56 protein-coding genes (2 of these 56 running past the window's edge) are annotated in these 55,945 nt (G+C 63.8%); 23 read left to right on the forward strand and 33 right to left on the reverse strand.

All coding sequences use genetic code 11. The features are described 5' to 3' along the window. Positions 1 to 1,055: the 3' portion of a cation:proton antiporter gene (locus BMY38_RS07575; protein ID WP_092761499.1), read on the forward strand. It extends 196 nt beyond the left edge of the window; the window shows 1,055 of its 1,251 coding nt (coding positions 197–1,251); its start codon lies off the left edge, out of view; its stop codon occupies positions 1,053 to 1,055. A 117-nt stretch (positions 1,056 to 1,172) separates the two neighbouring features. Here BMY38_RS07575 and BMY38_RS07580 read toward each other — a convergent pair whose 3' ends face one another. From BMY38_RS07580 to BMY38_RS07600, 5 genes are all read right to left on the reverse strand, one after another. Continuing rightward, positions 1,173 to 1,790 (reverse strand): HNH endonuclease, encoded by a 618-nt coding sequence (locus tag BMY38_RS07580; protein WP_092761501.1) that lies wholly within the window; start codon positions 1,788 to 1,790, stop codon positions 1,173 to 1,175. 147 nt (positions 1,791 to 1,937) lie between these two features. After that, positions 1,938 to 2,594: an alpha/beta hydrolase gene (locus tag BMY38_RS07585; protein WP_092761502.1), complete on the reverse strand. Its 657-nt coding sequence runs from the start codon at positions 2,592 to 2,594 to the stop codon at positions 1,938 to 1,940. Further along, entirely contained in the window at positions 2,591 to 3,250 is a 660-nt protein-coding gene (locus BMY38_RS07590; protein WP_092761504.1) for a DNA-3-methyladenine glycosylase family protein, read from the reverse strand. Before BMY38_RS07590 ends, BMY38_RS07585 begins: the two co-directional genes overlap by 4 nt. After that, on the reverse strand, positions 3,189 to 3,929 hold the full coding sequence (locus tag BMY38_RS07595; protein ID WP_245737543.1) for a precorrin-6A/cobalt-precorrin-6A reductase: 741 nt from the start codon (positions 3,927 to 3,929) through the stop codon (positions 3,189 to 3,191). The genes BMY38_RS07590 and BMY38_RS07595 overlap by 62 nt, the downstream gene beginning before the upstream one ends. Next, the gene (locus BMY38_RS07600; protein WP_092761508.1) at positions 3,898 to 4,911 is read right to left on the reverse strand and encodes a cobalt-precorrin-5B (C(1))-methyltransferase; all 1,014 of its coding nucleotides are present in this window, start codon (positions 4,909 to 4,911) and stop codon (positions 3,898 to 3,900) included. The genes BMY38_RS07595 and BMY38_RS07600 overlap by 32 nt, the downstream gene beginning before the upstream one ends. Positions 4,912 to 4,995: 84 nt before the next feature. On the opposite strand from BMY38_RS07600, the gene cobA reads away from it, so the two are divergent. The 3 genes from cobA to BMY38_RS07615 all read left to right on the forward strand — a co-directional run bounded on the left by cobA (position 4,996) and on the right by BMY38_RS07615 (position 8,430). Continuing rightward, positions 4,996 to 5,844 (forward strand): uroporphyrinogen-III C-methyltransferase, encoded by an 849-nt coding sequence (cobA, locus tag BMY38_RS07605; protein ID WP_092761510.1) that lies wholly within the window; start codon positions 4,996 to 4,998, stop codon positions 5,842 to 5,844. Positions 5,845 to 5,887: 43 nt separating this feature from the next. Beyond that, positions 5,888 to 7,135, forward strand: coding sequence for a cobyrinic acid a,c-diamide synthase CobB (locus BMY38_RS07610; RefSeq protein WP_092761512.1), 1,248 nt, complete (start codon positions 5,888 to 5,890; stop codon positions 7,133 to 7,135). 71 nt (positions 7,136 to 7,206) lie between these two features. Beyond that, positions 7,207 to 8,430 carry an MFS transporter gene (locus BMY38_RS07615; RefSeq protein WP_092761514.1) on the forward strand — a complete coding sequence of 408 codons (1,224 nt, stop codon included), beginning with the start codon at positions 7,207 to 7,209 and terminating at the stop codon, positions 8,428 to 8,430. A 111-nt stretch (positions 8,431 to 8,541) separates the two neighbouring features. Here BMY38_RS07615 and BMY38_RS07620 read toward each other — a convergent pair whose 3' ends face one another. From BMY38_RS07620 to BMY38_RS07635, 4 genes are all read right to left on the reverse strand, one after another. Beyond that, positions 8,542 to 9,813 carry an ABC transporter permease subunit gene (locus BMY38_RS07620; protein WP_092761516.1) on the reverse strand — a complete coding sequence of 424 codons (1,272 nt, stop codon included), beginning with the start codon at positions 9,811 to 9,813 and terminating at the stop codon, positions 8,542 to 8,544. 1 nt (position 9,814) lies between these two features. Further along, entirely contained in the window at positions 9,815 to 10,618 is an 804-nt protein-coding gene (locus tag BMY38_RS07625) for a taurine ABC transporter ATP-binding protein (RefSeq protein WP_092761518.1), read from the reverse strand. Positions 10,619 to 10,701: 83 nt separating this feature from the next. Then, on the reverse strand, positions 10,702 to 11,703 hold the full coding sequence (locus BMY38_RS07630) for a taurine ABC transporter substrate-binding protein (RefSeq protein ID WP_092761520.1): 1,002 nt from the start codon (positions 11,701 to 11,703) through the stop codon (positions 10,702 to 10,704). Between the two features lie 59 nt (positions 11,704 to 11,762). Beyond that, positions 11,763 to 13,097, reverse strand: coding sequence for an NAD(P)/FAD-dependent oxidoreductase (locus tag BMY38_RS07635; RefSeq protein WP_092761522.1), 1,335 nt, complete (start codon positions 13,095 to 13,097; stop codon positions 11,763 to 11,765). Between the two features lie 222 nt (positions 13,098 to 13,319). Between BMY38_RS07635 and BMY38_RS07640 the strand changes: the two genes are divergently transcribed. Then, complete coding sequence (locus BMY38_RS07640) at positions 13,320 to 14,708, forward strand: aminotransferase family protein (RefSeq protein WP_092761524.1); 1,389 nt, start codon at positions 13,320 to 13,322, stop codon at positions 14,706 to 14,708. 326 nt (positions 14,709 to 15,034) lie between these two features. Then, positions 15,035 to 15,532 carry a hypothetical protein gene (locus BMY38_RS07645; protein ID WP_217638793.1) on the forward strand — a complete coding sequence of 166 codons (498 nt, stop codon included), beginning with the start codon at positions 15,035 to 15,037 and terminating at the stop codon, positions 15,530 to 15,532. A 187-nt stretch (positions 15,533 to 15,719) separates the two neighbouring features. Here the strand turns inward: BMY38_RS07645 and BMY38_RS07650 are convergent, their stop codons facing one another. Continuing rightward, a complete protein-coding gene (locus tag BMY38_RS07650) occupies positions 15,720 to 16,751 on the reverse strand; it encodes an NADPH-dependent curcumin/dihydrocurcumin reductase (protein WP_092761526.1) in 1,032 nt (343 codons plus the stop codon). 132 nt (positions 16,752 to 16,883) lie between these two features. On the opposite strand from BMY38_RS07650, the gene pdxR reads away from it, so the two are divergent. From pdxR to BMY38_RS07680, 6 genes are all read left to right on the forward strand, one after another. After that, positions 16,884 to 18,359, forward strand: coding sequence for a MocR-like pyridoxine biosynthesis transcription factor PdxR (gene pdxR / locus BMY38_RS07655; protein ID WP_092761528.1), 1,476 nt, complete (start codon positions 16,884 to 16,886; stop codon positions 18,357 to 18,359). A 158-nt stretch (positions 18,360 to 18,517) separates the two neighbouring features. Continuing rightward, on the forward strand, positions 18,518 to 20,296 hold the full coding sequence (gene xsc, locus BMY38_RS07660; protein ID WP_092761530.1) for a sulfoacetaldehyde acetyltransferase: 1,779 nt from the start codon (positions 18,518 to 18,520) through the stop codon (positions 20,294 to 20,296). Between the two features lie 31 nt (positions 20,297 to 20,327). Then, on the forward strand, positions 20,328 to 21,308 hold the full coding sequence (pta, locus tag BMY38_RS07665; RefSeq protein WP_092761532.1) for a phosphate acetyltransferase: 981 nt from the start codon (positions 20,328 to 20,330) through the stop codon (positions 21,306 to 21,308). After that, complete coding sequence (locus BMY38_RS07670) at positions 21,305 to 24,142, forward strand: molybdopterin oxidoreductase family protein (RefSeq protein WP_092761534.1); 2,838 nt, start codon at positions 21,305 to 21,307, stop codon at positions 24,140 to 24,142. Before pta ends, BMY38_RS07670 begins: the two co-directional genes overlap by 4 nt. Positions 24,143 to 24,308: 166 nt before the next feature. Beyond that, positions 24,309 to 25,082, forward strand: coding sequence for a 4Fe-4S dicluster domain-containing protein (locus BMY38_RS07675; protein WP_092761536.1), 774 nt, complete (start codon positions 24,309 to 24,311; stop codon positions 25,080 to 25,082). Then, positions 25,082 to 25,960, forward strand: coding sequence for a dimethyl sulfoxide reductase anchor subunit family protein (locus BMY38_RS07680; RefSeq protein WP_092761538.1), 879 nt, complete (start codon positions 25,082 to 25,084; stop codon positions 25,958 to 25,960). The genes BMY38_RS07675 and BMY38_RS07680 overlap by 1 nt, the downstream gene beginning before the upstream one ends. Positions 25,961 to 25,970: 10 nt before the next feature. Here BMY38_RS07680 and BMY38_RS07685 read toward each other — a convergent pair whose 3' ends face one another. The 3 genes from BMY38_RS07685 to BMY38_RS07695 are packed head-to-tail and all read right to left on the reverse strand — an operon-like array spanning position 25,971 to position 29,362. Beyond that, positions 25,971 to 27,443 carry a carboxypeptidase M32 gene (locus BMY38_RS07685; protein WP_092761540.1) on the reverse strand — a complete coding sequence of 491 codons (1,473 nt, stop codon included), beginning with the start codon at positions 27,441 to 27,443 and terminating at the stop codon, positions 25,971 to 25,973. Positions 27,444 to 27,447: 4 nt separating this feature from the next. Then, a complete protein-coding gene (ctaA, locus tag BMY38_RS07690; RefSeq protein WP_092761542.1) occupies positions 27,448 to 28,578 on the reverse strand; it encodes a heme A synthase in 1,131 nt (376 codons plus the stop codon). A gap of 34 nt (positions 28,579 to 28,612) precedes the next feature. Continuing rightward, positions 28,613 to 29,362, reverse strand: a complete 750-nt coding sequence (locus tag BMY38_RS07695; RefSeq protein ID WP_092761543.1) for an RNA methyltransferase — start codon at positions 29,360 to 29,362, stop codon at positions 28,613 to 28,615. Between the two features lie 122 nt (positions 29,363 to 29,484). Here BMY38_RS07695 and BMY38_RS07700 point away from each other — a divergent pair, with 122 nt between their 5' ends. Next, the gene (locus BMY38_RS07700) at positions 29,485 to 30,096 is read left to right on the forward strand and encodes a thiamine phosphate synthase (protein ID WP_092761545.1); all 612 of its coding nucleotides are present in this window, start codon (positions 29,485 to 29,487) and stop codon (positions 30,094 to 30,096) included. Here BMY38_RS07700 and olsA read toward each other — a convergent pair. The 3 genes from olsA to BMY38_RS07715 all read right to left on the reverse strand — a co-directional run bounded on the left by olsA (position 30,074) and on the right by BMY38_RS07715 (position 31,987). Continuing rightward, positions 30,074 to 30,931, reverse strand: a complete 858-nt coding sequence (gene olsA, locus BMY38_RS07705) for a lyso-ornithine lipid O-acyltransferase (protein WP_092761547.1) — start codon at positions 30,929 to 30,931, stop codon at positions 30,074 to 30,076. The genes BMY38_RS07700 and olsA overlap by 23 nt on opposite strands. Next, on the reverse strand, positions 30,928 to 31,650 hold the full coding sequence (locus tag BMY38_RS07710; RefSeq protein WP_175495803.1) for a GNAT family N-acetyltransferase: 723 nt from the start codon (positions 31,648 to 31,650) through the stop codon (positions 30,928 to 30,930). The genes olsA and BMY38_RS07710 overlap by 4 nt, the downstream gene beginning before the upstream one ends. A 136-nt stretch (positions 31,651 to 31,786) precedes the next feature. Then, positions 31,787 to 31,987, reverse strand: coding sequence for a DUF3553 domain-containing protein (locus BMY38_RS07715; RefSeq protein WP_092761551.1), 201 nt, complete (start codon positions 31,985 to 31,987; stop codon positions 31,787 to 31,789). Positions 31,988 to 32,002: 15 nt separating this feature from the next. Here BMY38_RS07715 and BMY38_RS07720 point away from each other — a divergent pair, with 15 nt between their 5' ends. Beyond that, the gene (locus BMY38_RS07720; RefSeq protein WP_092761553.1) at positions 32,003 to 32,632 is read left to right on the forward strand and encodes a histidine phosphotransferase family protein; all 630 of its coding nucleotides are present in this window, start codon (positions 32,003 to 32,005) and stop codon (positions 32,630 to 32,632) included. Here BMY38_RS07720 and BMY38_RS07725 read toward each other — a convergent pair. Then, complete coding sequence (locus BMY38_RS07725; protein ID WP_092761555.1) at positions 32,629 to 33,147, reverse strand: gamma carbonic anhydrase family protein; 519 nt, start codon at positions 33,145 to 33,147, stop codon at positions 32,629 to 32,631. The two genes, BMY38_RS07720 and BMY38_RS07725, sit on opposite strands and share 4 nt — an antisense overlap. Beyond that, complete coding sequence (gene gmk, locus BMY38_RS07730) at positions 33,144 to 33,797, reverse strand: guanylate kinase (RefSeq protein WP_092761999.1); 654 nt, start codon at positions 33,795 to 33,797, stop codon at positions 33,144 to 33,146. Before gmk ends, BMY38_RS07725 begins: the two co-directional genes overlap by 4 nt. Positions 33,798 to 34,113: 316 nt before the next feature. Here gmk and BMY38_RS07735 point away from each other — a divergent pair, with 316 nt between their 5' ends. Next, on the forward strand, positions 34,114 to 34,746 hold the full coding sequence (locus tag BMY38_RS07735) for a PAS domain-containing protein (protein WP_175495804.1): 633 nt from the start codon (positions 34,114 to 34,116) through the stop codon (positions 34,744 to 34,746). On the opposite strand, the gene BMY38_RS07740 is transcribed toward BMY38_RS07735, so the two are convergent. Further along, positions 34,739 to 35,248: a hypothetical protein gene (locus BMY38_RS07740; protein ID WP_092761559.1), complete on the reverse strand. Its 510-nt coding sequence runs from the start codon at positions 35,246 to 35,248 to the stop codon at positions 34,739 to 34,741. The two genes, BMY38_RS07735 and BMY38_RS07740, sit on opposite strands and share 8 nt — an antisense overlap. A gap of 236 nt (positions 35,249 to 35,484) precedes the next feature. Next, the gene (locus tag BMY38_RS07745; RefSeq protein ID WP_092762001.1) at positions 35,485 to 36,855 is read right to left on the reverse strand and encodes a class II 3-deoxy-7-phosphoheptulonate synthase; all 1,371 of its coding nucleotides are present in this window, start codon (positions 36,853 to 36,855) and stop codon (positions 35,485 to 35,487) included. A gap of 196 nt (positions 36,856 to 37,051) precedes the next feature. Here BMY38_RS07745 and BMY38_RS07750 point away from each other — a divergent pair, with 196 nt between their 5' ends. Next, positions 37,052 to 38,062, forward strand: a complete 1,011-nt coding sequence (locus BMY38_RS07750; protein WP_092761561.1) for a GlxA family transcriptional regulator — start codon at positions 37,052 to 37,054, stop codon at positions 38,060 to 38,062. 11 nt (positions 38,063 to 38,073) lie between these two features. On the opposite strand, the gene BMY38_RS07755 is transcribed toward BMY38_RS07750, so the two are convergent. The 11 genes from BMY38_RS07755 to iscR form a co-directional block, all read right to left on the reverse strand. Then, complete coding sequence (locus tag BMY38_RS07755) at positions 38,074 to 38,334, reverse strand: hypothetical protein (protein WP_092761563.1); 261 nt, start codon at positions 38,332 to 38,334, stop codon at positions 38,074 to 38,076. Between the two features lie 61 nt (positions 38,335 to 38,395). Then, positions 38,396 to 41,155, reverse strand: coding sequence for a [protein-PII] uridylyltransferase family protein (locus tag BMY38_RS07760; protein ID WP_245737544.1), 2,760 nt, complete (start codon positions 41,153 to 41,155; stop codon positions 38,396 to 38,398). 212 nt (positions 41,156 to 41,367) lie between these two features. Beyond that, a complete protein-coding gene (locus BMY38_RS07765; protein ID WP_092761567.1) occupies positions 41,368 to 42,588 on the reverse strand; it encodes a cysteine desulfurase in 1,221 nt (406 codons plus the stop codon). After that, positions 42,585 to 43,190 (reverse strand): hypothetical protein, encoded by a 606-nt coding sequence (locus BMY38_RS07770; protein ID WP_092761569.1) that lies wholly within the window; start codon positions 43,188 to 43,190, stop codon positions 42,585 to 42,587. Before BMY38_RS07770 ends, BMY38_RS07765 begins: the two co-directional genes overlap by 4 nt. Continuing rightward, positions 43,187 to 43,717 carry a YIP1 family protein gene (locus BMY38_RS07775; RefSeq protein ID WP_342707747.1) on the reverse strand — a complete coding sequence of 177 codons (531 nt, stop codon included), beginning with the start codon at positions 43,715 to 43,717 and terminating at the stop codon, positions 43,187 to 43,189. The genes BMY38_RS07770 and BMY38_RS07775 overlap by 4 nt, the downstream gene beginning before the upstream one ends. After that, positions 43,671 to 44,924, reverse strand: coding sequence for a SufB/SufD family protein (locus tag BMY38_RS07780; protein ID WP_092761572.1), 1,254 nt, complete (start codon positions 44,922 to 44,924; stop codon positions 43,671 to 43,673). The genes BMY38_RS07775 and BMY38_RS07780 overlap by 47 nt, the downstream gene beginning before the upstream one ends. Further along, positions 44,924 to 45,679 carry a Fe-S cluster assembly ATPase SufC gene (gene sufC, locus BMY38_RS07785; protein ID WP_092762003.1) on the reverse strand — a complete coding sequence of 252 codons (756 nt, stop codon included), beginning with the start codon at positions 45,677 to 45,679 and terminating at the stop codon, positions 44,924 to 44,926. Before sufC ends, BMY38_RS07780 begins: the two co-directional genes overlap by 1 nt. Positions 45,680 to 45,729: 50 nt before the next feature. Next, a complete protein-coding gene (locus BMY38_RS07790; RefSeq protein ID WP_092761574.1) occupies positions 45,730 to 46,341 on the reverse strand; it encodes a hypothetical protein in 612 nt (203 codons plus the stop codon). A 24-nt stretch (positions 46,342 to 46,365) separates the two neighbouring features. Then, the gene (gene sufB / locus BMY38_RS07795) at positions 46,366 to 47,877 is read right to left on the reverse strand and encodes a Fe-S cluster assembly protein SufB (RefSeq protein WP_092761576.1); all 1,512 of its coding nucleotides are present in this window, start codon (positions 47,875 to 47,877) and stop codon (positions 46,366 to 46,368) included. Next, positions 47,874 to 48,911, reverse strand: a complete 1,038-nt coding sequence (locus BMY38_RS07800) for a cysteine desulfurase family protein (RefSeq protein WP_092761578.1) — start codon at positions 48,909 to 48,911, stop codon at positions 47,874 to 47,876. Before BMY38_RS07800 ends, sufB begins: the two co-directional genes overlap by 4 nt. A gap of 52 nt (positions 48,912 to 48,963) precedes the next feature. Beyond that, positions 48,964 to 49,434: a Fe-S cluster assembly transcriptional regulator IscR gene (iscR, locus tag BMY38_RS07805; protein WP_092761580.1), complete on the reverse strand. Its 471-nt coding sequence runs from the start codon at positions 49,432 to 49,434 to the stop codon at positions 48,964 to 48,966. Between the two features lie 176 nt (positions 49,435 to 49,610). On the opposite strand from iscR, the gene BMY38_RS07810 reads away from it, so the two are divergent. From BMY38_RS07810 to BMY38_RS07830, 5 genes are all read left to right on the forward strand, one after another. Further along, complete coding sequence (locus tag BMY38_RS07810; protein WP_092761582.1) at positions 49,611 to 50,264, forward strand: alpha/beta hydrolase; 654 nt, start codon at positions 49,611 to 49,613, stop codon at positions 50,262 to 50,264. Positions 50,265 to 50,283: 19 nt separating this feature from the next. Beyond that, complete coding sequence (locus BMY38_RS07815) at positions 50,284 to 50,529, forward strand: hypothetical protein (protein ID WP_092761584.1); 246 nt, start codon at positions 50,284 to 50,286, stop codon at positions 50,527 to 50,529. Next, a complete protein-coding gene (locus BMY38_RS07820; RefSeq protein ID WP_092761585.1) occupies positions 50,522 to 51,112 on the forward strand; it encodes an HD domain-containing protein in 591 nt (196 codons plus the stop codon). The genes BMY38_RS07815 and BMY38_RS07820 overlap by 8 nt, the downstream gene beginning before the upstream one ends. A 53-nt stretch (positions 51,113 to 51,165) precedes the next feature. Continuing rightward, positions 51,166 to 51,585 carry a DUF7282 domain-containing protein gene (locus BMY38_RS07825; protein WP_092761587.1) on the forward strand — a complete coding sequence of 140 codons (420 nt, stop codon included), beginning with the start codon at positions 51,166 to 51,168 and terminating at the stop codon, positions 51,583 to 51,585. A 293-nt stretch (positions 51,586 to 51,878) separates the two neighbouring features. After that, complete coding sequence (locus BMY38_RS07830; protein ID WP_092761589.1) at positions 51,879 to 53,090, forward strand: NADP-dependent isocitrate dehydrogenase; 1,212 nt, start codon at positions 51,879 to 51,881, stop codon at positions 53,088 to 53,090. Positions 53,091 to 53,227: 137 nt separating this feature from the next. Here the strand turns inward: BMY38_RS07830 and BMY38_RS18290 are convergent, their stop codons facing one another. Then, positions 53,228 to 53,422: a hypothetical protein gene (locus tag BMY38_RS18290; protein ID WP_092761591.1), complete on the reverse strand. Its 195-nt coding sequence runs from the start codon at positions 53,420 to 53,422 to the stop codon at positions 53,228 to 53,230. A 385-nt stretch (positions 53,423 to 53,807) separates the two neighbouring features. On the opposite strand from BMY38_RS18290, the gene BMY38_RS07840 reads away from it, so the two are divergent. Next, a complete protein-coding gene (locus tag BMY38_RS07840) occupies positions 53,808 to 54,452 on the forward strand; it encodes a YitT family protein (RefSeq protein ID WP_092761593.1) in 645 nt (214 codons plus the stop codon). Then, positions 54,452 to 54,781 carry a DMT family transporter gene (locus BMY38_RS07845; protein WP_092761595.1) on the forward strand — a complete coding sequence of 110 codons (330 nt, stop codon included), beginning with the start codon at positions 54,452 to 54,454 and terminating at the stop codon, positions 54,779 to 54,781. Before BMY38_RS07840 ends, BMY38_RS07845 begins: the two co-directional genes overlap by 1 nt. Before the next feature lie 44 nt (positions 54,782 to 54,825). On the opposite strand, the gene alaS is transcribed toward BMY38_RS07845, so the two are convergent. Then, on the reverse strand, positions 54,826 to 55,945 hold the 3' portion of the coding sequence (gene alaS / locus BMY38_RS07850) for an alanine--tRNA ligase (RefSeq protein WP_092761597.1). 1,529 nt of this gene lie beyond the right edge of the window; 1,120 of the gene's 2,649 nt are visible here — the last part of the coding sequence; its start codon lies off the right edge, out of view; it ends in the stop codon at positions 54,826 to 54,828.

Raw genomic sequence — 55,945 nt, forward strand, 5'->3', positions numbered from 1 at the left:
ACATCGAGTTCTCGGATGCCCTGCTGGAAGGCATGCTGGGCCTGCTGCTGTTCGCGGGCGCGCTGCATGTCAAGGTGTCCGACCTGAAACGCGAATGGTTGCTGGTGTTGCTTATGGCGACGGTTGGCGTCGGCCTGTCCACTGCAATCGCTGGCGTCGGTTTCAGCTGGATCACGGGCGCGCCCCTGCTGATCGCGCTGGTCTTCGGCGCGCTGATTTCGCCCACCGATCCGGTTGCGGTGCTGGGCGTGTTACGCGCGGCCAGCCTGCCCAGAACACTGGAAACCAAGATCGCGGGCGAGTCGCTGTTCAACGACGGCGTCGGCTATGTCGTGTTTCTCGTTCTGGTGGGCATCGCCTTCCCGTCGGGCGAGGTCCATGGCGCCGGCCTGTCGGCAGCCGCCGGTCTTTTCGTTCAGGAGGCCTTTGGCGGTGCCGCACTTGGCGGCCTGCTGGGCTGGATCGCGTTCCGCATCATGCGCCGCATCGACGACCCTCCGCTGGAGGTTCTGATCACCCTTGCCCTGGCTTTTGGCGGCTATCAACTGGCGGTCTGGCTTGAAATCTCGGCCCCGATCATGGCCGTGGTCGCGGGCCTGCTGATCGGGGATGTCGGCAGCAAATACGGCATGTCCGACGACACCCGCGCCCATGTCGATACGTTCTGGACGCTGGTGGACGAGATCCTGAACGCCGTTTTGTTCCTGTTGATCGGGGTCGAGGTCTTCGCCGTCGCCTTTGACGCCAGCTTTCTGATTGCCGGCATCGCCTCCATCGGCCTGCATCTGGTCGCCCGTTTTGCCGCCGTCGCCGTGCCGATTGCCCTGCTCAAACCCTTTGGTCCGAACTTCGAGGACGGCATCACCCGCGTCATGACCTGGGGTGGCCTCAAAGGCGGCATATCGGTCGCGCTGGTGCTGGCCCTGCCGGAGAACGAATGGAAGCCGCTGATGCTGACCTGCACCTATATCGTGGTCCTGTTCTCGATCATCGTGCAGGGATTGACGGTGGCGCGGCTGGCGAAAAGACTCGGGGGCGAGCCGGAGTTGATGTAATGCCTCCCGCGACGACGCCGCCACTGGCCGATGGTTTTCGCGCCCCAGCACAGGATGTGCTGATCGAACGATTGCTCCAATGCTCGCCGGGCTTTCGTCTTGCGCATGGAACGGCGCTCAGGCCTCCAGCTCGGCGTCCCAATACAGATAATCCATCCATGACGCATGCAGGTGGTTCGGCGGGAACTTCCGCCCCAGATTCATCAACTGTCCGGCCTCGGGCCGGCGTGGCGGTTTGCGAAGATGGAACCCGACCTGTTTCAGTGATTTCGAACCCTTGCGCAGGTTGCATCGTCCGCAGGCCGCGACGACGTTTTCCCACGATGTGATCCCGCCCCGCGCGCGCGGCACGACATGGTCAAACGTCAGATCGCCCTTCGATCCGCAGTATTGGCAGGCGAATTCATCGCGCAGAAACAGGTTGAATCGGGTGAAGGCAACGCGGCGCTGCGGTGCGACGTAATCCTTCAGGACCACCACCGACGGAATACGGATCGTGGTAGAGGGCGACCGCACCACCTCCTCGTATTCACTGACGATGGTGACACGGTCCAGAAACGCCGCTTTCACCGCATCCTGCCAGGGCCAGAGCGACAGCGGGTAATAGGACAGCGGGCGATAATCCGCATTCAGAACCAGCGCCGGAAAATGCTTCAGGCCCGCCGGATCGCGAGAGAATTCAGTTCTGAAATCAGGCCCCGTCGCGGTCGAGGCGGCTTGCAACAAGGCGGACATCTCTCGCCCTCCACATCTGGGGGCGGCGCGTCCGTTGATCCGGGCGCGCGGCCCCTGTTGATTGCGACTATATCTGGGGACGATCCCCTGACAAGCCTCAAGATGCGGTCTGGCTAGACGGGCAATATGAATGTTTTCAGACGGTGGTCACTCAATCCCGAAGACATCGCGCAAAAAGGCCAGTGCGACCTGCAATCCGTCCGGCGCGATCCCGTGGCCGGTGCCCTTCATGACATGCGCATAGACCCGCTCGAATCCGGCGGCTTCCATCGCCTCTGCGGCTTCGGGAAGGGACTGGATCGGAACAACTTCATCCGAGTCACCATGCACCAGAAGGACGGGCGGGCGGCTGACGACCTCCTCCGACAGATCCTCGGGCTTGAGCATCCGGCCCGAGAAGCCGACGATCCCCGCAAAGGCATCGGCCCGGCGTGGCCCGACATGCAACGCCATCATCGTGCCCTGACTGAACCCGAACAGGACTGTCTGCGCCGCCGTCACGCCCTCGGCCTCCATGGTCGTGGCCAGCCAGTCGTTGAGGTCGTCGACGGCGCGGTCCATGCCCGCCATCGCCTCCTCCTCCGACGATCCGTCGATCCACGGGATCGGAAACCACTGATACCCCATCGGCGCACCGGCGCAGGCCTCCGGCGCGTCGGGGGCAATGAAGGCGGTGTCGGGCATATGCGGTGTCAGCGGATCGGCCAGACCCATCAGGTCCGCGGCATTCGCACCATACCCGTGCAGAAAGATCACAAGCCGCTTCGGCGCATCCGGCCCCCGGCGTTCGTGGCGCAGCGTCATCGGATGCCCTCCCGTTTCTTGGCCTCGGCGTAGTATGCCCAGAGCAGGCGGGCCGCAACCGCCCGCCACGGCGACCATTGTTCCGCGATGACACGCATTTCGCGTTCCTTGGGCCGTTCGGGCAGGTCCAACAGCATCCGCGCGGCTTCCTGAAGGGCCAGATCGTTCGGCGCAAAGACATCGGCATGACCAAGCGAGAACATCGCATAGATCTCGGCCGTCCAGCGTCCGATGCCGGGCACTTCGGTCAGCGTGGCGACGACCTGATCGGTTGGCGCGGTGCGGAGGGCGTCGAAGTCGATCCGCGCCTCGGCCAGTGCGCCGATATAGCGTATCTTCTGGCGCGAGAGACCGCAGGCGCGCATTTCCTCCTCCGTTGCCCGACGCGCGATCTCCGGGTCATGCAAGTCCGCCGCCTCGCAGCGCGCGACGATGGCATTGGCGGACGCGACGCTGACCTGCTGGCTGACGATCGCGCCCAGAAGCGCGCGGAAACCGTCGGCCCGGCGGCGCAGCGGCAGCGGTCCGGTCAAATCGAGAGCTGCGGCAAGGCGCGGGTCGTGGGTCGCCAGCCATGCCGCGCCTTCCGCAATGTCAGCGTCGGTCTCGATCCGCCGAATGGTGTCGGACGAAGGCGATGGCGCGGTCGATGTCATGACTTTCCTCTCCGCCGGGGTCTTTCGGCCGGGCGATCATGTGGACGGCTAGCCCAAGATCGCGCGCCGCGTCCAGCTTGGCCCGCGCGCCGCCGGCATTCTTGCTGACCAGATGCGTGACACCCAGCAGGGCGAAAAGGGCGCGTTCACCATCCTCGGTGAAGGGGGGACGAGCAACGATCCACGTCACGCCGTCGCGCGTCGGGGCATGGTCGATACGGCGGCACCAGAGATGCAACCCACGCTGCAAAAACGGCACGAGCGATCCCGGACCCGTCGACAGGAACACGCGCGCGCCGGTCGGAATGGCATCGGCGGCGGCGGCGGTGGTGGCATGGACATGCCATGTCGGATCGTTCGGCCATGGCGGTTGTTGCAACCGCAGATAAGGCACGCCCATCTCGCGGCAGATGCGCACCGTCCGTTCGGTGACCCGCGCCGCAAACGGATGCGTCACGTCCAGAACCGCCGACACGCCTTCAAGAGCGGCCCGAAACCCGGCCTCGCCGCCGAACCCGCCGATCCGTGTCGGCACCTCCAGATCGCACGGCACCTCCGTCACGCCCGCCAGGGACGCAAGCACGTCGCAATCCGCGACAGCGGCGCAGACCCGCCGCGCCAGCCCCGTGCCGGCAAGGATCATCACCTCACCCATCGTGTGCCAGAATACGGCCTGCACGGTCGATCACCACGATATCGACCTGTGCACCGATCATCGACATGACCTGTGCGCGCGCTCTGCCCGCCACGACCCCGGCCAGCGACGGCACCCGCTCCACCGCCTCCAGCGCGGTGTTGCAATCGGACAAATTCACCCCGGCCCAGTCCGACAAAAGCCCGAAATCCACCTGCGACCGACCGGAATGCAGGTCCATCGCACCCTGCGCCAGCTTGGACAGTTTGCCGATTCCGCCGCCCACGGTGACCCGCGCGACGGGATGGCGGCGCAGATATTTCAGCATGCCTCCCGCGAAATCGCCCATATCCAGCATCGCATGATCCGGCAGGCCATGCAGCGCCTGCACGACGCGTTCGCTGGTCGCCCCGGTACAACCCGCCACATGGTCCTGTCCCGAAGCGATGGCCACGTCGATGCCCCGGTGAATCGAAGCGATCCAGGCCGCGCAACTGAACGGCCGCACGATGCCCGTCGTGCCCAGGATCGACAGACCGCCTTCGATGCCCAACCGGGGGTTCCAAGTCTTGCCCGCCAGTTCTACGCCACCGACGACGGACACCGTGATCTCCACATCCGGCGCACGGGCGTATTCCGCGGCCAGTTCGGCCACTACCTCGACCATCATGGCGCGCGGCACCGGGTTGATCGCAGGCTCACCAACCGCAATCGGCAAGCCCGGTTTCGTGACCGTTCCCACGCCTTCGCCCGCTCGGAACACGATACCGCCCTTCGAGGCCGCGACCCGGACCCGGATTTCCGCGCCATGCGTCACGTCGGGGTCGTCGCCCGCGTCCTTGATGACGCCTGCCTCATGACCGGCGACGTTCACGATCTCGAACGTCGGCGTCTCGCCCCTGGGCAGCGTGATCGTCACCCGGTCGGGCACCGTCCCGCCCCACATCCCCGTCAGCGCCGCCTTGCAGGCCGCCGTCGCACAGGCACCCGTGGTCCAGCCACGGCGAAGTTTGGGCGTCTCGTTCATTCCACCTCCATGCCATGCCGCCCCCGAAGCGCCAATGGTCGCGCGCCACCTTTCGCATGGGCTGGGGCGGGCATATAGAACGTCATGGACATGCAACTCCCCTCTCACGACTGGCCTGAACTGGCCCCCGGCTGGGTCTGGCTGTGCGGGGCCGGGCCCGGCGATCCGGGGTTGCTGACGCTGCATGCGGCGAATGCGCTGCGACAGGCGGACGTGATCGTCTATGATGCGCTGGTCCACGAAGGTATCCTCGACTGGGCCGCCGCCGGGGCCGAGAAGGTCTATGCCGGAAAACGTGGCGGCAAACCGTCCGCCAATCAGCGCGACATTTCCCTGCACCTGGTAGAGCTGGCCCGCGCGGGCAAACGTGTCCTGCGGCTCAAGGGGGGTGACCCTTTCGTCTTCGGGCGGGGCGGCGAGGAAGCGCAGACGCTGGTGCAGCACGGCATCCCGATCCGCATCGTGCCGGGCATCACGGCGGGCATCGCCGGGCTGGCCTATGCGGGCATTCCGGTCACCCACCGCGACGTGAACCAGTCGGTCACCTTCGTCACCGGCCACGATCGGGCGGGTGCGGCCCCCACGGCGCTGGACTGGGCCGGATTGGCGCGGGGCAGCCAGGTCATCGTCATCTACATGGGCATCAAGCATATCGGTGAAATTGCCGCCAGACTGATCGCCGCGGGCCGCTCCCAGTCCGAGCCGGTCGCCGTCACCACGACGGCTACACTGGCCGCTCAGCGGACCATCGAAACCACGCTTGCGGACGTCGAAGCCGATATTGCCGCCGCCGGACTGGAGCCGCCCGCCATCATCTGCATCGGCATGGCGGTCGCGCTGCGACAGGCTCTCGACTGGCAGGCTCAGGCACGGGGCGAGGCGCCGCGTAACCTCGACCCCCTCGACCTCAGACGACCTGTCGAGACCGGATGATGCTTTTATCTTTGCTCTATAAATATTCATATCCCGCAGGACGATGCCGGGCCTGATCCTTGCCGCCCCCGCATCGGGCAGCGGCAAGACCACCGTCACGCTGGGCCTGCTGCGCGCGTTACGCGACCGCGGCATTGCGGTCCGGGGTGCGAAATCCGGCCCCGATTACATCGACCCGCGATTTCACGAGGCCGCCTCCGGTGCGTCCTGCCCCAACCTGGACGCCTGGGCAATGGACCCGGCAATGATCGCGGGGCTGGCCGCAACGCCCGACCTTCTGCTGATCGAAGGCGCGATGGGCCTGTTCGACGGCGCCCCTCCCGACGGGCGCGGTGCGGTCGCCGATCTGGCGCGACAGTTGCACCTGCCGGTGGTGCTGATCGTCGATGCGGCCCGCATGGCGCAATCGATCGCGCCACTGGTCGCCGGGTTCGCGGATCACGACCCGGAAGTGAACGTCGCGGCCGTCATCCTCAACCGCATCGGCAGCCCGCGTCATGAAGCCATGCTGCGCGCCGCCTGTCCCCTGCCGGTTCTGGGGGCAGTTCCCCGCGATGCCGCGCTGGCGACACCCTCCCGGCATCTGGGGCTGGTGCAGGCCGGTGAGCATCCTGCATTGGAGACATTTCTGACGCAGGCCGCCCGCATCATGGCGGACCGCATCGATCTCGACGCGCTGATCGGTCTTGCCGCACCTCTGAAGGGTGCGGACTGCAGCCCGCTGCCGCCCCCCGCGCAGCGTATCGCCGTCGCCCGCGACGCGGCTTTCGCCTTCGTCTATCCGCACCTGCTGAGCGGCTGGCAGGCCGCCGGGGCGGAGATAGCGACGTTTTCACCCCTCGCTGACGACCCTGCACCGGACGCCGATCTGGTCTATCTGCCCGGTGGGTATCCTGAACTTCATGCCGGACGGCTGGCCGCGAATACGACGTTCCTTGCTTCGCTACGGGACCGGGAGGTCTATGGTGAATGCGGCGGCTATATGGTGATGGGAGAGACGCTGACCGACGCCGCGGGCCAGCACCACGCCATGGCGGGCCTTCTGCGGTTGCAGACCAGCTTTGCCGATCGCCGCCTTCATCTGGGGTATCGCCGATTGCAGGCGAACCATGGCCCCTTTGCCGGAAACTGGCGTGGTCACGAATTCCATTATGCCACGACCCTGCGCGCCGAAGGCGACGCGCTGTTCACGGCACAAGACGCCGAAGGCACAGCCCTGCCAGCTGCGGGTCTGCGCGCCGGTCGGGCCAGCGGCTCTTTCGCTCATCTCATCGCGCCCGCACAGGTCTGACCCCCCCTGACGCACCGTCTGGATACAATCCCGCGCTGGCCCCCCGTCCGACCGGCGCGTAGGTATGATCCATGACGACAGCTTCCCTGGACATCCTGCAAGACGACTCACGCGCCAAGCGCAATGTCCTCGTCCTCGTCGCGGCACAGGCGCTGCTGGGCGCGCAACTGCCGATGAACTTCATCGCGGGCGGACTGGCCGGTCTCGCTCTGGCCCCCACCCCCCTGCTCGCTACCCTGCCGATCAGCCTGATCGTCTTCGGCTCGATGACCACGGCGCCGTGGATCAGCCCGCTGATGCAGGCGCGTGGGCGCCGGTTCGGCTTTGTGCTGGGCGCGCTGGCCGGGGCCGCCGGGGCCGGGCTTGCGGTGCTGGGCCTGACGACGGGCAGCTTCGCGATCTTTCTTGCCGGGGCTTATCTGACCGGCATCTACATGAGCACTCTGGGCTTCTACCGCTTCGCTGCGACCGACACCGCCTCCGACGCATTCCGGCCCAAGGCGATCAGCTATGTCATGGCAGGCGGATTGTTGTCGGCGCTGGTCGGGCCGCAGATTGTCAAGCTGACGGGGGACGCGACCATCATCCCCTTCGTGGCCAGCTATGCCACCGTCGCCGTGATCAATCTGATCGGGTTGTGGCTGTTTTTCCTGCTGGATATTCCGACGCCTGCCAAACCGGCACTTGACGCGGCGCGCGGGCGGACACGGGGCGAATTGCTGCGCTCGCCCGCCATCGTCGTGTCGATCATCTGCGCGATGGTGGCCTATGCGCTGATGAACCTGGTGATGACCTCGACCCCGCTGGCGGTGGTCGGCTCCGGGTTCAGCACGGGCAATGCTGCCGACATCGTCTCGGCCCACGTGATCGCTATGTATGCGCCCAGCTTCTTCACCGGCCATCTGATCGCACGGTTCGGGGTGACCCGTATCGTGTCGGCGGGGCTGATCCTGCTGGCCGCCGCCGGGACGGTGGGCTTGTCCGGCGTGACCCTGCCGCATTTCTACGGCACGCTGATCCTTCTGGGGTTGGGCTGGAACTTCGGTTTCATCGGCGCGACAACCATGCTGACCGCCAGTCATTCGCCCGAGGAACGCGGCACGGTTCAGGGGATGAACGACGCGCTGGTCTTCGGCCTCGTTACGCTGGCGTCGCTGTCATCGGGCGGATTGATGAGTTCCTCCGCCGATGCCGTCAGCGGCTGGTCGGCAGTGCACTACGCGATGGTGCCGTTCCTGATGCTGGCGGGCGGTGCGCTGATCTGGCTGCGGATGACGCGCGACCGGACGGCCTAGCCTCCCGGCGGGGCGACAGGTCGGGATCGCAGGCCCGAGGTCGGGCGTTGTTCCGGCCAAGGTGTCTCCGGCCAGGAAAAGGGCGACCCGAAAGCCGCCCCGATCCGATCCTCAGCTGCGCCCTTTCCAGGGCACCAGCCAGTCCTCGGCCTTGCGCATCAGGATATCGATGCTGAACCCGATGACACCGATCAGGATGATGCCCATGACCACGATATAGGTCTGCTGGAACTTGGACGCCGTGGTGATCATCATGCCCGCACCGACATTCGCGGCCACCAGCTCGGCGGCGACCACCGTGCCCCAGCAGACGCCCATCGCAACCCGCGCCGCGGTAAAGATTTCCGGCAGGGAATTCGGGATGATGACGTGCCGCAGGATCTGCCATTTCGATGCCCCCAGCGAATAGGCCGCGTGCACCTTGCTGATGTTCACGCCCGACACCCCTGCCCGCGCGCCGATCGCCATGATCCAGAGCGCGGCCAGGAACAGCAGGACGACCTTGCCGGTCTCGTTGATGCCGAACCAGATGATGACCAGCGGGATCAGCGCCAGCGGCGGCACCGGGCGCATGAACTCGACGATCGGGTCGAACCAGCCCCGGAACCAGTTCGACAGGCCCATCGCATAGCCCAGCGGAATGCCCACGATCGCGCCCAGCACGAACCCGGCCAGCACCCGGAACAGAGACCAGCCCAGATGCTCCAGCAAGGTAAAGTTGCGATAGCCGTCCCGTGAGACTTCGATCAGCGCCTCGACCACCCGTTCGGGCGACGGCAGATAGAGCGGCTGCATCTGGAAGCCCCGGTCGGGTACGAAGTTCATGCCGCCCCTTGCGTTCATCGAAATGCGGCCGTTGTCCGTCTGGACCGCTTGGTTGGCATCGATGGGTTCGCCATTGATCGCGATGATCATATAGCCTTCCTCATCTCCGCCGATGTCATTGGCTGTCATAGGGATGATCTTGGAGCGGTACAGCCCGATCCGCGCGACATCGTTCTTGGCGAATCCGTCGCCCGGCTCGACCACCGGATCGTCGACGGCGGCGCCCACTTCGTGGACCCGCACGGTGACGGTCGCATCGTCGGTCGCACCGGTCGCGTTCTGCGCCGTATAGGTGAACGTCGTGTCCCCTTGAAACGGTCCCGGCACATGGATCGGCGACAGCTTGGAGCCGGTGAACGCCCCCCAGATCAGGAACAGCACCACCACCGAGATGACCGAAGCCCAGCGGTTGGGCCGTACGGCGGTTTCGTCGCCGAAGGTCACCGTCTTGAGCGAGGTGAAATCCTTGCGCCTCGTGCGGGCGGTGATGGCATTTACCAACAGCATCGAGATGACGAAGAGAGCGGCATAGACCGCGATGATCAAAAATCCGGTCATATCAGGCGTCCTCCGTCCGGCCCATGATTTCCTCTTCCATTTCCCAGATCATGGAGAGGATCTCTTCGCGCCTTTGCCCGAATTCGGGATGTTTCTTCACTTCGCGAAGGTCCTGCGCAACGCCCATTTCCGCGAACGGCAGGCGATATTCCTTGTGGATGCGACCCGGTCTCGGGGCCATGACCAGCAGGCGCTCGCCCAGAAGCAGCGCCTCCTCGACCGAGTGGGTGATCAGGATGATCGTCTTGCCGGTCTCTTTCCACAGCTTCAGGACAAGGCCCTGCATCTTCTCGCGGGTCAGCGCGTCCAGTGCGCCCAGCGGCTCGTCCATCAGGATGACATCGGGATCGTTCGCAAGACAGCGGGCCAGAGCCACGCGCTGCTGCATTCCGCCCGACAATTCATAGATCGCCTTGTCCTTGAAGTCCTTCAGGCCGGTGATTTCCAGCAGCCGGTCGGCACTTTCCCGACGCTCGGCCACGGGCGTGCCGCGCATGCGCGGACCGAACTCCACGTTCTCGCGCACGTTCATCCACTCGAACAGGGCACCTTGCTGAAACACCATTCCACGCTCGGCGTCGGGGCCTTTGACCTCGTGGCCGTTCAGGATGACCTTGCCATCGGTCGGGGCCAGAAACCCCGCCACGATATTCAGAAGCGTGGTCTTGCCGCAGCCCGATGGCCCCAGCACGCTCATCAATTCGCCGCTTTGCAGGTTGAGCGATACATCCTCAAGCGCCTGAACATAGGACCCGTTGGGCAGGTCGAAGCGCATGGAAAGGTTCTCTATCGACAATCCGTTCATTCGTCGTCCCCCGTTCCGGGCCGCTCTGTGGGGCCCTTTGTCGTGTCCGGGGGCGGCAACGCAAGGCCGCCCCCGAAGGCGTTTTACATGCTGCTTGCGTCGGTCAGCGGACCGGTGTTGACCGTATCCTCATAGCTGTCCAGCGCGGCGGGGATGGAGCCAGCCTCGACGAAGACGTCGGCAACACCCTTCATGAAGGTCGCCGCGTTCCCGCCAAGCCAGGCTTCGGAAAGCTGCTGCTCGATGGTCGGGAAGGTGAAGCCGGTAAGATCGCTGCGCGCGGTCTCCAGTTCCTGACCGGATTCCTTGGCGATCACCTCCAGCATCTCCTCGGACTGGTTCGCTGCCCACTCGGCATTGGCATCCGCCGTCACCTTGACGAACTTGGCCGCCATTTCTGGGTTCTCTGCAATGAACTCGGCCGGGGCGGAGGTCACGTCGAACACCAGAATGCCCAGCTCTTCCTTTTCGGCACCGGTCAGCAGGACGTTGCCCGATTCCTTCATCCGCGAAAGGCCACCGCCGTAACCGCAGGCGAAGTCCACATCGCCCTGCGCCAAGGCAGCGGACCCGGTCGGGGGATCCATGTCAACAATATCGAGCGTCGAAATATCGACGCCGAAGTAATCCATCTGCCGAAGGAAACCATAGTGCGCGGCGGTGCCCAACGGGACGGCAACTTTCTTTCCTGCCAGGTCGCCGGCATTGTCCTTGGTGATCTGCAGGTCCGAGCGTACGACGCAGTTATCGTTCTCCGAGTAGGACACTGCGACGTCGATGATCTGCAGGTTCTGACCGGCCGAGACTGCGACGACGAAGGGAGGAACACCTTGGCTGACAGACATCTGCACATCGCCGGAAGCCATGGCGGCGCTCATCGCGGTGCCGGTCTCGAAGCTGACCCATTTGACCGGAACGCCCAGTGCCTCGTCATAGGAACCGTCGGCCTTGGCCGCCAGCATCGGCATCGGCCATTCCAGGAAATAACCGACCGTGATCTCGTCGAGATGGGCGTCGGCCATGGCGGCCTGACCGGACATCAGCGCGGCGGCTGCGGTCATGGTTGCGAGAGTGAACTTTTTCATTGGTAGTACTCCGAGTTGTTGACGGCGCGGTTCGTCCGCCCCTTCGTTGACCCACCCTGTCAGGCGGGATCCGTATTGGGTATCGACCGGGACCCGGCGGCGGCACCGGTCCTGCGACCCATTTCCAGTTGGTCGCGGATTCGCAGATAACACAAGGCCAAGGGCGACCCTGCGGACTGGATTTCGCGAAAAGCATAAGGTTTCATCGGCGTGATCGGGAAAACGAGGCTGTCAGCAGGCGCCCCCAGCGCCCGCCGCGCCATCTCGCGCCCCATCAGATGCGACATCGCAACGCCGCGTCCGTTGTAACCCAGACCGGCGATCACGCCCGGCTGGGGTTCGTGCATATGAGGAACGCGGTCCTGCGTCAGCGCGATCTGCCCGCCCCAGCGATATTTCCATGTCACGCCGCGCAGCGCCGGGAACAGACGCGGCACGTCCTGTAACATCCACGAATACCCGCGCCGTCCCATGCCCGGAAGCGTATAGCCGATGCCACCGAAGACGAACTGGCCACCGGGCTCGCGCCGCGAATACATGATCAGACGGCGGGTGTCGGAAATCGTATGCCCCTCGGGCAGCAGCTCGGCCAGCACGTCGTCAGGCAGAGGCTCCGTCGCGATCTGGATCGAGGTGAACGGCAGGATCGTGCGTCGCAACCCCGGCTGCGTCCCGTCGGTATACCCGTTGGTGGCCAGCACCACCTGACTGGCCCGCACACGGTGCGCGCCCACCGAAAGCGTCCAGATGCCGTCGGCGCGGGTCATACCGGTCACGCGGCTCTGCGTCGCGATGCGCGCTCCTGCGCGGGCTGCGGCGCGGGCCAGACCGCGCACCAGCGACAGCGGCTGCACCGCGCCGCCCTTCGGCGCCATGACCGCGCCCAGATAGCCGCGTGCGCCGGTCTTGCGGCGCGTCTCCCCGGCATCCATGAATTCGAACCCGGCCCCGAAAGAATTCCACAGCCTCGCATTGTGCCGCGCGACCCTGGCGGCAGACGCACAATGTTCCGCCCGGATCCAGCCGTGCTGCCGCGCCTCGCAGTCGATATTTTCAGTGCGGATCAGTTCGAACAGATCGTCCGCCGATGCCAGCGACGCCGCTGTCATCCGCTCGAAATAGGTATCGCCGACCGCGTCGCGCAGGTGTTCGGGCTTTGCCACGGGCAGCATCGGGTTTACCTGGCCGCCGCTGCGCCCGGACGCCCCCTGCCCGATCTGCCCGCCTTCGATAACCTGAACGTCCGTCCCGGCATGAGCCAGATCCAGCGCAGTCCGCAGTCCGGTAAAGCCTCCGCCGATCACGACCACGTCACAGGTCACGTCCCCTGCAATCGGATCGTAATGATCCACCGGGGTGCCAGTAACTGTCCAAAAGGCGGTTTTGGTTACCATTCTCTCCCTCTCGGACGCAGAATCGAGACCTCCCGTCTCATCCCGCGTGCGGCGACCCTAGGGATGGCATTCCGTATCTCCAACCCAGTCGTCAGTCTGGACATAGGACCACACCCTCACTGGCCCTATCGGTTGGCCTGATTCTGGTGCCCTTGTTATATCATGTTAAAGACAATCGCGGCGCCGGGCCTCCGTGCGCGCTTACCGGGAGGATCTGAAATCATGGATAACATTACCCCCAACGACATGACCGCCATCGTCGAGGCGGACCGCGCCCACGTCTGGCACCATCTTCTGCCCCACAAGCCGCTTGAAACCAACGACCCGCGAATCATCGTCGAGGGCAAGGGGATGCGCGTCTGGGACCAGAAGGGCAAAGAGCATCTGGACGCCGTGTCCGGCGGCGTCTGGACCGTCAACGTCGGCTATGGCCGCGTGGAAATCGCCGATGCCGTCCGCGACCAGCTGGTCAAGATGAACTATTTCGCGCAATCCGCCGGATCGATCCCCGGGTCGCAGTTCGCCGAAAAGCTGATGACCAAGATGCCGGGCCTGACGCGGCTGTATTATGCCAACTCGGGGTCCGAGGCCAACGAGAAGGCCTTCAAGATGGTCCGCCAGATTTCGGCGCGCCATCACGGCGGCAAGAAATACAAGATCCTGTACCGCGACCGCGACTATCACGGCACGACCATCGCCTGCCTGTCGGCGGGCGGCCAGCAGGAACGCAACGCGCAATACGGACCCTATACGCCCGGTTTTGTCGCCGTCCCCCACTGCCTTGAATATCGCAAGGCCGATCAGGGCTGGGGCGACGTCGAGGATTACGGCCGCCGCGCCGCCGATGCCATCGAGGAAGTCATCCTGCGCGAAGGCCCCGACACCGTCGGCGCGCTCTGCCTGGAGCCGATCACGGCAGGTGGCGGCGTCATCGTCCCGCCCAAGGGATACTGGGAGCGGGTGCAGGAGATTGTCGAGAAATACGACCTGCTACTGCATATCGACGAAGTGGTCTGCGGCGTCGGGCGCACCGGCACATGGTTCGGGTATCAGCACTACGGCGTGAAGCCCGATTTCGTGACGATGGCCAAGGGCGTCGCCTCGGGCTACGCGGCGATTTCGTGCTGCGTAACGTCCGAGAAAGTCTTCGAGATGTTCAAGGACGACCCGTCCGACCCGATGCACTACTTCCGCGACATCTCGACGTTCGGCGGCTGCACGGCGGGTCCGGCGGCGGCGCTGGCCAATATGAAGATCATCGAGGACGAGGACCTGCTCGCCAACTGCACCAGGATGGGTGACTACATGCTGGACCAGTTGCATGCGATGGCCGACCGCCACGCGGTCATCGGTCAGGCCCGCGGCAAGGGGTTGTTCGTGGGTGCCGAACTGGTGGCGGACCGCGACACCCGCGCGCCCGCCGACGAAAAGCAGGTGCAGGCCGTCGTGGCCGATTGCATGCAGCAGGGCGTCATCATCGGCGCGACCAACCGCAGCGTTCCGGGGCATAACAACACGCTATGCTTCTCGCCCGCGCTGATTGCCACCAAGGACGACATCGACAACATTCTGGAGGCTGTCGACGGCGCCTTGGGCCGCGTTTTCGGCTGATCTTGCACAGGCCCCGTCCGGGTCATCCGGGCGGGCACGCCTTTCGTGCGAAACGTCCGCGTGATCCATGCTGAACAAACTGAACAGGTCAGGGTGGTCGGTGACGAACGCGGTATGGCTGTCGACATGGATGAATGACAACGCTGGCTCAATCTTTCCCCGATCCTGCAGTCTGCCCCTCAAGAAACAAATTGCCCGTATCGATGTCAGATCCATCCTCCCTCGCACCCGAATGTCATCGACCGTGACGGACCGTGCTTTGACTAAAGCTCCGCCGCCGGTGAAAAGGTTCTAGCCCTAGAATGTTTTCCCATGGAGATCACATGATGAACGTACTGAAAACGGTTGGCCTGACCGCCATGGCGACGATGATACTTCTGTCTCCTGCCAATGCTGAACCCGTGTCAGTGCAGGCCGTGATGGTGCCGCAGGAAACCATCCGAATGGATTTCGGGGATGGCAGCAATCGTTTCGTCCTGATGGTTCGCCGAGAAGGCGAATCGGAAGGCACAGGCGCGCTTGCCAATGCATCTGTGTCCGAATTCGGCTGGCATGATATCGATCCGCCAAATGGCGGCGATCCCCGCGGCTACCTTCAGTTCACAACCGATAACGGCGACGTTGCGAATATCAAATTCACCGTAAGAGCGGTCTTCATAAACGACGGTGACAAGCCGCGTTTGGCCGACTACGGCTTCTGGGAGCTTGTTTCGGGCACCGGCCAATTCGCGTCGATGACGGGGGTCGGCACGCTGACCATCAAGTCGGCATCCGAGACGGATCGCCTGTTCTCACTGGAAGGCGAACTGGGTCCGCGCCCCTGAAGTCGCATCGCAGGCGTAGCGGCTGACCGACGTCAGCCGCTGCATCCTGATCATGGCCGCATCGCGGAACATCGGTCGGTCTGGACCGAAGCGTTCGTTCGCCATCCCGCCGTCCATCAGGCACCGCCCGTATCATCTTGGCGCGGCAGCAGCGACGCGACCGTCACAGTCGCGCGCGCCCCTCGCCTCAGCCGACCTTCACCACCATCTTTCCGAAGTTCCGCCCCTCCAGCAGATCGTTCAGCGCGCCCGGCGCCGCCTCAAGCCCTTCGATCACCTGCTCCTGATATTTGACGCGGCCCTCCTTCAGCCAGCCGGTCATGTCGCTGACGAATTCCATCTGCGCCGATTTCGGGAAGCTGTCGAAGATGATGAACCCCTCCATCTTGACCTTCTGCCGCAGGATCGTGCCCATTATCTGCGGCCCGTGGTCCGGGCCGTCGGGCAGGCCGGTCTCGTTGTACCAGGCCACCATGCCGCAGACCGGCACCCGCGCGAACGGGTTCAGCAACGGCAGCACCGCATACAGGACGCGCCCGCCCACGTTCTCGAAGTAGACGTCGATGCCGTCGGGACAGGCCGCCTTCAGCTGCGCCTCGAAATCGTCGGCCCGGTGGTCGATGCAGGCGTCGAAGCCCAGCGTATCGACCACATGCGCGCATTTTTCAGCCCCGCCCGCGATGCCGACGACACGGCACCCCTTGATGCGCGCGATCTGCCCGACCGTCGCGCCCACCGGGCCGGAGGCGGCGGCGACCACGACGGTTTCGCCCGCCTTCGGTTCGCCGATCCGCAAAAGTCCTGCATGCGCAGTATATCCGGGCATCCCCAGAATCCCCAGCGCCCAGGACGGATGTTCGGGCGATGGTCCCAGGTTCAGCACCTGCGTCCCGTCCGACAGCGCATAATCCTGCCAGCCGCTGCCCGCCAACACGTGATCCCCCGGCGCGAATTCCTCAAGGTTCGATGCCACCACCTGCGCCACGACCTGTCCGGTCATCACGCCTCCGATCGGCACCGGCTCGGCATAGGATTTCGCGTCGCTCATGCGCCCGCGCATATAGGGGTCCAGCGACAGATAGATCGTCCGCAACAGCATCTCGCCGGGTCCGGGGTCCGGCACGGGCGCGGTTTCGAGCCGCAGCGTCTCGTTGTCCGGCAGGCCCTCGGGCCGGTTGGCAAGGACGACGCGGCGGTTCGTGTCTGGTGTCTGGGGCATGATCGTCTTCCGGTCTGTTTACAGGTCTACTCCCCAGACCATCTGCCACGACGGGCGTCAAACCGGACACCGCGATCCAGCCGAAATCCGCCCCACTATTCAGTCCAGTCATCCGGCGCTATAGGTCCAGACATGGCCATTGCCGTCGAACAGTTCTTCCTCGATCCCGCACACCGCGGCACCCTTCAGCGTCAACTGCAGGAGATCGTGACAGGTGCCATCCTCGCCGGTCGCTTCCGGCCCGGCGACCGGATGCCGTCGTCCCGCGGGCTGGCCCGGCATCTGGGCATCAGCCGTATCACCGTCACGCTGGCCTATACCGAACTGGTGGCGAACGATTACCTGTCGTCGCGCGGTCGGTCGGGTTATTTCGTGTCCGAGAGCGCCCCGCGCCCGCCCAGCTTTCCGACGCAGACCCCCTCGGAATCGCGCGTCGACTGGTCGCGCGTGCTGGGTCAGCGGTTTCCGCCCGCCACGATCCTGACCCGGCCCGAAGACTGGCGGCGCTACCGCTATCCGTTCATCTACGGCCAGGCCGACGCCCGACTGTTCGATCACCAGAACTGGCGCAAATGTGCCTTGCAGGCCCTGGGCGCCCGCGATTTCGCCGCGATGACCGAAGACAGCTATGGCCGCGACGATCCGCACCTGATCGAGCAGATCATCCGCAACATCCTGCCGCGCCGGGGCATCGTCGCGACCCCGGCCGAGGTGCTGGTGACGATGGGCGCGCAGAATGCGCTGTGGATGCTGGCGCAGGTCTTGCTGACGCAGCGCCGCACGGCGGCAATGGAATTCCCCTGCTACCCTGCCCTGCGCGAAATCCTGCGGCAGGCACGCTGCAATACGCTGGAGGTGGCGGTCGATGGCCACGGTCTGCCGCCCGACGATGTGCCGCCCACAACCGACGTCGTCTTCGTCACGCCATCACACCATTGCCCGACCTCCGCGACGATGCCCGTGGCCCGGCGGCGCGAATTGCTGGCGCGCGCCGAACAGGATGATTTCCTGATCGTCGAGGATGATTACGAATTCGAACTGGCGTTCACCGCCTCCCCGTCACCCGCGCTCAAGTCGCTGGATCGGGGCGGCCGCGTGGCCTATATCGGCAGCTTCGCCAAGTCGCTGTTTCCGGGCCTGCGCCTTGGCTACATCGTCGCACCCGAGCCTTTGATCCGCGAACTTCGCACCCTGCGATCGCTGCTGGTGCGCCACGTTCCGGGCCACATGCAACGTGCGACGGCCTATTTTCTGGCGCAGGGGCATTACGACGCGCAGGTCCACAAGATGGCGCGCGCCTACCGCGAACGCCGCGCCGTGGCCGAAGTCTCGATCCAGTCCAACGGGCTGAGCATCGCCGGTGCCAGCAGCTTCGGCGGATCGTCGTTCTGGATGGAGGCCCCGCCCGGAATCCAGTCGGCGGCCCTGGCGGAACGGCTGCGCCAGCGGCAGGTGCTGATCGAACCGGCGGCGGCCTTCTTCGGCGACGGGCGCGACCCGGGCACGCATTACCGGCTGGCCTATTCGTCGATTTCGGTGGCCGACATACCCGAAGGAATCCGCCGCGTGGCCGAAGAATGTGCGGCGATGGCGCGGGGGGCGGCCTGATGGCTATGGGACAAGCCGTTCCAAGCTTGCAACTGGCCCTAGGCTGCAGGCCTTGCTGGCCCTATCGAAGCCTTGACCGGAAGCCTAATGTTACGGCAAGTATAAGACAAATCGAGACTTAGAGTCTCATTTTTGATATCCAGCGGGAGGAGAGACCCATGAAGATGACCACCGAGGAAGCCTTCGTAAAGACCCTGCAAATGCACGGCATCCGGCATGCGTTCGGCATCATCGGGTCGGCCATGATGCCGATTTCGGACATCTTCCCCAAGGCCGGGATCACCTTCTGGGACTGTGCCCACGAAGGCTCCGCAGGCATGATGGCCGACGGATATACCCGCGCGACCGGCGAAATGTCGATGATGATCGCCCAGAACGGCCCCGGAATCACCAACTTCGTGACGGCCGTCAAGACCGCCTACTGGAACCATACACCGCTGCTGCTGGTAACGCCGCAGGCCGCTAACAAAACCATCGGTCAGGGCGGCTTCCAGGAAGTCGAACAGATGAAACTGTTCGAGGACATGGTCGCCTATCAGGAAGAGGTCCGCGACCCCTCGCGCATTGCCGAGACGCTGAACCGCGTCATCATGGAGGCCAAGCGCGCCTCCGGTCCCGCCCAGATCAACATTCCTCGCGATTTCTGGACCCAGGTCATCGACATCGACCTGCCGATGATCGTCGATTTCGAACTGCCCTCGGGCGGCGAACAGGCGATGAAACGAGCCGCCGATCTGCTGTCGCAGGCCAGGAACCCGGTCATCCTGAACGGTGCGGGCGTCGTCCTGTCCGAAGGCGGTATCGCCGCGTCGATGGCTCTGGCCGAACGCCTCGATGCGCCGGTCTGCGTCGGCTATCAGCACAACGACGCCTTCCCCGGATCGCACCCTCTCTTTGCCGGACCGCTGGGCTATAACGGCTCCAAGGCCGGGATGGAGCTGATTTCCGAGGCCGATGTCGTTCTCTGCCTCGGCACCCGTCTGAACCCGTTCTCGACCCTGCCGGGCTATGGCATGGATTACTGGCCGAGGGACGCCAAGATCATCCAGGTCGACATCAACCCGTCGCGCATCGGTCTGACCAAGAAGGTCACCGTGGGCATCGTCGCCGATGCCGCCAAGGCCGCCAACGGCATCCTCGCCCAACTGTCCGATACGGCGGGCGACGCAGGCCGCGCCGAGCGCAAGTCGAAGATCGCCCAGACCAAATCGGCCTGGAAACAGCAGCTTTCCTCGATGGATCACGAGGAGGACGATCCCGGCACCACCTGGAACGAACGTGCCCGCGAGGCGCGTCCCGACTGGATGTCGCCGCGTCAGGCGTGGCGCGCCATCCAGTCCGCCTTGCCGCGCAACGCGATCATCTCGTCTGACATCGGCAACAACTGCGCCATCGGCAACGCCTATCCCGACTTCGACGCTGGGCGGAAATACCTTGCCCCCGGACTGTTCGGTCCCTGCGGCTACGGCCTGCCGTCCATCGTCGGCGCCAAGATCGGCTGTCCCGACGTGCCGGTCGTGGGGTTTGCCGGCGACGGTGCCTTCGGCATCGCGGTCAACGAACTGACCGCCATCGGTCGCGAGGAATGGCCCGCCGTCACGCAGATCGTCTTCCGCAATTATCAGTGGGGCGCGGAGAAGCGGAACTCGACTCTCTGGTTCGACGACAACTTCGTCGGCACGGAACTGGATATGAAGGTGTCCTACGCCGGTATCGCTCAGGCCTGCGGTCTCAAGGGTGTGCAGGTTCGCACCATGGACGAATTGACCACCGCGCTGGACACCGCGATCAAGGATCAGATGGACAACAACGAGACCACGCTGATCGAGGTCATCCTCAACCAGGAGCTGGGCGACCCTTTCCGGCGCGATGCCATGAAAAAGCCCGTGCGTGTGGCGGGCATCGACAAGAACGACATGAACGTCGCGGCGGAGTGATCTGTTACAAAACGATAAGCGGAGCGGCGACATGACCTCGCCGCTCCTCGCCCTGCGCGACATGGCCCGGGCCGCATGCCATCATATCGTCCTGCCGGAAGGCACCGATCCTCGCGTCGTCGAGGCCGCAGGCCGCGCCGTGGCCGACGGTCTGGCGCGGGTCACGCTGCTGGCTCCGGCGGACACCGATACGCCCGATGGCGTCACCCTGCGCGACCCGGCCACGGCCGATACCGACGCCATGATCGCCGCCTATATGGAGGCCCGCGCCAAGCGTCACCCGACGCCCGAGGATGCCGCGCAGGCGGTCACCGACCCCCTGATCCACGCCGCTCTCATGGTCCGGACGGGCCTGGCCGACGGCACCGTCGGCGGTGCGGTCGCCATCACGTCTGACACCGTGCGCGCCGCGCTCCAGATGATCGGCACGGCCCCCGGTGCCCCGCTCGTCTCCAGCTTCTTCCTCATGGTCCTGCCCGACACGCATGCCACGCGCCCCGGCACGGGCCTGATCTTCTCGGACTGCGGCCTCGTCATCGACCCGGACGCCATCCAACTCGCCGCCATCGCGCATCAGGCCGCCGCCAGCGCCCGCGCCCTGCTCGGCACCGAACCGAAAGTCGCCATGCTGTCCTTTTCCACCAAGGGCAGCGCACACCACATGGCCGTCAACAAGGTCACGGAAGCACTTGAAATCGCGCGCAAGACCGCGACATTCCCCATCGACGGCGAGCTTCAGTTCGACGCCGCCTTCGACGTCGGGGTGGCCGCATCCAAAGCCCCCGGCAGCCCTGTCGCGGGTCAGGCCAACGTGCTGATCTTTCCGAATCTCGACGCGGGCAACATCGGATACAAGATCGCGCAGCGGATCGGCGGGGCGACTGCCATCGGCCCGGTCCTTCAAGGTCTCGCCAAACCCGCCAACGACCTGTCGCGGGGTTGCACCGCCGACGATATCATCGACATGATCGCGGTCACCTCCGCCCAGATCGATCAAGGGAAAAGCACATGAACCAACCGGTCCTGAACCTCTCCCCCAAGGTCTCCGACGAGGTGCGCAAGACGACCTGCTACATGTGCGCCTGCCGCTGCGGCATCGACGTCCACATGAAGAATCAGCCCGACGGCACCCAGAAGGTCGCCTATATCGAGGGCAACCGCGACCATCCCGTGAACCGCGGCGTCCTCTGCGCCAAGGGCAGCGCCGGGATCATGCAGCACAACGCCCCCTCCCGCCTGCGCGCCCCGATGAAGCGCACGGGCGAACGCGGCAGCGGCAATTTCGAGGAAATCTCCTGGGACGAGGCCTACGCCATCGCCGAATCCTGGCTCCGCCCGATCCGCGAAACAAATCCCGAAAAGCTGGCTTTCTTCACCGGACGCGACCAGTCGCAGTCCTTCACAAGCTGGTGGGCGCAGGCCTTCGGCACCCCCAACTACGCGGCGCACGGTGGCTTCTGCTCGGTCAACATGGCCGCCGGCGGCATCTACACCATGGGCGGCGCGTTCTGGGAATTCGGCCAGCCCGACTGGGACCGCACCAAGCTTTTCATCCTGTTCGGCGTCGCCGAGGACCATGACAGCAACCCGATCAAGATGGGCATCGGCAAGGCCAAGGCGAACGGCGCGAAAATCGTCGGCGTGAACCCGGTCCGCTCGGGCTATAACGCGGTCGCCGACGACTGGTTCGGCATCACGCCGGGCACCGATGGCCTGCTGATCCTGTCGCTGGTGCATTGCCTGATGAAGGCAGGCAAGATCGACCTCGAATACCTGCGCGACTTCACCGACGCCCCCGTCCTGATCGACGCCGATCCCGACAGCCAAACCCACGGCCTCGCGCTCCTCGATGACGACGGCCACAAGCTTGTCTGGGACCGCGCCGAGCAACGCGCCCGTTGTTATGACGCCGACGACGTGGCACCCGACCTGACCGGCATTTGGGAAATCGACGGGCACAAGCATCGCACCGTCTTTCAGCACATGGCCGACAAATACCTCGACGCGCAATATGCCCCCGAGGCCGTTGCCGAGCGCGTCGGCATTCCCGCCGGGCGCATCCGCGCGCTGGCCAGCGAAATCGCCCGCGTGGCTTTCGACGAGGCCATCGAGATCGACCGTCAATGGACCGACTTCCGCGGTCGCACCCACCAGACAATGAAGGGCCGCCCGGTCAGTTTCCACGCCATGCGCGGCATCAGCGCGCATGCCAACGGGTTCCAGACCTGCCGCGCGCTCCACCTCCTGCAGATCATCATCGGCAGCGTCGAGACTCCCGGCGGGTTCCGCATGAAGCCGCCCTACCCCAAGCCCGCGACCGCGCACCCGAAGCCGCACAGCAAGGTCACCCCCGGTGCCCCGCTCGACGGCCCGCACCTGGGCTTTGTCCATGGCCCTGCGGATCTTGCGCTAAAACCCGACGGCTCCCCCGCGCGCATCGACAAGGCCTTCACCTGGGAAAACCCGATGTCTGCGCATGGCATGATGCACATGGTCATCTCGAACGCACACGCGGGCGACCCGTACAAGATCGACACGTTGTTCATGTACATGGCGAACATGGCGTGGAATTCGTCGATGAATACCACCGGCACCATGAAGATGCTGGCCGACAAGGACGCGAATGGCGACTACGTCATCCCGCACATCATCTATTCCGATGCCTATTCGTCCGAAATGGTGGCCTTTGCCGACCTGATCCTGCCCGACACGACATACCTTGAACGCCACGACTGCATCTCGCTGCTGGACCGCCCGATCTGCGAGGCCGAGGCCGCCGCCGATGCCATCCGCTGGCCCGTGGTCGAGCCGGACCGCGACGTCAAGGGCTTCCAGTCCGCGCTCGTCGATCTGGGTGCGCGGCTGGGTCTGCCGGGGTTCGTCCGGGACGACGGCAGTCCGAAGTTCGCCGATTATGCCGACTACATCGTCAGCCACGAACGCCGCCCCGGTGTCGGCCCCCTCATGGGTTGGCGAGGCAACGGTGACGAAACGGGACGCGGCGCACCGAACCCGGCACAACTCGACCGATATATCGAGAACGGCGGCTTCTGCGTCGCCCACATCCCGGACGAGGCGCAATTCTACAAACCGTGGAACAAGGCCTATCAGGACTGGGCGGTGGAAATCGGCCTGTTCGACAAACCCGCGCCTTATATTTTCACGCTCTGGTGTGAACCGCTCCGCCGGTTCCAGCTTGCTGCCGAAGGCCACGGCGACCGCCAACCGCCGGATCACCTGCGCGAGCGTATCAAGGCGACCATGGACCCGCTGCCGATCTGGTATCCGGTCGACGGCGCGGATCGCTGCGGTGACACCGATGAATTTACCGTTCACGCCCTGACGCAGCGTCCCATGGCGATGTATCATTCCTGGGGCAGCCAGAACGCCTGGCTGCGGCAGATTCACGGGCGCAACCCGATGTATCTGCCGACCGAAATCTGGGAAAAGCACGGCTTTGCCGATGACAGCTGGGCGCGCATCACCTCGCCGCATGGCGACATCACCGTGCCAGTCGCGCACATGCCCGCGCTGAACCACAACACGATCTGGACGTGGAATGCGATCGGCAAGCGCAAGGGAGCCTGGGCGTTGCACGACAACGCACCGGAGACCAACAAGGGGTTTCTGCTGAACCATCTGATCCACGAATTGCTGCCCCCGAAACAGGACGGCATGCGCTGGTCGAACTCCGACCCGATCACCGGACAGGCCGCGTGGTTCGACCTGAAGGTCAAGATCGAGAAAGTCGCCGCCCCCGCCGATCTGAAATCGGAACCTGACGCCGGGTCGCAGGTCAGCCCTGTAGGCAAAGGCCCCGACGAACTGGAGTGGGTCGTCAAATGAGCGCACAGATCGGCAACTCCGCTGGGCAATCGGTGCGCCCAGTGACGTCATACGCAGATAATACTGCGGTATGCACCGCCGTAATACTTCCGATCCCACGCCTTCCTCTTTCCCGAAATATCCCCGCCGGAGGCATCCAACCTCTCAACCCGGAGGCCCCGACGACATGACCGCACTCCCCGCCACGACCGCCAGGAAACTCGGCCTCGTCATCGACCTCGACACCTGCGTCGGCTGTCATGCCTGCGTCACCGCCTGCAAAGGCTGGAACACTCAGAATTACGGCGCGCCGCTCTCGGACCAGGACGCCTACGGCGATGCCTCAGGCACATTTCTGAACCGCATCCACAGCTTTCAGGTTCAGCCGGAACCTGTGAACGACGTCCCGCAACTTGCTCAAACGACACACTTTCCGAAATCTTGCCTGCATTGCGAAGACGCGCCCTGTGTCACGGTCTGCCCCACCGGGGCAAGCTATAAGCGCGCCGAAGACGGCATCGTTCTGGTCAACGAAGATGCCTGCATGGGGTGCGGATTATGCGCCTGGGCCTGCCCGTATGGCGCGCGGGAAATGGATCAGGCCGCGGGTGTCATGAAGAAATGCACCCTCTGCGTCGACCGTATCTACAATGAAAACCTTGAAGAAATCGACCGGCAACCCGCCTGTGTCCGAACCTGTCCCGCAGGCGCGCGGCACTTCGGCGACCTGGCCGATCCGGATAGTCACGTGTCGAAACTGGTGGCCGAGCGCGGCGGTCTCGACCTGATGCCGGAACAGGGAACAAAGCCCGTAAATCAGTATCTTCCGCCCCGTCCCCGCGACACGATCCAGCCCGTGATGTCGGGCGACGAGGATATCCTCGCCCCCTTTCTCGCCCCCGTCGCCGAAGAGCCGAAGGGCTTTCTCGCCTGGGTCGACCGCGCGCTGGAGAAGCTCTGATGCAACCCGCCCCCTCCGTCATAATCTTCTCGACACTTTCGGGCGCGGGCTTCGGCCTGCTGTTCTTCCTCGGCATCGGCTTTCCCGTCGTCTCGGGCGGCGTCGCGTTCGTTTTCTACCTGATCGCCTTCGGTCTGGCCGTCGGCGGCTTGCTGGCGTCGGTTTTTCACCTTGGAAACAAGAAGAACGCGTGGAAAAGCTTCAGCCAGTGGCGCACGTCCTGGCTGTCGCGCGAAGGCTGGTTCGCGGTTGTCGGGCTGCTGGTGATGGGGCTTTATGCTTTCCTTCAGGTGTTCTTCGACACGACGGTTTTCACGCTCGGTTTCACCGGCGCGGCCCTGTCCCTGGCCACCGTTTTCGCCACTTCGATGATTTATGCCCAGCTCAGGACCATTCCCCGCTGGAACCAGCCCGCCACACCCGGCTTCTTTCTGTCGGCGTCCCTCGCAGGTGGCGCGCTGTTGTCGGGCAACGTCACAACGGCCGTTATCTTCCTGATAATCCTCGGGGCCATCACCGTGTTTCACTGGTGGAAAGGCGACCAGCGCTTTGCCGAAGCCGGATCGACCATCGAGACCGCGACACAGCTCAAGGGCCGCGTCAGCCTCTGGGAAAAGCCGCATACCGGGCAGAACTACCTGACGCATGAAATGATTTTCCATGTCGCCCGCAAACACGCCGTCAAGCTGCGCGTGATTGCCATCCTGGCCATGTCGGTCGTGCCTGTCGTGCTTCTGGTCCTGTTCCCCGTCCATCATGTGCTGGCTGCAATTGCAGTGCTGTCGTATCTGGCCGGGGTTTTCGTCCAGCGCTGGCTGTTCTTCGCCGAGGCAGAGCACGTCGTGGGCCTGTATTACGGCGCCCACGCCCGCGCATGATCATGACCGATCAGGGATAGAGGTCGCCGAATTTCGCTTCCAGATAGGTCAGCAGCGGCTCTGCCGACAGGGCCTCGCCGGTGGCGTGTTCGATGGCCTCTCGTGGCGGGCGCAGGGCGCCGAACTGCTGCAGGTTCTTCCGCATCCAGCCGGTCGCCGCCGACGGGTCGCCGCGCGCCAGATCGGTATCCAGATCAGGGATGTCGCGCCGTGCGGCCGCCATCAGGCAGCCTGCGAACAGGTTGCCCAGAGAATAGGTCGGGAAGTATCCCATCAGCCCGACCGACCAGTGCACATCCTGCATGAACCCGTTCGACGGAACGTCGACGGCCACGCCGAAGTCCGACAGGAACCGGTCGTTCCAGGCCGTCTCCAGATCGCCGACCTCCATCTCACCCAGGATCAGCGAGCGCTCCAGATCGAAGCGCAGCATGATGTGCAGGTTATAGTTCACTTCGTCCGCTTCGGTGCGGATAAATCCTGACCCGACAGCATTGACGGCGCGGTAGAAATCCCGCTCCGACCCGACACCTATATCGCCGAACACATCGCGCATCCGGCCATAGAGCCAGCCGCAATAGGCCTCGGACCGGCCCATCTGGTTTTCGTAGCTGCGCGACTGGCTTTCATGCACGCCCATCGACACGCCGCGTCCGATCGGGGTCAGCAGATGTGTGGCATCCACGCCCTGTTCATAGGTGGCGTGCCCGACTTCGTGGATCGCGGAATAGATGCAGTTGAACGGATCATCCTCGTCGACGCGCGTGGTGATCCGCACGTCCAGACCACTGCCCGAGCTGAAGGGATGGACCGCCAGATCCAGCCGTCCGCGCGTGAAATCATACCCGAACGCCGTCGCGATTTCACGCGACAAGGCCATCTGATTGGCCTGTGGAAAATGACCGGACAGGGTCGGTGCCTCTTCGGCCGCCAGTGCCCGCTCGCGGATCGCGAGCAGCCGAGGGCGCATCGCGTCGAACATGGTGGCCATATCGGCGGCGTTCCCGCCCGGCTCGTAATCCTGCATCAGCGCGTCGTAGGCATCCATGTTCGTGCCGACGGCCAGCGCTGCCCCCTCCTCGCGGCGCAGGCGGACCACTTCGGCCAGCACCGGCAGGAAGGCGGCAGTATCCTCGGCGGCACGAGCAGAGGCCCAATGCCCCTGCGCCAGCGAGGTGACGCGCGCCAGTTCCGAAGCCAGATTCGCAGGCACCTTGAGATTTCGGTGATAGCTGCGCCGCAGCTCCCTCAGGTTGGCGTCCCCGGCAGCGTCCGGGGCATGCGCCTCGTCCAGCCAGTCCCCCAGACGCGGGTCGGTGCGGCGCGCATGCAGCACCTCTTCCAGCGCGGCCATTTCCTCGGCGCGCTGCGGAGCGGAGCCGCGCGGCATCACCGTTTCCTGATCCCAACCGGTCCGGCCAGCGACCTGTCCCAGAGCTTCGGTCGTGCGCTGGAACGCCATCAGATCGTCGTATGCGGGCATCGGGTCAGGTCCTGACGGATTGGGGCAAGGGATATTTCGCGCGGTGCCGCGCGCGCACTGTCAGGCAGATCAGCAGGACGGCCCCGAACTGGTGCAGGATCGCCAGATACCAGGGGCTGGAATACATCACCGTTACGATGCCCAGCAGCATCTGAACGGAGGCCATCGCCAATACCCCGCCAAAGGCCACCGACGTCTTGAAATTCGCCGACTGCCGCGCCCGCCACCAGACGGCGAGGATGACGACGAACAGGACATAGCCTGTCAATCGGTGGAAGAACTGCACGGTGCCGTCGTTTTCGAACAGGTTGCGCCAGACCGGCTGCAACTCCCACATGCCAGGTGGGGTGAAGCCCCCGGCCATCAGTGGCCAGTCGGTGTAATTGCGACCTGCGTCGATGCCCGCGACCAGCGCGCCCAGCAGAATCTGCAGCCCCGTCAGTCCGATCAGCCAGCTGGCTGCGCGTTTCAGCCGCGGTTCCGACAGGCGACGGGCCTGGATCAGCGCGCCCGCTGGTCGCGACAGCGACAGCAGGAACCACGCGATCAGCGACAGCAGCGCGAAGGCCCCGCCCAGATGTGCCGCCAGACGATAGGATGCGACGTCCAGCATCGACCCCTGCAGCCCGCTCGACACCATCCACCAACCGATCGCACCTTGCACCCCGACACCGGCCCCCACGATCACCAGCCGCCCTGTCCAGCCCGGCGGAATGCGTTTCGTCAGCAACAGGCCGAAAAAGCCCAGTGCCCAGATGACGCCGATCACCCGACCCAGTTGCCGGTGACCCCATTCCCACCAATAGATGGACTGAAACTCCGACAGGCTCATCCCCTTGTTCTGAAGCTGATATTCGGGAATGGCGCGGTATTTTTCGAACTCCACATCCCAGGCTTCGGCGGTCAGGGGCGGCACGGTTCCGGCCACCAAGTCCCATTCCGTGATCGACAGGCCGGAGTCGGTCAGCCGCGTCATGCCGCCGACCGGAATGATGGCCAGAACCAGGACGAACAGCAAGATCAGCCATGCGCGCACGGCCCTGCGCGACCCGCGCCTGCCTGCGTCGATTCCACCGGTTGCCGCAGCCGGGCGCGTCGTCGTCGCGACCTCTTCGAATATCGGGCGTTTTGCCATGCTGTTCCCCTCGTCTGGGTGCTGACCTAGACCGTCAGCCCCGGTCTTTCCAGCGCACCATCTGTCGCATCATGCCGTGAAATATCTGCACGTCCGCACGGGTAAGCGGCAACCGCGACCACAGGTTCCGCAGGTGCAGCTTCATCGCCGGGGCCCTGGCATCGGGCCAGAAGAACCCGGCCTGGTCCAACCGCTCCTCGAAATGCACTGACAGCGCGTCCATTTCGGCGTGGGTGGCCCAGTCAGTTCCGGCCAGTTCGACCTCCATCGCGGGCGGCATATCGTCCGAGCGACGCCATTCGTAGCCCATCAACAGCACGCATTGGGCCAGGTTGAGCGAGGCGAAGTCGGGGTTCGTCGGGACCGAGACGATGGCGTTGGCCAGTACGATGTCGTCGTTCTCCAGCCCGGTGCGTTCCGGTCCGAACAGCACGGCAACCTTTTCACCCCTCGCACCGCGCTTGCGCGCCTCGGCCATTGCGGCCTCGGGCGTGAACACCGGCTTGGTCAGATCGCGGTTGCGCGCCGTGGTCGCGAAGACGAACGTGCAGTCTGCCACCGCCGCTTCGGTCGTGTCGCAGATCATCGCGTCATCCAGAAGCCGTCCTGCCCCGCTGGCCAAGGCCACAGCCCGTTCGTTCGGCCATCCGTCGCGGGGGGCGGTCACGCGCATATGCTCCAACCCGAAGTTCAGCATGGACCGCGCGGCGGCGCCGATATTCTCGCCCATTTGCGGGCGGATCAGGACGAAGGCAGGGCGCGGGTCGGGGGCGGGTTCGGACATGCCCGGCGCCTACCCCGCCTGCCCGGCACGCGCAACGGCGGATGCGGCCGAACGCACGCTGCGACCCGCTTGTCCTTGCATCCACGCATGGGGTAGGTCCGGCGCAGCCAAGGGAATGCACGATGACTGACATGCCGCAACTTTATCTCGTGACTCCGCCCGAAATCGATGCCGGGTTCGAGGCACGCCTGTCCGCCGTTCTCGATGCCCATGCAATTGTCTGCCTGCGTCTCGACCTTGCCACGCGGGACGAGGACCGCATCACACGCGCCGCCGATCTGTGTCGCGACGTCGCGCATCGCTACGACGTGCCGCTGATCGTCACCGACCATGCCGCACTGGTCGACCGTCTGGGTCTGGACGGTGTGCATCTGTCCGACCCGAGATCCCTGCGTAAACTACGGACCGACTGGGGCCCGGACCCCATCATCGGGGCGTATTGCGGCACTTCGCGTCACGACGGGATGCTCGCCGGCGAAGCCGGAGCGGATTACGTTGCCTTCGGACCCGCCGGAATTGCGTCGTTGGGCACGGGCGAACGTGCCGAGGTCGAATTGTTCGAATGGTGGTCGCAGATGATCGAACTTCCCGTCGTGGCCGAGGGCGCGCTAGACCCCGCCACGATCGAGGCGCTGGCACAGGCAACCGATTTCATCGCCCTGGGCGAGGAGATCTGGTCCACCGATGACCCCGCCGCCGCCTTGACGCGGCTTACCGCACCGTTTCGGAATTGACCGGCGAAATCGTTTCGGAAAAAGCCGCTTCGAACCCTGCGCGCACCGCCGCCTCGGCCGCCCGTGCCAGTGCCTTGCGGTCGGGGTAATCGGTGACGGTCAACGGCGCATGGTAAATCACTTCGACCATGCCATGCCGCGGGGCCGACAGCATCGCCAGCAGATGCGCGCCGAAGCTCTGATCGCCCCACCAGCCGTAGAATGTGACCGGCGCGCCAGCGGGCGCATGATAAGCCAGGGTGACTGGCTGCACCTTCATGTCGTCGGGCAAGTCGGTCGAATGGAAGGCCGCGAATAATGTCGTCTTGAACGGCAACACGCGTCGCCCGTCGGTGCTGGTTCCTTCGGGGAAGAACAAGAGACGATGCCGAAGGCGCAAACGTTCCTCGAATACGATCTGCTGCGCGCGCGCATCGCGCCGGTCACGGCGGATGAAAACCGTGCCCGTGGCTCGCGCCAGCCAGCCGATACCCGGCCAGCCCGCGACTTCGGATTTCGATACAAAGTAAACCCGTTTCGATGCGTTGAGTGCAAATATATCAAGCCAGGATGCATGGTTCGATACCACCGCTCCGGTGCCGTGCATCACCGACCCCCGCACATCGCGCCGCATCCCAAGGATAACGAAGGCAGCCTTGCAGACGCCCTGTGTAATCCATGGCGTCACAGGGCGGCGCATTCCGAATGCCGGTCGCTCGATCAGGCGCACCGTGAGAAGTAAAAACAACCCGCCGAACACAATGCCGCCCAATGCGCCCCCACGCAGGACGGTGCGCAACCAGCCAAGCGGACCGGGCGTCACCACGGGCGGTTGCGGCGCGTCGTCCCAGATCATCGCGGCAGTCCGGGCAACGCGACACGCGACAGATCGAGGACCATGCAGACGTCGACGGTATTGAACGCCCGGTCGATATAGGCCCCGTCCCCGACCTGCGCGCCCGCCCGAAGATAGGTCTTGATCAGCGCGGGCACGCCCGCCATGGCCGACCGGGGCGCTTCACCCTCGATGACGACCGCGCCATCCCCATGTGCGACCGGCCGCAGGCTTTCCGGGGCCAGCGCCGCGTGTCGCAGACGGCGCAAGCCGGGCAGATGGCGGGTCAGGTCGGCCCCTGGAAAGGAAGCTGTGCCGACTGCAAATGCAATGTCATGACTGTGAAGAACGTTTAGCAAGCCTTTGAAAAGAATAAATCCTGCCATTCCATTACGATAGGCAGGATGCAGGCAGGCCCGCCCGGCCTCGGCAAGCGGGCGCCCGGCGGATTTGAGCGCCGACAGATCGAATTCCTGTTCGGTATAAGCGGTGCCCAGTCCAACGCGGAGTGTCGCGACGACGCCTGCGGCGGGGTCCGCCGGATCACGCAGAATGACGTGATCGCAATCGGCATCGAAGTCATCGCCCTCCAGCCCCTCGCCCGCCAGACCACCGGCAACCGGACCACCGGCGGTCGGAACCGCACCCAGTTCCTCGACGAAGACAGCATGTCGCAGGCGTCTGGCCTCCCGGATCGCATCGGGATCGCGGGTGACGGTCAGGGTCAGTCCGGGCTGCATGACCGGCTGATTAGGCCCCGGCCCGCCCACGCGCAAGCGGCGAAATCCCGAGTCCGGGCCGGGGCAGACGACAGGGCGTAAAGACTCTGGTAACCATTTGCTGCAAGACAAGAGACTGATGAGCGTCCGGTCGGGTCTATCGACCGGACGCCCCCCCCTGATCGAAGACGGGCTGCAAGATGACGCGTTTACCATCCAGAACCTGTTTGCCGACATGTTCGAAGTTCACGGTGATACGGCTGTCGATACAGGATTGCACCTGTCCCAGCCCCCAGTCGGGCTGGGCCGGGTTCCGCACCAGCATGCCGGGTTCGAGAAAGGAGTTGGGGTCAGTCATGAACGGGGCCTGCGCATGAGGGATTCTGTGGATCAGGACATGTTCGATACTGCGGAGGGACCTGATCTTCTGGCCCTGCTTGGATCGCGGCTTTGCCACGACCTCGTCAACCCCATCGGAGCGATCGGCAATGGGCTGGAACTGCTCGAGATGACCGACGGCGATGGCATCGAGGAGATGGCGCTGATCCGCGCGTCACTGACCGCCGCGATGGCGCGGATCCGGTTTTTCCGGTTCGCCTTCGGGGCCGGGGCTGATAATGCGCAGGTGCCCGCCCGCGAAATTCGCGAGGCGCTGGAAGAGATGTATGGCACCACCCGCACCAGAATTCTGTGGCGTGACGAGGAAACCCGCCCCCGGTCCGAAATCCGTCTGGCCTGCCTGGCGCTCAATTGCATCGAGGTGGCGACACCCTGGGGAGCGCAGATCGAAGTAACGCGCAATAACGCGGCCTGGGTGCTGCATGTCGACGCCAAGCGCCTGAAGATCGACGAGACGCTGTGGCAGTGTCTGGGTCGCGGCGATCTGCCCGCCGATCTGAAAGGGTCCGAAGTGCAGTTCGGCATCCTTGCCCGCGCTTCACGCCGGTTGCGCCGTCCGGTTTCGGTCAGCGCCGACGATTCCCACCTTAGCCTGATCGTCTAGCGCGCCTTCAGGCCCTTGCGGAACCGTGCCGCATTCGCACTGTAACCCTGCGCCGAAAGCAGCAGCTTATCACGGGCTGCGGCATCCAGTTCCCGCACCACCTTGCCCGGTGCGCCCATGACGAGGCTGCCATCGGGAATGACCTTGCCTTCGGTGATGAGCGCCCCGGCACCGATCAGACAGCCCGCGCCGATCACCGCGCCATTCAGCACCGTCGCACCCATACCGATCAGCGACCCGTCCCCGATGGTGCAGCCGTGCAGCATCGCCTTGTGCCCCACCGTCACATCAGCCCCGACGGTCAGCGGAAACCCCATATCTGTATGCAACACGCAGTTTTCCTGCACATTTGACCGCTCACCCACGACAATAGGTTCGTTGTCACCGCGCAACGTGCTGCCGAACCAGACGCTTGAGCCTTCGGCCAGCGTTACATTGCCGATGACATTCGCATTTGGAGCGACCCAGGCATCGTCGGCCAGGATTGGTGTCACGCCGTCCAATTCATAGATCATGTCGAGGCCCTTTCCCGAAATTCATTGTTCAGCGCGCGGGTAAAACCCGTCAGCCAGGGTTGCCGGTCCCGCCGCAAACGCTCCGCCGCCAGAATGGTCCGCAGCCGCGTTTCGCAGGCATCCGGATCATCGTTGACCAACACATAGTCGTATTCCGCCCAATGACTGATCTCCGCTTCGGACTTCGCCATCCGGTCTTCGATAACATCGTCGCTGTCCTGCCCGCGTTGGCGCAACCGGCGTTCCAGTTCAGCGATGGAGGGCGGCAGGATGAAAATGGACACCACGTCCCGACCCATCGACGAATTCCGGATCTGTTGTCCGCCCTGCCAGTCAATATCGAAGATCACGTCGCGCCCCGCCGCCAGCGCCGTCTCGACCGGCGCGCGGGGGCTGCCGTAATGGTTGCCAAAGACCTCGGCATGTTCCAGCATTTCGCCGTCCAAAACCATCTGGCCAAAGGTCTCGCGGCTGCGGAAATAATAATGCTGACCCTCGACTTCGCCGTCGCGCGGCAGTCGCGTGGTGGCTGAAACCGAAAACGTCAGGCTTGTGTCCCAGGCCATGAGTCGCTGCGCCATCGTCGATTTTCCTGCGCCGGACGGGCTGGACAGGATAATCGCCAGGCCGCGTCGCGTGCCCTGGTCCATGCTGCGTCGTTCCATTCTCCCCCCGCGTTCCGGGTGCTTCGGGACGGTCCCGTTACCCAAATCCTGCCGAGGGCCTAGCCTCTCGGATTTCGTGCGGCAAGAGATCGCCGTCATTAACTAATGGTAAAGGAATTGCGGGCAATTTGGCGAGACATGCCTTATTTCTTCTCTTGAGCGGTGTAGCAGGTGGCACCACGATCCGGTTCAGGATCGGGTGCGCCCGGTTTCAGGGGAAGGTGGAATGGCAGGCAAGGACGAAATTCGCGGACCAAATCCGGTTCGGACCAATGACGTTCGGGACTTCACGGGGCTTCGAATGATACGCAGATCCCCCTTGCTGGAAGAGACCTGGCGCTATTGGACCTCGCTGCGCACCGGGACTGACCTGCCGCGCCGGTCCGCGCTGGACCCAAAGGCAATGTCGCGCATTCTGGGCCACGCGATGATCCTGGATCAGGTACGCCATGGCACCGTTCGCGTCCGCCTGGGCGGCAATGTCATGCATCAGGTGATGGGCATGGATGTGCGTGGCCTGCCGATCCGGGCATTCTTCGATCTGGCCGACCGCACCCGCGCCGTCGATCTGATAGAACAGGTCTTCGACACGCCATCGACGCTTGAACTGGACCTGATATCCGAAGGCTGCGACGGACTGATGACGGGACGGATGCTGGTGCTGCCGCTGCTGGATGCGACGGGCGCGGTGACCAAGGCGCTGACCGTGATGGTGACCGACCGCGTGATCACCGATGCGCCGCGGCGCTTCGCGGTCACGAATGCGACACTTGTGCCGGTCGACGGGGCGGCAGCTGCGCCCCGGCAAGGCCTGCTTCGCCGCCGCGTCACAGATCATCATCTGCCGGTCGAGATCATGGCCGGCATGGCCGAGGACGCCGCGCCATATGCGACGCGGCCGTCGCCTGTCCCGTGGCTGCGGGTCGTCAAATAACGGCTCGGCGGCGCGTCATGACCTGCATCGCAGCGACCATCACGATGCCATAGAGAACGTGGCCCACCAGGGCGACCCAGGTGATGCCCGTGAATCCGAGGAAGAACGGCAAACCGGCGATTGCGGTGATCCCGCCGATGGCGAAAATCCACAAGCCGAAGCCGTAGACCGCCGAAGCCAGCGGCCAGCCACCCGGCGCGCCGGTCACGCGCACCCAGATCGGCGCGAAGATAAAAAGCCAACCGACCGGATAACCGATCAATCCGACAAGATAGAAATGCATGAAGTAGCCCGCGAAATCGTTGTTGGGCAGACCGAGCGCGCCGAGCAGGCTCTTGGCGAGGCCGTGGGGCGAGAGATTGGCGAAGCCGAGGCCGGGGCTGAGGATCTGCCCCCAGAAATCAAAGGCGACCGTACCGAAGAAACCACCGATGAACATCAGGCCGAGCGTGGCAGCGGTCAACGGCGGAAAGACGGCGGGCATGGCGTTGGTACGTGTCATGGGGGTCTCGCTTTTAAGGCTGTGCAATTGTGCTTGTGACCTCGCTTGCCCCCAAGTCAACGATCCAAGCCACTGGATCACATGGCATTGACCGGCCGTCATCTATGGCTCACGGGTCCGCGACTGCCGATGACACTCCTGTTACAGAGCACCCTTCGGCAGCGGCGTCCGTGCTGACCCGGCCTGATACATCCGCGCGACCGACCGTTTCAGGCCAGTCACGCGCTATGGGCCGGTCACGATGCCGCGCGCATCCGATCCTGCCGCAAAGCGGACAGTTCGTCGGCCACCAGAAACGCCAGTTCCAGCGATTGCGAGGCGTTCAGGCGCGGGTCGCAGGCCGTGTGATAGCGGTCCGACAGATCCTCGTCGGTGACGGCACGCACACCGCCTGTGCATTCGGTCACGTCCTGCCCCGTCATCTCGAAATGAACGCCGCCGGGGATGGTGCCATGGTCGCGGTGGACGGCGAAGAATTCCCGCACTTCGGCCAGCACGCTGTCGAAGGGTCGCGTTTTATAGCCCGAGGGAGACTTGATCGTGTTGCCGTGCATCGCATCGCAGGTCCAGACGACATTTGCGCCCATCTCCTGCACCTGCTTGATCAGGCGCGGCAGATGTTCGGCCACCTTGCCCGCGCCGAACCGCGCGATCAGGGTCAGGCGACCCATCTCGTTCTGGGGGTTCAGCGTTTCGATCAATTGCTTCAGATCTTCGGCGGTCGTCGTCGGACCGCACTTCAGCCCGATCGGATTCATGACGCCGCGACAGAATTCCACATGTGCGCCATCGGGTTGCCGCGTGCGATCACCGATCCAGATCATGTGACCCGATCCGGCAAGCCAATCGCCGGGGTGAGTGCTGTCCTCGCGGCACAGTGCCTCTTCGTATTCCAGCAACAGCGCCTCGTGCGAGGTATAGAAATCGACCGTCGACAGTTCCGCATTGGTGTCCGACGTCAGGCCCGCGGCGGTCAGGAAATCCAGCGTGTCCTGAATGCGGTCGGCCATGTCGCGATACTGCGCCGCCCGCTCTCCGCTTGCGAAATCCAGTGTCCATTGATGCACCTGATGCACATCCGCGAAGCCGCCCTTGGAGAAGGCACGCAGCAGGTTGAGCGTCGCGGCGGCCTGCGTGTAGGCGTCCAGCATCTTTGACGGGTCAGGAATGCGGGCCTCGGGCGTGAAGGCCAGCTCGTTGATGATATCGCCACGATAGCTCGGCAACTCCGTACCGTCGCGTATTTCGGTGGGCGCCGATCGTGGCTTGGCGAACTGGCCTGCCATTCGACCCAGCTTGACGACCGGCACCTTGGCTCCGAACGTCAGGACCATCGCCATCTGCAACATGACCTTGAAGGTGTCGCGAATGTTGTTGCTGCTGAATTCCGCAAAACTTTCGGCGCAATCGCCGCCCTGCAACAGGAAGGCTTCACCGCGTCCGGCAGCCGCCAGTTCTGACTTCAGCGTCCGCGCTTCGCCTGCGAAAACCAGCAGGGGGTGGCGGCCCAGCTTGGCCTCGACCGCGCTCAGTGCATCGGCGTCTGGATAGTCCGGCATCTGGACGCGCGGCTTCGCGCGCCAGCTCGACTTCGACCAATCGCCCATCTGTGCGTTCTGGTGTGTCTTGTCGTGTGCCATGTGTCTATTCCCTCTGGCCGGATTCGAGGCTCGTGCGATAGCCCATTCATTGCGCCGCCGCAAATGCCGGATTGGCTTGATCCTTGGCGAATGTTGCGCGTAGGCGTCGTCTGGGGGATTGATGCGACTCGATGGGTCGATCACGCAAAGGGAGGCCGTGCCGATGGCGGGTCACGCAACGGCCAAGCTCGGCACTGCGCCGGAGACATCGGCTGTGGTCGCGCCAGAGCGTCCGCACCATTTTGTCTTTGTTCTGCTGGATCAGTTCACGTTGCTATGCCTTGCCAGCGCACTGGATGCCCTGCGACTGGCCAACCGGATGTCGGGCACGAACCTTTATACATGGTCGCTGGTTGGCGAAGGCGGCAAGACGGCAACCTGTTCGGCGGGCACAAAATTCGTCCTGGACGGCGATCTTGTTCCTCTCGAACGGAACGACACGGTTCTGGTCGTCGGCGGAGTCAATGTCGGACGGGCCACCACGACGCGACTTCAAAGCTGGCTGCGGCGCGAGGCACGGCGCGGCGGCATGATCGCGGGGCTGTGCACTGCCGCGTGGTCGCTGGCGGCCAGCGGTCTTCTGGATGGCAAGCGCGCGACGATCCACTGGGAGAATCAGGACGGATTTGCCGAAGATTTCCCCGATATCGAACTGACCAAGGCGGTCTTCACCATCGACGGCAAGCGGATCACCACGGCGGGCGGCACCGCATCGGTCGACCTGATGCTGCACCTGATCGCCCGCGATTTCGGCGAGGATCTGGCCGCGCAGGTTGCCGATCAGATGATCTATTCCTCGATCCGCACCGACCAGGATACTCAACGCCTGTCGATCCCGACGCGCATCGGTGTCCGCCATCCCCGCCTGTCCCATGTCATCCGCGAGATGGAGCAGTCGATCGAAGACCCGGTCAGCCCGGCCAGGCTGGCCGCAGACGTCGGCATGTCCACGCGTCAACTGGAGCGTCTGTTTCGCCGGTATCTTGATCGCAGCCCCAAGCGATATTACATGGAACTGCGCCTTGGCCGCGCCCGCAACCTGCTGATGCAGACCGATATGTCCATCATCAACGTGGCACTTGCCTGCGGCTTCACCTCGCCCTCACACTTCTCAAAATGCTATCGCGCGCATTACGGCACCACCCCCTACCGCGAACGGGGCACCCATAGCTGACGCCCCTTGTGTCAGCGTTCGATGCGCGCCGCCCGACCGCCGCGCCGCCCGGTGCGCACAGGCTCGCCCAATCCTTCGCGCAACACTTCGGTCATCGGGTGATCGCCCCGCCCGACCAGCAGCCGCTCGATGGCCGGGCCGGTATCGCCCGAGAGGCTCAGCGCCCAGTCGAGAAAGATCGAACGGCATTCGGCCTTGTCGATTCCGTCGATGCGATAGGCGTCTGCGATCAACCCCTTGGGATCGTCCGGTCCCTGTCCATCCTTGGCCATCCCTGTCTCCTCATGCGCCAGACCCGCAGCTAGCGCAGCCCCGCACGTCCGTCCAGCGCAGCTATTTCAGCGCCTCGTCAATGACCGCCGCCGCCTGGGCCGCCGCCGCATCGCAGGCTGCCGTGACTGCCGCCAGATCGGGCAGATCCATGCCGTGCGCCACGAAGGCTTCGCCGCCTGCGCCCAGATCGCCGGGCGGGTCGGCATCGGTCAGCAGCCGCAGCATCTGGTTGACCCGTGACAAATGTTCATGCGCCCGGGCCAGCACCGCGCGTGTCTCGGGTGTCAGCCAGCCCTCGACGCCCAGCTGCCCGACCACGTCCCGTGCCGTGTTCCCCGCAATCAGCGCATGGGCCTGCGCGGCCAGTTCGATGTCCTGCATCCGTCCCGGTCCGGACTTGATCGACAAGCCACCCCCATGCCGTCCCGCATCAACCAATCGTGCGCGCATGTCGGTCAGGGCCTCGATCACCTCGGCGTCCGTGAAGCGACTGCCCCGAATCACGTCGCAGCGTGCGCCCTCGACCATCGGCCGCAACGCAGGATCGCCCACGACGACCCGTGCTCGGGTCAACGCCATGTGTTCCCAGACCCATGCTTCGTTGGCCTGATAATTCAGGAACCCCGACAGCGGCGTCGCCACTGGCCCCTGACGTCCGGAAGGCCGCAACCGCATATCGACCTCGTAGAGTCGCCCCTCGCCCATCGGCGCGGACAATGCGGTAATCAGGATCTGCGTGAACTTCGCTGCCCATTGCCGCGGTCCGAGCGCCCGTCTGCCATCGGATTCAGCCAAGTCGTCCGCCCCGTCGTGCAGCAAAACCAGATCCAGATCCGACCGGGCCGCCAGCCGTCTGGCACCCAGCGATCCCATTCCCATCGCCACCAGCTGCAAACCCGGCACCCGGCCGTATCGACGCGCCGTCTCGAAGTCCGTGGCAACCCAGGCCGAGGCCATTACCGCCTCGGCCAGCCGCGCATAGGACGCTCCGGCGTCAATCGGATCGATCAATCCGCGCAGCATGTGCACGCCGATGCGGAAATGCGCCTCGCGGTGCCATTGGCGAAGACGCGTCAGACGTTCTTCGAAGTCGCCCTCGACGGGCGGCAAGGTCCACACATCCGGCAGCGGCTCCAGAAACGTCCCGCCGATCACCGCATCCAGAACGCCTGCGTTCTGGGACAGATATTGCGCCAGGTCGGGGGCGGTGGCGCAGATATCCGCCAGCAAATCGACCAGTTTGGGATTGGCCTCGAACAGAGAGAGCACCTGCACACCTGCCGGCAGTCCACGCAGGAACCCGTCAAAGGCGGCCAGTGCCTCGGACGGTCGGGCCGCGCGCGCCAATGCGGCCAGCAAGCCGGGCCGCAGCCGATGGAAAATCGCCTGCGCCCGGTCAGAGCGCAGCGCCGGATAGGTCGCCCAGCGGTCGGTCACGGCAGACGCGCCTTCGATGATTTCGCCCACCGGCCCCGCCTTTGCCTGCCCCTGCGATGGCGGCAGGAAGGACGGCACGGTGATCGCTTCGACCGCGCGCATCCGGTCGCGCAGATCGGTGACGAAACGGTCCACGTCGCCCTCGCCCATGAAACACGCCAACCGCCGCAACCGCTCCGGGTCGCGTGGAATGCGGTGCGTCTGGGCGTCCTGCACCATCTGCACCCGATGCTCCACCGATCGAAGATAGCGGTATTGCTCGGACAGGACATCCCGATCCTGCGGCGTCATCCAGCCGGCCTCGGTCAGACGGTCCATCCCCTCCAACGTGCCGCGCACACGCAGGCGTGGGTCGCGTCCTCCGGCGATGATCTGCTGCGTCTGGGTCAGGAATTCGATCTCCCGGATACCGCCCTGCCCCAGTTTCACGTCGTGGCCCGGCACGTCCCATTCGCCCGCCAGCCCCTTGTGGTCGCGGATGCGGCGGCGCATGTCGTGCGCCTCCTCGACGACGGCGAAATCGAGGTGCCGTCGCCAGACGAAGGGGGTCAGCCGTTCCAGAAATCCCTCGCCTGCCGCCTTGGCCCCGGCACAGGCGCGCGCCTTTATCCAGGCCGCCCGCTCCCATGTGCGGCCCATGGCTTCGTAATACCGCTCTGCGGCTTCCATCGACAGAACGATGGGCGTCGATCCGGGATCGGGCCGCAGCCGAAGATCAGTCCGAAAAACGTAACCCTCGGCGGTTATGTCTGACATCGCGCCCATCGCCGTCCGCGCCGCTTTCAGAAGAATCGCGCGGGCCGTGCCGTAATCCGATGGGTCATATCCCGACTCGTCGAACAGGAGGACCAGGTCTATGTCGCTGGAATAGTTCAACTCTCCCGCGCCCATCTTGCCCATCGCGATGGCAACCAGCCCGCCATCGCCCGTCACCGGGCCTTTGGCGTGCCGCGCCAATCCATAGGCCAGCGCGCGATTGAGCGCCGCATCCGCAAAGCGCGTCCAGCCCGCCGTCGCCTGCATTACCGGCCAGACCCCGCCCAGTTCGGCCAACCCAACCAACAGGGCCGCCCGCCGCTTGGCCTGTCGCAGTGCGGCTTTCGGGTCGCCGTCGATGGCGTCGATATCAGCAAGTAATGCGGCCAATGCCGCATCCGGTTCGCGGTCCCAAAGGTCTGTCAGCCAGTCCCTTTCCCGCTCCATCGTGGCGGCCAGAAACGGACTGCACCCCGCCGTGCCCGCGATCAGCGGAGCAACTTCTGGCGGTGGCGACAAAATCGCGACGGCAACCTGTCCGGCCTCTGCGTCGAAGGGGATCGGTGTGCGGGTGATACGGCTGCGAAACATCGCTCCGGTCTGACCCCTTGGCAGCGTCGGCGTCAACGGGCAGATATCCGATATGAGCAAGAGTTTTCGCCGCGTTCTCACCGCACTGAGTGCAGCAGGTATCCCGTCCGAGCCTGTCGAACTGGGCGAGTGCCGTACTGCGCGGCAGGCCGCCGCGGCATGTCTTCCCGATCGCACCCGGATCACTGGTGAAGTTGACGGGAGCAACCGTTGCGGATTTTATCTGAACGTCACGTCATAACCAACTGTCACGAAAACAGATCGTGGCAAAGCTCCAGCGCATCGACCAGCGTATCGACCTCCGACCGCGTGTTATATACTCCGAAGCTGGCCCGACAGGTGGCCGTGACCCCCAGGTGTTCCATAAGCGGCTGGGCACAATGATGCCCGGCCCGAACCGCCACGCCCTTCTTGTCGAGTACCGTCGATATGTCGTGCGCATGCGCCTGACCGGTCAGGGTGAAGCTGAAAATCGCGGCCTTGGTCGGTGAATTTCCCTGCACATTCAGCCAGTTAAGTCCGCCCAGACGGCTTCGGGCGTAATCCCGCAGATCGGCCTCATGTGTGGCGATAGCATTCATGCCAAGGTCCATCATCCACTCCAGTGCAGCCCCCAGACCGATGGTCTGGACGATGCCGGGGGTGCCTGCCTCGAACTTCATCGGCGGATCGTTCCACGTCACTGTATCGCGATGAACCTCGCGGATCATATCGCCGCCCCCCATGAAGGGAATCATCTCGGCCAGGCGCTCGGGTTTAATGAAAACTGCACCGGAACCGCTTGGCCCGTATAACTTATGCCCTGTAATCGCATAGAAATCGCACCCGATGTCAGCCACATCCACGGGCATATGGACGGCCCCCTGCGATCCGTCCACGACGACCGGAACGCCCCGCGCCCGCGCCCCGGCACAGATGGTTTTTACATCAACTACGGTTCCCAAAACGTTGGAAAGATGTGTAATCGCGATCAGTCTGGTGCGGTCCGTCATGGCATCCAGCACCGCCTGCGGGTCCAGATCGCCGCGCGCATCCGTATCGACCCAGACCAGCTTGACGCCCAGCCTTTCACGCAGAAAGTGCCAGGGCACGATATTTGCGTGATGCTCCATGATCGACAGGATGATCTCGTCGCCCGCCTGCAAACGTGGAGCGGCCCAGGCATAGCTGATCAGGTTCATTGCCTCGGTCGTGCCGGTGGTGAAGACGATGTGGTCTTCCGACGGCGCGTTCAGGAACCGCGCGACCGTGCCGCGCACGGCTTCGTAATTCTCGGTCGAAATCGTCGAGAGCGTATGCAGGCCTCTGTGAACGTTTGAGTATTCCTCACCATAGGCGCGCTGGATCGTATCCAGCACAACCTGTGGCTTCTGCGCGGATGCCCCATTGTCCAGATAGGTCAGCGGCTTGCCGTTGATCTGTCGCGACAGAATTGGAAACTGCGCGCGGATAGCGTCGATATCGATCATGGCAGCGGTCCTCCGAGCGACAGATAGATCAGGCCCGATACGATCGGTCCCACGAAATAGGCGACGAGGAAGGCGCCGCCTGCAATCAGCAGTGCCGTCAGCCAATCATCCAGCCGATGCAACACGCGGACAACGACGACAAGGACCAGCAATGTCGCAGAGAAGCCGATGAAGAAAAACGGCCCATAGGTATCGATCCCCGTCGCAAGCGCGAAGACCCAGGTGCCCATCTGGACCAGTTCGAACAGCAGGAGGGCAAGCGCATATGCGACCATTAACCAGATCGCTTCGGCGGCTGTGGCCCGGCTCCTGGCGAACCAGCGCCCCAGCAGAAGCCCCGCACCCGCCATCGCGAACACGGTGATCACATCGCGCATCGCACCGAACAGCGCACCGAACTGCCGCTTGCCCTGCGGCGTATGCGGAAAGGCCAAGGGCCCGTAGGTATAGTCCACGATGGTCATCAGCAACGTTGTCCCCACCAGCGCCATGGCCGCAATGCGAACCGGAGGTGTGGTGGCCCGCATCCCGTCGAGCGCGCCGACGGGGTCAGACAGGAAACCGCCGATTGCCCCGGTCAGCCCCGATATCTCATGTCTCACACCGAATATTCCGCCACATAGAGGGAACTGAGCCAGATCCAGAAGAACCCCGCGAAGGTCACCAGACCGACCGCTGAAAGGGCGGGACCTGGCCCGATGAAGCCCGCCGTCAACCCGTTGAGCAACATTGCCGGAGACACCGCGAGAAGCGCCCAGAAAAGTGAAATCCGCGCACCCAGGCCCGTGCCGCGACCGCCAAACAGCCGGGCGGCCACGTGGCTGATCAATGCCAGAATATAGAACAGCAAGGGTGCCAGAAAGACCCAGGCCATCAACGTCCCCCCCATCAGAATCATGAAATCCTCGTCCCGAAGGAAGGCTTCGCGCGACAGGCGGGGCAATTGCGAGACAAAGACCAGTGAACAGCCGACCATGAGGAATACGAAGGCCGTGTCATCGCGCAGGCCGCGAGCCAGATGTTCGGCCATCACGACGCGCGGACGCAGCCATGCGCGGGGAATATCGCGGGTGACCGACACGTCAGTGCCGCGATAGCCAGTCGGCGAGAACCGCGCCGATATGGGCACGCAGATCCTCGTCGGCGATTTCCTCAACCGCCTCGGCCATGAACGACAGCACCAGCAGGTCTGTCGCCACCCGTTTGGGCACCCCACGCGAACGCAGGTAGAACAGCGCCGTCTCGTCGATCGCGCCTGTCGTGGACCCATGCGAACAGGCCACGTCGTCGGCATAGATTTCCAGCTCCGGCTTGGCGAGGAACTGTGCGTCGTCGTCCAGCAGAAGGGCCTGGCTGATCTGATAGCCATCGGTTTTCTGAGCGCCTTCACGCACCAGGATCTTGCCCTGGAACACGCCAGTTGCCCCGTCGCGCAGGACCTTCTTGAACACCTGACGGCTTTCGCCGTTCAGCGCGCCGTGAGTCACGAAAACCGTATCATCGTGGTGGAAATCGCCCCGCCCGAAGGCCGCGCCGCCGACATGCGCGCTGGCATCGTCGCCGACGATTTCCAGAATGGCCTCGTTGCGCGTCAATTGAACGTTGGCCGACAGGGTGAAAGACTTGAATGTCGCGCGCCGACCCAGCCGGGCGAACAGATGGGTGTCGATCTGCTGCGTCGCGTCGGGTCCCTGCATACGAATATGATGGAACGCGGCGGTGTCGGCCACGTCGACTTCGGTAACGATATTGGACCGTGCGCCCGCCGAACCCGATTCCAGTACGGTGACGGATGCGTCGGCATCCACCTTGATCAGATGATGCAGGATCGGATCAGTGCCGCCGATGGTGCGGATGTGGATCGGGCGCGCGACCGGGCCGGTCACGCGGATCGCCAGACCGCCGGTGGCGAAGGCGCTGTTGAGCATGGCAAAAGGCCGCGAAACGGGGCGTGATCCGGCGGCTTCCAGCGTCGCATACAGGTCGCGTGCCCAGTGGATGTCGGCCTCGGCGGCTTGCGACAGAGTGTTGATCTCGACCCCGTCGGGAGCGCCGTCGGGCAGGTCGAGCGCATCGCCGTCGATCGTGATCACGTAGGCATCCATTCCGGCGAACGGGTCTTCACCCGGTCCACCCGCGCCCTGCGCAGGCGTCGCCCGATTGAACGGTGCGGGGTTGGTGTAACGCCAGTATTCGTCGCGTCGTGTCGGCAGGCCAACGGCCTGCAACCGGCCCAACGCATTCTTCCGGGCCGCACCCAGCCAGCCGCCCCCGGACGGCAGGGTCAGGGCCGCAAGACGCTCATCCGTAGTTATTTTTCGTGCGTCGACCACCATCAGGACGTCCCTTCCAGGATGTCGGCATAACCATTGACCTCGACTTCTATCGCCAGTTCGGGTCCACCGGATTTGATGATGCGACCACCCGCCATGATGTGCACGACATCCGGTTTGATGTGATCCAGAAGCCGCTGATAATGCGTGATCACAAGGAATCCGCGGTTCGGATCGCGCAGGGCATTCACGCCCTCGGACACCAGCTTCATCGCATCGACATCCAGGCCCGAGTCCGTCTCGTCAAGGATGCACATCTTCGGTTCCAGCATCGCCATCTGCAGGATTTCGTTACGCTTTTTCTCACCACCCGAGAAGCCGACATTGACAGGACGCTTGAGCATCTCGGCGTCGATCTTCAGATCCTTGGCCTTGGCGCGGATTACCTTGAGGAATTCACCTGCCGACAGTTCCTCCTCGCCCCGCGCTTTGCGCTGCGCGTTCACTGCGGTCCGCAGGAAAGTCATGTTGCCCACACCGGGAATCTCAACCGGGTACTGGAACGCCAGGAAAAGCCCGGCGGCAGCGCGTTCCTCGGGTTCGATATCCAGCAGATCGACGTCGCCCAGATGCGCCTCACCCTCGGTAACCTCATAGCCGCCGCGCCCGGCCAGAACATAGGACAGCGTCGACTTCCCCGATCCGTTCGGTCCCATGACGGCATGCACTTCGCCCGCCGGAACGGTCAGGTCGATTCCCCTGAGGATCTGCTTGTCCTCGTCTTCCAGTTTCACGTGCAGGTTCTTGATCGTCAGCATGTCATACCTCTCGCCGGTCGGCGTCATTGTCTCGTGTCAGCGAATTTTAGTCAGCGTATCTTGAAAAATGTATCCACGAAGATCGTCAGGTCCTTACCGTCGAGCTTCCATGTTCCGTCTAACTCCCAGACGCCGATACGTCCGACAGTTTGCGAGGGAGGCATAAACTGGCCCGCCCGGCTGTAGGTTGATCGCCCTGTATAGTCGTCGAATAGCACCGTAACCGGCTTGGTTGCACGGGCCAGTACGGTCAGGAAACAACCCACCCGGAAACGTCCGTCGATCAGGACCACGTCCGGATGCTCGAAAAACGGCTGCTCCCAGACCTGTAACGGATAGCGTGGATATTTCATCCAATAGTCGTTTCCGTCAGGCGTGCCCCACTTTTTCGTCGGCCCGATATCGGCGTGATACAGATCAACCTTCGACTTGGGCTTCCGGTCGTCCACGATACGCTGGATGTTGTCGAGCCAGTCCTTGTCGCTCTCCACCGCGATCAGATGCGGCACACCGACGTCCAGCGCCAGAACCGTCGAGCCGCCGGTGCCGTATTCCAGTACTGTTTGCGCCCCCGAATACATCTCGCGTACCAGTGCCTGTTCTTCGGGCGGGAACGTCAGTTCAGGGACATAGAAGCCCTTGTTCTCGGCAGTCTCGGTCATATCGCGGTTCCCGTGCAGCAGGCCTCAGCCCACCGACCCCTCCAGCGAGATCGCCACAAGCGCCTGCGCTTCCATCGCGAATTCCATCGGCAGCGCCTGCAGCACCTCCTTGCAGAACCCGTTGACGACCAACGCCACGGCCTCTTCCTCGTCCATCCCGCGCGACCGGCAGTAGAACAGCTGATCGTCGTCCACCTTGGATGTCGTCGCCTCATGCTCGACGCGCGAGGAATTGTTCTTCACCTCGATATACGGCACCGTATGCGCACCGCATTTCGACCCGATCAACAGGCTGTCGCACTGGGTATAGTTGCGCGAATTCTTGGCTTTCGGGTGCATGGACACCAGCCCGCGATACGTATTCTGCGCGCGGCCAGCCGAAATGCCCTTGGACACGATCCGGGATTTCGTGTTCTTGCCAAGATGCACCATCTTGGTGCCGGTATCGGCCTGCTGCATGTTGTTGGCGATGGCGATGGAGTAGAACTCGCCCTGGCTGTCGTCGCCGCGCAGGATGCAGGACGGATATTTCCACGTCACGGCCGAACCGGTTTCGACCTGCGTCCACATCACCTTGGACCGATCGCCCCGGCAATCGGCGCGCTTGGTCACGAAGTTATAGATGCCGCCCTTGCCGTTCTCGTCGCCCGGATACCAGTTCTGGACGGTCGAATACTTGATCTCCGCATCGTCCAGCAGCACGAGTTCGACACAGGCCGCGTGCAGCTGCGCGATGTCGCGCTGCGGCGCGGTGCAACCCTCAAGATAGGACACATAGGAGCCTTCATCGGCGATAATCAGCGTCCGCTCGAACTGGCCGGTGTTTTCGGCATTGATGCGGAAATACGTCGACAATTCCATCGGGCAGCGCACACCCTTGGGGATATAGACGAAACTGCCGTCCGAGAACACGGCGGCATTCAATGTCGCGTAGTAGTTGTCGGACGCCGGAATGACCGAACCGAGGTATTTCCTCACCAGATCCGGATAATCCTTGATCGCTTCGGAAATCGAACAGAAGATCACACCTGCCTTGGCCAGTTCCGATTTGAACGTCGTGCCCAGGGACACGCTATCGAATACCGCATCCACGGCGACCTTGCGATCCTCCGGTGCCGGTTCGACGCCCGCCAGCAACGCCTGCTCCTTCAATGGAATGCCCAGTTTCTTGTAGGTTTCCAGAAGCTTGGGGTCGACTTCGTCCAACGACTTCGGCTTTACAGCCATGGAAGCAGGGCGGGCATAGTAATACTGGTCCTGAAAATCGATCTCCGGGTAGTCGACCATTGCCCACTTCGGCTCGTCCAGTTTGACCCAGCGACGATAGGCATCCAGACGCCAGTCCAGCATCCACTCCGGTTCGTCGTTCTTCGCGGAAATCAGGCGCACGATATCTTCGGACAGACCCTTCGGCGCATATTCCATCTCGATATCGGTGTTCCAGCCGTGCTTGTAGACACCGGACAGGCCTTTCACCGCCTCGACGGTTTCCGCGTCGACACCGTCCTTGACCACCACATCATCCAAAGCCGTCATGCCCGTCTCCTGTCCTTTAGGCGGCGGAACGCGTTCACGAACCGCGCCACCTGTTCTTCCGTCGTGTCCGGGCCGATGCTCACGCGGATCGCGCAATCGGCCTCGCCCGGCCCGTATCCCATTGCGCGCAATACGGCGCTTTCGCGGACCTTGCCGCTTGAGCAGGCCGATCCCGCGCTAACCGCGAACCCCGCAAGGTCCAGCGCCATCACCTGCGTCTCGCCCTTCCAGCCCGGCGTAATCAGGCAAGAAGTGTTCGGCAGGCGTTTCGATTCCTTCCCGACTAAAATAGTCGGATTGATATCATCCTCAAGACTTGTTTCTAGAAAAGTTCTAAGTTGCGCAACCCGGTCCCATGCCCCGGAATCCAAATCGCGCACTGCCGCCCGCGCTGCAGCCCCGAATCCGGCGATGCCGATTATGTTCTCGGTCCCGGACCGGCGTCCCATCTCCTGCCCGCCGCCCCTGATCCTGCTTGCGACGTCGAGACCCCGCCGGATCACCAGCGCCCCCACGCCCTTCGGCCCGCCCAGCTTGTGCGCCGAGATCAACGCCATCTCGACCCCCGTCCAGTCGAAGGCCACCGGCACCTTGCCGAAACCCTGCGTCATGTCGCTGACGGCCAGCCCGCCGGGCAGGGCTTGCATCACGCCGGTCTCGGAGTTGGCCAGCTGCACCGCGCTCCGTGACGGATCATCGAGGCCGACACGCCCCGCCGCATCCACCGGCAACGACCCGTCGCCCCAGGCTGCCACGGCCTCGTGCTCGACCGGCGCCGTGGCCAGCCCCCGCCCCGCCATCGCCAGCGCCGCCGCCTCGGTCGCCCCCGACACGAACACCACGTCCGACCCGACGGCACCGAACGCCGCCGCCACCTGCCCCCGTGCCCGCTCGACAAGTGCCTTGGCCGCGCGCCCCTCGCCATGCACGGACGATGGATTGCCTACGGCATCCATCGCCGCCAGCATTGCCGCCCGTGCCTCGGGTCGCAGCGGTGCCGTCGCATTCCAATCCAGATAGAGCCGCTCGGCCATCGTGCCCTCGTCTTTGCTTTCAAATATTCCGGGGTTCGGGGCTGGCCCCGACCTACTCGTCCACGATCTCGAACAGGATCGGCACGGCAGGGCACGGCGTCAGCTCGTTTCCGACTACGTCCGACAGGCGCGTCTGATGCAGGAACACATAGACATGTGCCGACATCGACTCCCACAGACGGTTTGTCATCGACTGCGCCCGCGACCCGGACGACCCGCCCGACGCGCCCGCGCCGGTGTGCATGGCGCTGACCGTCTCGTCGACCGCCTCCAGCACGTCCGACACCCGGATCTCGGATGCGCTCCGCGACAGGCGATAGCCGCCACCGGGTCCGCGCACCGATGCGACCAGCCCGGCGCGGCGCAGTTTGACGAACAATTGCTCCAGATAGGGCAGCGAAATATCCTGCCGCCTGGAAATCTCGGCCAGCGAGGTGGTCGCCTCCCCGTCCGACGCGGTGACCTGTTGCGCAAGATCGACCAGTGCGACCATTGCATAGCGGCCCTTGGTGCTTAACTTCATGACTTCTCCGACCTCAGGGGACCGATGCAGTCGCCAAAAGTTGACGACCCCGCCCCGGTCGCATACCTGCGTGAGAACCCGGCGGGGATGGCAGTTCATGGGGCTTACCCCTCGCCCCAACCCTGCGTCAACAACGACCGGCCAACCGGCCCCAGAACAGACCGAATGGAACGCCAATGCCCGAAGTGATCTTCCCCGGCCCCGAAGGCCGCCTCGAAGGCCGCTATCACCCGCAGAAACTCAAGGATGCGCCGATCGCGATCATTCTGCATCCGCACCCGCAGTTCGGCGGGACAATGAACAACCGCGTCGTGTATAACCTGCATTATTCTTTTCTCGACCTGGGTTTCACGGTGCTGCGGTTCAACTTCCGCGGCGTCGGCCGCAGCCAGGGTGAATACGATCAGGGCATCGGCGAATTGTCCGATGCGGCGTCCGCCCTCGACTACCTGCAAGCGATGAACCCCAACGCCAAGCACTGCTGGGTCGCGGGCTTTTCGTTTGGCGCGTGGATCGGGATGCAGCTTCTGATGCGTCGCCCGGAAATCACCGGCTTCATCTCGGTCTCGCCCCCCGCAGACCGCTATGACTTCAGCTTCCTCGCCCCCTGCCCGGCATCGGGTCTGGTCATCAACGGTGCGAACGACCGGGTTGCCCCGCCCGCCGACACCCGCACGCTGGTCGGCAAGCTGCACGAACAGAAGGGCATCACCATCACCCATCAGGAGATGGAGGGCGCGGGCCACTTTTTCGAAGACCCGCACATGGACCCGATGATCGACAGCGTGAAGGGCTACGTCGCGCGTCGCCTGACTGAAACGACGCGCTGAGCGCCCGGAGACCTCGCAGATGTCCCTCGCCGACGATCTTGCCAACAAACTGGCCGCCAAGGTCATCGCGCATGTCGAAAAGACCGGCGACGAAGACATTATCAAGATCATGTCCCAGTCGCTAGGCGACAGCTCGCAGACGCTGCAGGAGGCGTTCATCACCTCGGTCCGGGTCCAGCGCGCCGCGATCCGGGCCGACCGCCAGCTTAAGGCTCGAATTGCCGAGATGGAGAATAAGTCGGCGGCACCGGAAGGCGATGGCTGATCCGGTGTCGCCTCCGTCCGATCTGGACCGGCAGATGGCGTTCCTCATGGAAGCCGACCGCCTGAAATCCATCACCCGCGCCACCCAATTGGCCGATGGCTCGCGCGATGAGAATAGTGCCGAACACTCTTGGCACCTGACCCTCTTTGCTCTGACCCTCGCGCCGCAAGCACCGCCCGGCGTGTCGATCGACCGGGTCATCCGCATGCTGATCCTGCACGATATCGTCGAAATCGACGCCGGTGACGCGCCGATCTATGGCGACACCTCCACGCAGGTGGCGGACGAACTGGCCGCCGCCGACCGCATCTTTGCCCTGTTGCCGGATACGCAGGCCCGCGAATTTCGCGCCCTCTGGGACGAGTTCGAAGCCGCCGCCACCCCGGATGCGACGTTCGCCAAGGCCCTCGACCGGTTCCAGCCGCCGAACCTTAATCTGGCCAATGGCGGCGGTAGCTGGACTGCCTACAACGTTACCGAAGATCAGGTCCGCAACCGGATTGGCAGCAAGATCGAGCGCGGCGCACCGACGCTCTGGGCCTGGCTTGGCCCGAAGATCGCGAAATTTTTCACGGACCCGTGAAACTCCTGTCGAACCGTCGCGTGTCTGGGGGGCATAACAACGGGAGATCGACTATGACTTCGACTATCAATATTGCCGCCCTCGCCTTTCTGGCCTCCGCCTCGGTCGCACTTGCCGATGCGCATGCGATGGCCCCTTCGATCACCGCATCGGACCAATCCGTCGCCAACGGCGTTGTGTCCGCCGAAAGCATTACCGCGTCGGAAAACGGCTGGCTGGTCGTTCACAGCACTGATGCCGACATGAAACCCGGCCTCGTGGTCGGCTATGCCCCGATCCGTGCAGGCAAGACCACCGATGTCGCCGCCATCCTTCAGGAAGACGTTGCCTCCGGCCAGATGCTGATGCTGATGGTCCATGGCGAAACCGGGGGCACTCAGACCGGCGTGTTCGAATATACGCTGGGCGCCACCGAAGACGGCCCTGTCAAGCCCGAAGGCGCACTCGTGATGGCGGTCGTAACCGCAGAATAACCATGTCTTCCCCCGTAGCGGCCCAAGACCGCCGCGGGGACCGGATCGACCGCGACAGTTCCGACACATAGGACTGCGGTCCCCTGGTCCATGCTGTTTTTCCTCCGGCATGGACCCGTCGCCGCCTGGTTTTTGGTTCCACGACCGAACTGGCGGCAGGCCCGGCGCAACTGACGCCGGGCCGCTTTGTCTTCTCTGGATAATCTCGACCTGTATGCCACGGCATACAATCTGGCCGTCGGTGGCGGACCCTGCTATGGGACGCGCGAAACATGTTCCAGCCGGAGGCCCCCATGTCCAGGATCAAGGTAGATAATCCCGTCGTCGAGCTCGACGGGGACGAAATGACGCGCATCATCTGGCAGTTCATCAAGGACAAGCTGATCCTGCCGTATCTCGACATCGACCTGCTGTATTACGATCTGGGCATCGAGGCGCGGGACGAGACGGACGACCAGATCACCATCGATGCCGCCGAGAAGATCAAGGAAATCGGCGTCGGCGTGAAATGCGCCACGATCACACCGGACGAAGGCCGGGTCGAGGAATTCGGCCTCAAGCGCATGTATCGCAGCCCCAACGGCACGATCCGCAACATCCTCGGCGGCGTCATATTCCGCGAGCCGATCATCTGCTCGAACGTGCCGCGTCTGGTGCCGGGCTGGACCCAGCCGATCGTTGTCGGTCGCCATGCCTTCGGCGACCAGTATCGCGCCACAGACTTCCTGTTCCCCGGCAAGGGGAAGCTGACCATGAAATTCGAAGGCGAGGACGGCGAGGTCATCGAACGCGAGGTGTTCGACGCACCATCCTCCGGCGTCGCCATGGCGATGTACAACCTCGACGAGTCGATCCGCGATTTCGCCCGCGCCTCGCTGAACTATGGTCTGGGCCGCAAGTTTCCGGTCTATCTTTCGACCAAGAACACGATCCTCAAGGCCTATGACGGGCGCTTCAAGGATATCTTTCAGCAGATTTTTGAGGAAGAGTTCGAAGCCGGTTTCAAGAAGGCCGGCATCACCTATGAACACCGCCTGATCGACGACATGGTCGCCGCTGCAATGAAATGGTCGGGCGGCTATGTCTGGGCCTGCAAGAACTACGACGGCGACGTGCAGTCCGACACTGTGGCCCAGGGCTTCGGCTCATTGGGTCTCATGACGTCGCAGCTGATGACCCCCGATGGCAAGATCGTCGAGGCCGAGGCCGCGCATGGCACCGTCACCCGGCACTACCGTCAGCACCAGGCCGGCAAGGAAACCTCGACCAACTCCATCGCGTCGATCTTCGCCTGGACCGGCGGCCTCAGGCATCGCGCCAAGCTGGACGACAATGCGCAGTTGACGGCCTTCGCCGAAACTCTTGAGAAAGTCGTCGTCGGGACCGTTGAATCCGGTTATATGACCAAGGACCTGGCCCTGCTGGTTGGCCCCGATCAAAAATGGCTGACTACGATTGGTTTCCTTGAAAAAATCGCTGAAAATCTCGACGCGGCTTTGACCTGAGTGGCGAAGCGAGGAGTTTCTCCTCGCGCTCAGAGTATTTGCAGAACAAAGACGGGACGCGCCCAACGTCCAAGCCCCTTACCGGATGTGTTGTTGGTCGCGCCGCGATACGTCGCGACCATTTGGTTCGTGGTTTGCTATGCGCTCAGATGCGCCTTCAACCGATCCAGGTCCGCTTGCACCAAAGCGGCGTCACCTGCGAGGCGGTCGTCGTCCCATCCGTCCTGTCGGAAGAGGATGAAGCTCAAGATGCTCGCGTCCCCGTCGGGAACAACCCGCATCGGGTTGAAGAACTTCGCTCCATCGGGAGTCGCGGGTGTCTGCTGCCACATGGTGGTGCCCTTTCTATCGTCCCATGCACTGCACATGGGACTGAATAGTCGCGGGCCGCTACGGTCATAACGGAAGGACCCGCGGATGCGGGGGCCGGGCTAACCTTCCCGACCTAACCTGTTCTAGACGCGGTCAGCTTGCTTCCGCGCCGACAAGCCGTCAAGGGGAAGCGGCACTCCGCCCCGCACAGCTGACCTCGGCGCAAGCTACGCTGCCGCAGATTTATGCGGGTGAGGGAGCTGATACTGCCCCTGCTCTACGTGCATTCCGTGCACGCGGCGCAACACTTCTGGTAAGGGGCTTGCCCAACGCCGTGCGCCCTTTTTCGTCAGACCGTTGAGACCGCTGCTGGACAGCCCGATCCGTGACAAATAGGTCCGTGGAATGGCCCGCTCTTCTCCACCTCCCGACAGCCGCGAACCCCATCGCCCGTCCCCCCTCCGGCACACGATGCTGGAGGACGCGCAGGCCTTCGTTCTGGGCACGACGCTCTGCGCGCTGGGTGTGCAGTTCCTGACTGCCGCCGGTCTGGTCACTGGACAGACGGCGGGCGCGGCGGTGCTGTTGTCCTATATGGGCGGCTGGAGCTTCGGCGTCTGGTTCTTCCTGCTCAACTTGCCATTCTACGGTCTGGGTTGGGTCCGCATGGGCCCGCGCTTCGTCGTCAAGACGGTGATTGCCGTGACTATGGTTTCTGTCCTGACGCGCCTGATGCCCCTTGTCGTCACCTTCGAGGCATTGAACCCCTGGGCCGCATCGGCCCTGTCGGGCGCGGTTATCGGCATGGGATTGATTGTGATCTTCCGACATGGTGCATCGCTGGGTGGCATCGGCATCCTTGCCCTTTGGGTGCAGGAGCGGTTCGGCATACAGGCCGGCTGGGTCCAACTCGGGTTCGACGCCTTGCTGTTCGCGCTGGCCTTCGCCCTGCTTGACCCGTGGTTGGTTGCCGCATCCCTTTCAGGAGCCGTCGTCGTGAACCTGATCATCGCCACCAATCATCGCCGCGACCGCTACGTGGGGCGCTGATGCACTGGCTCTGGCTCATCCTGGCTATCGCATTCGAGACGGTGGGCACGACCGCGCTCAAAGCGTCCGACGGGTTCACCCGCCTCTGGCCGTCGGTCGTGACGTTGACCTGTTTCGTGACGGCGCTGTTTCTCCTGTCGCTCGTTCTCAGGACGCTTCCGGTCGGGGTGACCTATGCGATCTGGTCCGGCGTCGGGATCGTTATGATCGCCATGATCGGCTGGATCGTTTTCGGCCAGCGGTTGGATGCCCCTGCGATCATCGGCATGGGTCTGATCGTTGCCGGCATCGTCATCATGCAATTGTTCTCATCGACCACCGGGCACTGAGGCATAGCGGGTGATACGCAGATAATACCAACGTCATCCCCGCATCATACCTTCGATAACGCCTCCCGAACCGCCGACAATGCAGCATCGGCCTGAGCGATATTCGCGCCCCCGCCCTGTGCCATCTCAGGACGTCCGCCACCACCGCGACCGCCAAGCGCCTCGACCGCGGTTTTTACCAGATCGACCGCGGACACCCGCTCCGTCAGGTCCCTGGTGACGCCCACCGCCACCGCAGGCTTGGCCCCCGTATCCGCAATATAAACGATCACACCGGACCCGAGCGCCGCTTTCTGCGCATCGATCATCGGTCCGAGATCCTTGCCCGAGACGCCGGAAACAACCTGAAGAACGGTCTTCATGCCATTGATTTCAATTGCCTCAGCACCCTCGCCCATCGACAGTTCTCGTCGTAGCTGTGCGACTTCATTTTGCAATGCCTTGCGTTCGTCCATCAAAGCCTTGACCCTTGTGCCAACCTCATCGGGCTGCGCCTTCAACAGATTGGCCAGTTCCGACATACGACGGTCCTGCGCCTGCAGATGATCCATCGCCGCCTGCCCGGTCAGCGCCTCGATACGGCGCACGCCCGCGCTGACAGCCTGATCGCCCAACGTAACAAACGCCCCTATTTCGCCGGTATTGCGAACATGTGTGCCACCGCACAGTTCGATCGAGTAGGTCCGCATATCGCTGCCTTTGCCGGTGTCATCCCTCGACCCCATCGAAACAACGCGGACTTCGTCGCCGTATTTCTCACCGAACAAGGCCTGCGCCCCCAGATCGCGGGCGGCATCCGGTTCCATGATCCGGGTCGAAACTTCGGAGTTCTGGCGGATGAACGAATTCACTTCGGCTTCGACCTGAGCAAGTTGCTCCGCTGTGACGGCGTGCCCGTGACTGAAATCAAAGCGCAGACGATCTGAATCATTCAGCGATCCACGCTGAGCGACATGATCGCCAAGGGCTCTGCGCAATGCCTCATGCAGCAGGTGTGTCGCCGAATGGTTCGCCCGGATCGAACTTCGACGGGCATTGTCGACCGTCAGTTCCGCAGATTGACCCGGCCTGATCTCGCCTTCGTCGATCTGCGCGATATGCATGAAAACGCCTGCGGATTTCCGCGTGTCAGTAATGGTTGCGCGCCCTGTTTCCGTTTTCAGG

The organism is Jannaschia helgolandensis (assembly GCF_900109285.1).
In the GTDB taxonomy this organism is placed as follows: Bacteria; Pseudomonadota; Alphaproteobacteria; order Rhodobacterales; family Rhodobacteraceae; genus Jannaschia; species Jannaschia helgolandensis.

Bases quoted from the DNA above. Each gene is read 5' to 3' on its own strand.
- BMY38_RS07580 (WP_092761501.1), bottom strand. From the start codon at position 1,790: ATGTCCGCCTTGTTGCAAGCCGCCTCGACCGCGACGGGGCCTGATTTC.
- BMY38_RS07585 (WP_092761502.1), bottom strand. From the start codon at position 2,594: ATGACGCTGCGCCACGAACGCCGGGGGCCGGATGCGCCGAAGCGGCTT.
- BMY38_RS07590 (WP_092761504.1), bottom strand. From the start codon at position 3,250: ATGACATCGACCGCGCCATCGCCTTCGTCCGACACCATTCGGCGGATC.
- BMY38_RS07600 (WP_092761508.1), bottom strand. From the start codon at position 4,911: ATGAACGAGACGCCCAAACTTCGCCGTGGCTGGACCACGGGTGCCTGT.
- cobA (WP_092761510.1), top strand. From the start codon at position 4,996: ATGGACATGCAACTCCCCTCTCACGACTGGCCTGAACTGGCCCCCGGC.
- BMY38_RS07610 (WP_092761512.1), top strand. From the start codon at position 5,888: ATGCCGGGCCTGATCCTTGCCGCCCCCGCATCGGGCAGCGGCAAGACC.
- BMY38_RS07615 (WP_092761514.1), top strand. From the start codon at position 7,207: ATGACGACAGCTTCCCTGGACATCCTGCAAGACGACTCACGCGCCAAG.
- BMY38_RS07620 (WP_092761516.1), bottom strand. From the start codon at position 9,813: ATGACCGGATTTTTGATCATCGCGGTCTATGCCGCTCTCTTCGTCATC.
- BMY38_RS07625 (WP_092761518.1), bottom strand. From the start codon at position 10,618: ATGAACGGATTGTCGATAGAGAACCTTTCCATGCGCTTCGACCTGCCC.
- BMY38_RS07630 (WP_092761520.1), bottom strand. From the start codon at position 11,703: ATGAAAAAGTTCACTCTCGCAACCATGACCGCAGCCGCCGCGCTGATG.
- BMY38_RS07635 (WP_092761522.1), bottom strand. From the start codon at position 13,097: ATGGTAACCAAAACCGCCTTTTGGACAGTTACTGGCACCCCGGTGGAT.
- BMY38_RS07640 (WP_092761524.1), top strand. From the start codon at position 13,320: ATGGATAACATTACCCCCAACGACATGACCGCCATCGTCGAGGCGGAC.
- BMY38_RS07645 (WP_217638793.1), top strand. From the start codon at position 15,035: ATGAACGTACTGAAAACGGTTGGCCTGACCGCCATGGCGACGATGATA.
- BMY38_RS07650 (WP_092761526.1), bottom strand. From the start codon at position 16,751: ATGCCCCAGACACCAGACACGAACCGCCGCGTCGTCCTTGCCAACCGG.
- pdxR (WP_092761528.1), top strand. From the start codon at position 16,884: ATGGCCATTGCCGTCGAACAGTTCTTCCTCGATCCCGCACACCGCGGC.
- xsc (WP_092761530.1), top strand. From the start codon at position 18,518: ATGAAGATGACCACCGAGGAAGCCTTCGTAAAGACCCTGCAAATGCAC.
- pta (WP_092761532.1), top strand. From the start codon at position 20,328: ATGACCTCGCCGCTCCTCGCCCTGCGCGACATGGCCCGGGCCGCATGC.
- BMY38_RS07670 (WP_092761534.1), top strand. From the start codon at position 21,305: ATGAACCAACCGGTCCTGAACCTCTCCCCCAAGGTCTCCGACGAGGTG.
- BMY38_RS07675 (WP_092761536.1), top strand. From the start codon at position 24,309: ATGACCGCACTCCCCGCCACGACCGCCAGGAAACTCGGCCTCGTCATC.
- BMY38_RS07680 (WP_092761538.1), top strand. From the start codon at position 25,082: ATGCAACCCGCCCCCTCCGTCATAATCTTCTCGACACTTTCGGGCGCG.
- BMY38_RS07685 (WP_092761540.1), bottom strand. From the start codon at position 27,443: ATGCCCGCATACGACGATCTGATGGCGTTCCAGCGCACGACCGAAGCT.
- ctaA (WP_092761542.1), bottom strand. From the start codon at position 28,578: ATGGCAAAACGCCCGATATTCGAAGAGGTCGCGACGACGACGCGCCCG.
- BMY38_RS07695 (WP_092761543.1), bottom strand. From the start codon at position 29,362: ATGTCCGAACCCGCCCCCGACCCGCGCCCTGCCTTCGTCCTGATCCGC.
- BMY38_RS07700 (WP_092761545.1), top strand. From the start codon at position 29,485: ATGACTGACATGCCGCAACTTTATCTCGTGACTCCGCCCGAAATCGAT.
- olsA (WP_092761547.1), bottom strand. From the start codon at position 30,931: ATGATCTGGGACGACGCGCCGCAACCGCCCGTGGTGACGCCCGGTCCG.
- BMY38_RS07710 (WP_175495803.1), bottom strand. From the start codon at position 31,650: ATGCAGCCCGGACTGACCCTGACCGTCACCCGCGATCCCGATGCGATC.
- BMY38_RS07715 (WP_092761551.1), bottom strand. From the start codon at position 31,987: ATGACTGACCCCAACTCCTTTCTCGAACCCGGCATGCTGGTGCGGAAC.
- BMY38_RS07720 (WP_092761553.1), top strand. From the start codon at position 32,003: ATGAGGGATTCTGTGGATCAGGACATGTTCGATACTGCGGAGGGACCT.
- BMY38_RS07725 (WP_092761555.1), bottom strand. From the start codon at position 33,147: ATGATCTATGAATTGGACGGCGTGACACCAATCCTGGCCGACGATGCC.
- gmk (WP_092761999.1), bottom strand. From the start codon at position 33,797: ATGGACCAGGGCACGCGACGCGGCCTGGCGATTATCCTGTCCAGCCCG.
- BMY38_RS07735 (WP_175495804.1), top strand. From the start codon at position 34,114: ATGATACGCAGATCCCCCTTGCTGGAAGAGACCTGGCGCTATTGGACC.
- BMY38_RS07740 (WP_092761559.1), bottom strand. From the start codon at position 35,248: ATGACACGTACCAACGCCATGCCCGCCGTCTTTCCGCCGTTGACCGCT.
- BMY38_RS07745 (WP_092762001.1), bottom strand. From the start codon at position 36,855: ATGGGCGATTGGTCGAAGTCGAGCTGGCGCGCGAAGCCGCGCGTCCAG.
- BMY38_RS07750 (WP_092761561.1), top strand. From the start codon at position 37,052: ATGGCGGGTCACGCAACGGCCAAGCTCGGCACTGCGCCGGAGACATCG.
- BMY38_RS07755 (WP_092761563.1), bottom strand. From the start codon at position 38,334: ATGGCCAAGGATGGACAGGGACCGGACGATCCCAAGGGGTTGATCGCA.
- BMY38_RS07765 (WP_092761567.1), bottom strand. From the start codon at position 42,588: ATGATCGATATCGACGCTATCCGCGCGCAGTTTCCAATTCTGTCGCGA.
- BMY38_RS07780 (WP_092761572.1), bottom strand. From the start codon at position 44,924: ATGGTGGTCGACGCACGAAAAATAACTACGGATGAGCGTCTTGCGGCC.
- sufC (WP_092762003.1), bottom strand. From the start codon at position 45,679: ATGCTGACGATCAAGAACCTGCACGTGAAACTGGAAGACGAGGACAAG.
- BMY38_RS07790 (WP_092761574.1), bottom strand. From the start codon at position 46,341: ATGACCGAGACTGCCGAGAACAAGGGCTTCTATGTCCCTGAACTGACG.
- sufB (WP_092761576.1), bottom strand. From the start codon at position 47,877: ATGACGGCTTTGGATGATGTGGTGGTCAAGGACGGTGTCGACGCGGAA.
- BMY38_RS07800 (WP_092761578.1), bottom strand. From the start codon at position 48,911: ATGGCCGAGCGGCTCTATCTGGATTGGAATGCGACGGCACCGCTGCGA.
- iscR (WP_092761580.1), bottom strand. From the start codon at position 49,434: ATGAAGTTAAGCACCAAGGGCCGCTATGCAATGGTCGCACTGGTCGAT.
- BMY38_RS07810 (WP_092761582.1), top strand. From the start codon at position 49,611: ATGCCCGAAGTGATCTTCCCCGGCCCCGAAGGCCGCCTCGAAGGCCGC.
- BMY38_RS07815 (WP_092761584.1), top strand. From the start codon at position 50,284: ATGTCCCTCGCCGACGATCTTGCCAACAAACTGGCCGCCAAGGTCATC.
- BMY38_RS07820 (WP_092761585.1), top strand. From the start codon at position 50,522: ATGGCTGATCCGGTGTCGCCTCCGTCCGATCTGGACCGGCAGATGGCG.
- BMY38_RS07825 (WP_092761587.1), top strand. From the start codon at position 51,166: ATGACTTCGACTATCAATATTGCCGCCCTCGCCTTTCTGGCCTCCGCC.
- BMY38_RS07830 (WP_092761589.1), top strand. From the start codon at position 51,879: ATGTCCAGGATCAAGGTAGATAATCCCGTCGTCGAGCTCGACGGGGAC.
- BMY38_RS18290 (WP_092761591.1), bottom strand. From the start codon at position 53,422: ATGTGGCAGCAGACACCCGCGACTCCCGATGGAGCGAAGTTCTTCAAC.
- BMY38_RS07840 (WP_092761593.1), top strand. From the start codon at position 53,808: ATGGCCCGCTCTTCTCCACCTCCCGACAGCCGCGAACCCCATCGCCCG.
- BMY38_RS07845 (WP_092761595.1), top strand. From the start codon at position 54,452: ATGCACTGGCTCTGGCTCATCCTGGCTATCGCATTCGAGACGGTGGGC.